46 protein-coding genes and 4 tRNA genes (1 of these 50 running past the window's edge) are annotated in these 57,671 nt (G+C 68.2%); 16 read left to right on the top strand and 34 right to left on the bottom strand.

What is annotated here, in order from left to right:
• The coding region (locus G1C96_RS10090; protein ID WP_205832039.1) for a hypothetical protein at positions 1-224 on the top strand (224 nt) is incomplete at its 5' end.
• Here the strand turns inward: G1C96_RS10090 and G1C96_RS04020 are convergent.
• The 6 genes from G1C96_RS04020 to lysS form a co-directional block, all read right to left on the bottom strand.
• Positions 203-279 (bottom strand) — tRNA-Asp (locus G1C96_RS04020). The two genes, G1C96_RS10090 and G1C96_RS04020, sit on opposite strands and share 22 nt — an antisense overlap.
• 252 nt (positions 280-531) lie before the next feature.
• Positions 532-1,272 (bottom strand): phosphoglyceromutase, encoded by a 741-nt coding sequence (locus G1C96_RS04025; protein ID WP_169275382.1) that lies wholly within the window; start codon positions 1,270-1,272, stop codon positions 532-534.
• A 106-nt stretch (positions 1,273-1,378) separates the two neighbouring features.
• Positions 1,379-2,536: a 1,4-dihydroxy-2-naphthoate octaprenyltransferase gene (gene menA, locus G1C96_RS04030; RefSeq protein ID WP_169275502.1), complete on the bottom strand. Its 1,158-nt coding sequence runs from the start codon at positions 2,534-2,536 to the stop codon at positions 1,379-1,381.
• A 102-nt stretch (positions 2,537-2,638) separates the two neighbouring features.
• Positions 2,639-3,574 carry a hypothetical protein gene (locus tag G1C96_RS04035; protein WP_169275383.1) on the bottom strand — a complete coding sequence of 312 codons (936 nt, stop codon included), beginning with the start codon at positions 3,572-3,574 and terminating at the stop codon, positions 2,639-2,641.
• Positions 3,575-3,783: 209 nt separating this feature from the next.
• Positions 3,784-4,101, bottom strand: a complete 318-nt coding sequence (locus G1C96_RS04040; RefSeq protein ID WP_169275384.1) for a hypothetical protein — start codon at positions 4,099-4,101, stop codon at positions 3,784-3,786.
• Positions 4,102-4,351: 250 nt separating this feature from the next.
• Positions 4,352-6,028 carry a lysine--tRNA ligase gene (lysS, locus tag G1C96_RS04045; protein WP_169275385.1) on the bottom strand — a complete coding sequence of 559 codons (1,677 nt, stop codon included), beginning with the start codon at positions 6,026-6,028 and terminating at the stop codon, positions 4,352-4,354.
• A gap of 93 nt (positions 6,029-6,121) precedes the next feature.
• Here lysS and G1C96_RS04050 point away from each other — a divergent pair.
• The 6 genes from G1C96_RS04050 (at position 6,122) to G1C96_RS04075 (ending at position 13,742) form a co-directional block, all read left to right on the top strand.
• Positions 6,122-6,195, top strand: a tRNA-Pro gene (locus G1C96_RS04050).
• A 105-nt stretch (positions 6,196-6,300) separates the two neighbouring features.
• On the top strand, positions 6,301-7,023 hold the full coding sequence (locus G1C96_RS04055) for a hypothetical protein (RefSeq protein WP_169275386.1): 723 nt from the start codon (positions 6,301-6,303) through the stop codon (positions 7,021-7,023).
• A 259-nt stretch (positions 7,024-7,282) separates the two neighbouring features.
• The gene (locus tag G1C96_RS04060) at positions 7,283-8,470 is read left to right on the top strand and encodes an MFS transporter (RefSeq protein ID WP_169275387.1); all 1,188 of its coding nucleotides are present in this window, start codon (positions 7,283-7,285) and stop codon (positions 8,468-8,470) included.
• A 203-nt stretch (positions 8,471-8,673) separates the two neighbouring features.
• Positions 8,674-10,749, top strand: a complete 2,076-nt coding sequence (locus G1C96_RS04065; RefSeq protein WP_169275388.1) for a DUF4037 domain-containing protein — start codon at positions 8,674-8,676, stop codon at positions 10,747-10,749.
• An 80-nt stretch (positions 10,750-10,829) separates the two neighbouring features.
• A complete protein-coding gene (locus G1C96_RS04070; protein ID WP_169275389.1) occupies positions 10,830-11,459 on the top strand; it encodes a DUF4125 family protein in 630 nt (209 codons plus the stop codon).
• Positions 11,460-12,062: 603 nt separating this feature from the next.
• Positions 12,063-13,742, top strand: a complete 1,680-nt coding sequence (locus tag G1C96_RS04075; protein ID WP_169275390.1) for an alpha/beta hydrolase family protein — start codon at positions 12,063-12,065, stop codon at positions 13,740-13,742.
• 684 nt (positions 13,743-14,426) lie between these two features.
• Here the strand turns inward: G1C96_RS04075 and G1C96_RS04080 are convergent.
• From G1C96_RS04080 to G1C96_RS04120, 9 genes are all read right to left on the bottom strand, one after another.
• A complete protein-coding gene (locus G1C96_RS04080) occupies positions 14,427-15,092 on the bottom strand; it encodes an HAD-IA family hydrolase (RefSeq protein ID WP_240945098.1) in 666 nt (221 codons plus the stop codon).
• A gap of 5 nt (positions 15,093-15,097) precedes the next feature.
• A complete protein-coding gene (locus G1C96_RS04085) occupies positions 15,098-16,033 on the bottom strand; it encodes a GntR family transcriptional regulator (protein ID WP_240945099.1) in 936 nt (311 codons plus the stop codon).
• A 44-nt stretch (positions 16,034-16,077) separates the two neighbouring features.
• Positions 16,078-17,442 (bottom strand): aspartate aminotransferase family protein, encoded by a 1,365-nt coding sequence (locus G1C96_RS04090; protein ID WP_169275391.1) that lies wholly within the window; start codon positions 17,440-17,442, stop codon positions 16,078-16,080.
• 558 nt (positions 17,443-18,000) lie between these two features.
• Positions 18,001-19,503 (bottom strand): amino acid permease, encoded by a 1,503-nt coding sequence (locus tag G1C96_RS04095; RefSeq protein ID WP_169275392.1) that lies wholly within the window; start codon positions 19,501-19,503, stop codon positions 18,001-18,003.
• Positions 19,504-19,646: 143 nt separating this feature from the next.
• Positions 19,647-20,717 (bottom strand): phosphotransferase enzyme family protein, encoded by a 1,071-nt coding sequence (locus G1C96_RS04100; protein WP_169275393.1) that lies wholly within the window; start codon positions 20,715-20,717, stop codon positions 19,647-19,649.
• A gap of 591 nt (positions 20,718-21,308) precedes the next feature.
• Positions 21,309-22,157 carry an aspartate/glutamate racemase family protein gene (locus G1C96_RS04105; protein ID WP_169275394.1) on the bottom strand — a complete coding sequence of 283 codons (849 nt, stop codon included), beginning with the start codon at positions 22,155-22,157 and terminating at the stop codon, positions 21,309-21,311.
• Positions 22,078-22,899 carry a PhzF family phenazine biosynthesis protein gene (locus G1C96_RS04110; protein WP_205832040.1) on the bottom strand — a complete coding sequence of 274 codons (822 nt, stop codon included), beginning with the start codon at positions 22,897-22,899 and terminating at the stop codon, positions 22,078-22,080. Before G1C96_RS04110 ends, G1C96_RS04105 begins: the two co-directional genes overlap by 80 nt.
• Positions 22,900-22,978: 79 nt before the next feature.
• Entirely contained in the window at positions 22,979-23,314 is a 336-nt protein-coding gene (locus tag G1C96_RS04115) for a branched-chain amino acid transporter permease (protein ID WP_169275395.1), read from the bottom strand.
• Positions 23,314-24,105, bottom strand: coding sequence for an AzlC family ABC transporter permease (locus tag G1C96_RS04120; protein WP_169275396.1), 792 nt, complete (start codon positions 24,103-24,105; stop codon positions 23,314-23,316). Before G1C96_RS04120 ends, G1C96_RS04115 begins: the two co-directional genes overlap by 1 nt.
• Before the next feature lie 168 nt (positions 24,106-24,273).
• Between G1C96_RS04120 and G1C96_RS04125 the strand changes: the two genes are divergently transcribed.
• Positions 24,274-25,152 (top strand): LysR family transcriptional regulator, encoded by an 879-nt coding sequence (locus tag G1C96_RS04125; protein ID WP_169275397.1) that lies wholly within the window; start codon positions 24,274-24,276, stop codon positions 25,150-25,152.
• Positions 25,153-25,225: 73 nt separating this feature from the next.
• Here G1C96_RS04125 and G1C96_RS04130 read toward each other — a convergent pair.
• Positions 25,226-25,310 (bottom strand) — tRNA-Ser (locus G1C96_RS04130).
• A gap of 148 nt (positions 25,311-25,458) precedes the next feature.
• Entirely contained in the window at positions 25,459-26,745 is a 1,287-nt protein-coding gene (gene serS / locus G1C96_RS04135; RefSeq protein ID WP_169275398.1) for a serine--tRNA ligase, read from the bottom strand.
• 127 nt (positions 26,746-26,872) lie between these two features.
• Between serS and G1C96_RS04140 the strand changes: the two genes are divergently transcribed.
• Positions 26,873-27,994: a diacylglycerol/lipid kinase family protein gene (locus tag G1C96_RS04140; protein ID WP_205832041.1), complete on the top strand. Its 1,122-nt coding sequence runs from the start codon at positions 26,873-26,875 to the stop codon at positions 27,992-27,994.
• Between the two features lie 125 nt (positions 27,995-28,119).
• Here G1C96_RS04140 and ptsP read toward each other — a convergent pair whose 3' ends face one another.
• The 4 genes from ptsP to G1C96_RS04155 form a co-directional block, all read right to left on the bottom strand.
• Positions 28,120-29,811 carry a phosphoenolpyruvate--protein phosphotransferase gene (gene ptsP, locus G1C96_RS04145; RefSeq protein ID WP_169275400.1) on the bottom strand — a complete coding sequence of 564 codons (1,692 nt, stop codon included), beginning with the start codon at positions 29,809-29,811 and terminating at the stop codon, positions 28,120-28,122.
• Positions 29,812-29,816: 5 nt separating this feature from the next.
• Positions 29,817-30,083: an HPr family phosphocarrier protein gene (locus G1C96_RS10095; protein WP_205832042.1), complete on the bottom strand. Its 267-nt coding sequence runs from the start codon at positions 30,081-30,083 to the stop codon at positions 29,817-29,819.
• Between the two features lie 78 nt (positions 30,084-30,161).
• Positions 30,162-31,010, bottom strand: coding sequence for a PRD domain-containing protein (locus G1C96_RS04150; protein ID WP_205832043.1), 849 nt, complete (start codon positions 31,008-31,010; stop codon positions 30,162-30,164).
• Positions 31,011-31,036: 26 nt separating this feature from the next.
• A complete protein-coding gene (locus G1C96_RS04155) occupies positions 31,037-33,145 on the bottom strand; it encodes a glucose PTS transporter subunit IIA (RefSeq protein ID WP_169275401.1) in 2,109 nt (702 codons plus the stop codon).
• A 467-nt stretch (positions 33,146-33,612) separates the two neighbouring features.
• Between G1C96_RS04155 and G1C96_RS04160 the strand changes: the two genes are divergently transcribed.
• The 4 genes from G1C96_RS04160 (at position 33,613) to rpiA (ending at position 39,057) form a co-directional block, all read left to right on the top strand.
• A complete protein-coding gene (locus G1C96_RS04160) occupies positions 33,613-35,034 on the top strand; it encodes a sugar porter family MFS transporter (protein WP_417852168.1) in 1,422 nt (473 codons plus the stop codon).
• A 105-nt stretch (positions 35,035-35,139) separates the two neighbouring features.
• Positions 35,140-36,816 (top strand): phosphoglucomutase (alpha-D-glucose-1,6-bisphosphate-dependent), encoded by a 1,677-nt coding sequence (gene pgm, locus G1C96_RS04165; RefSeq protein WP_169275402.1) that lies wholly within the window; start codon positions 35,140-35,142, stop codon positions 36,814-36,816.
• Between the two features lie 221 nt (positions 36,817-37,037).
• Positions 37,038-38,255: a ribonuclease H family protein gene (locus G1C96_RS04170; RefSeq protein ID WP_169275403.1), complete on the top strand. Its 1,218-nt coding sequence runs from the start codon at positions 37,038-37,040 to the stop codon at positions 38,253-38,255.
• A gap of 103 nt (positions 38,256-38,358) precedes the next feature.
• Positions 38,359-39,057 (top strand): ribose-5-phosphate isomerase RpiA, encoded by a 699-nt coding sequence (gene rpiA, locus G1C96_RS04175; protein WP_169275404.1) that lies wholly within the window; start codon positions 38,359-38,361, stop codon positions 39,055-39,057.
• A 240-nt stretch (positions 39,058-39,297) separates the two neighbouring features.
• Here the strand turns inward: rpiA and G1C96_RS04180 are convergent, their stop codons facing one another.
• Both G1C96_RS04180 and G1C96_RS04185 read right to left on the bottom strand, forming a co-directional pair.
• A complete protein-coding gene (locus tag G1C96_RS04180; RefSeq protein WP_004268639.1) occupies positions 39,298-39,387 on the bottom strand; it encodes a 30S ribosomal protein bS22 in 90 nt (29 codons plus the stop codon).
• A 139-nt stretch (positions 39,388-39,526) separates the two neighbouring features.
• Complete coding sequence (locus tag G1C96_RS04185; protein WP_169275405.1) at positions 39,527-40,186, bottom strand: hypothetical protein; 660 nt, start codon at positions 40,184-40,186, stop codon at positions 39,527-39,529.
• Positions 40,187-40,278: 92 nt separating this feature from the next.
• On the opposite strand from G1C96_RS04185, the gene radA reads away from it, so the two are divergent.
• On the top strand, positions 40,279-41,835 hold the full coding sequence (gene radA / locus G1C96_RS04190; protein WP_169275406.1) for a DNA repair protein RadA: 1,557 nt from the start codon (positions 40,279-40,281) through the stop codon (positions 41,833-41,835).
• Between the two features lie 176 nt (positions 41,836-42,011).
• Here radA and ribF read toward each other — a convergent pair whose 3' ends face one another.
• From ribF to nusA, 5 genes are all read right to left on the bottom strand, one after another.
• Entirely contained in the window at positions 42,012-43,223 is a 1,212-nt protein-coding gene (ribF, locus tag G1C96_RS04195) for a bifunctional riboflavin kinase/FMN adenylyltransferase (protein ID WP_169275407.1), read from the bottom strand.
• Positions 43,224-43,357: 134 nt separating this feature from the next.
• Positions 43,358-44,422 (bottom strand): tRNA pseudouridine(55) synthase TruB, encoded by a 1,065-nt coding sequence (truB, locus tag G1C96_RS04200; protein ID WP_335341921.1) that lies wholly within the window; start codon positions 44,420-44,422, stop codon positions 43,358-43,360.
• Positions 44,423-44,734: 312 nt separating this feature from the next.
• A complete protein-coding gene (rbfA, locus tag G1C96_RS04205) occupies positions 44,735-45,241 on the bottom strand; it encodes a 30S ribosome-binding factor RbfA (protein ID WP_169275409.1) in 507 nt (168 codons plus the stop codon).
• 626 nt (positions 45,242-45,867) lie between these two features.
• Positions 45,868-48,822 carry a translation initiation factor IF-2 gene (infB, locus tag G1C96_RS04210; RefSeq protein WP_169275410.1) on the bottom strand — a complete coding sequence of 985 codons (2,955 nt, stop codon included), beginning with the start codon at positions 48,820-48,822 and terminating at the stop codon, positions 45,868-45,870.
• 289 nt (positions 48,823-49,111) lie between these two features.
• A complete protein-coding gene (gene nusA / locus G1C96_RS04215; RefSeq protein ID WP_169275411.1) occupies positions 49,112-50,179 on the bottom strand; it encodes a transcription termination factor NusA in 1,068 nt (355 codons plus the stop codon).
• A gap of 150 nt (positions 50,180-50,329) precedes the next feature.
• Between nusA and G1C96_RS04220 the strand changes: the two genes are divergently transcribed.
• Positions 50,330-51,181, top strand: coding sequence for a hypothetical protein (locus tag G1C96_RS04220; protein WP_169275412.1), 852 nt, complete (start codon positions 50,330-50,332; stop codon positions 51,179-51,181).
• A gap of 66 nt (positions 51,182-51,247) precedes the next feature.
• Positions 51,248-51,333, top strand: a tRNA-Ser gene (locus G1C96_RS04225).
• A gap of 71 nt (positions 51,334-51,404) precedes the next feature.
• Here G1C96_RS04225 and G1C96_RS10350 read toward each other — a convergent pair.
• The 6 genes from G1C96_RS10350 to G1C96_RS04250 all read right to left on the bottom strand — a co-directional run.
• Entirely contained in the window at positions 51,405-51,539 is a 135-nt protein-coding gene (locus G1C96_RS10350) for a hypothetical protein (RefSeq protein ID WP_277347681.1), read from the bottom strand.
• A 367-nt stretch (positions 51,540-51,906) separates the two neighbouring features.
• A complete protein-coding gene (locus tag G1C96_RS04230; protein WP_169275413.1) occupies positions 51,907-52,707 on the bottom strand; it encodes a transglutaminase family protein in 801 nt (266 codons plus the stop codon).
• A 185-nt stretch (positions 52,708-52,892) separates the two neighbouring features.
• Positions 52,893-55,079 (bottom strand): circularly permuted type 2 ATP-grasp protein, encoded by a 2,187-nt coding sequence (locus tag G1C96_RS04235; protein WP_169275414.1) that lies wholly within the window; start codon positions 55,077-55,079, stop codon positions 52,893-52,895.
• A gap of 202 nt (positions 55,080-55,281) precedes the next feature.
• The gene (locus G1C96_RS04240) at positions 55,282-56,199 is read right to left on the bottom strand and encodes a tRNA pseudouridine synthase A (protein WP_335341922.1); all 918 of its coding nucleotides are present in this window, start codon (positions 56,197-56,199) and stop codon (positions 55,282-55,284) included.
• Between the two features lie 269 nt (positions 56,200-56,468).
• Entirely contained in the window at positions 56,469-56,963 is a 495-nt protein-coding gene (gene rplQ, locus G1C96_RS04245) for a 50S ribosomal protein L17 (RefSeq protein ID WP_169275416.1), read from the bottom strand.
• 80 nt (positions 56,964-57,043) lie between these two features.
• A protein-coding gene (locus G1C96_RS04250) for a DNA-directed RNA polymerase subunit alpha (protein ID WP_169275417.1) crosses the window boundary here: on the bottom strand, positions 57,044-57,671 show its 3' portion. Its footprint extends 368 nt past the window's final position; 628 of the gene's 996 nt are visible here — the last part of the coding sequence; its start codon lies off the right edge, out of view — the gene reads right to left on this strand; it ends in the stop codon at positions 57,044-57,046.

Here is a 57,671-nt window from a genome sequence, read left to right on the forward strand (position 1 = left end):
AGGCCGAGCAGGACCCGGCCGTCGAACGCGCTAGACTCGTTGACAAGCCGCGCGGTTTCCTTCACTTTTTCAATCACACACCGAATGAAACCGCACGGCCCTTACACACCAAAATCGGAAGAGCCGGAAAAGTTCTTGCAGCCCGGAGCGCGGGATGGCTGAAAACGAGAAAGCCGGCCGCATGGAATGCGACCGGCTTCGGTGGCGACCCCGGCCGGACTTGAACCGGTGACCTCCGCCGTGACAGGGCGGCGCTCTAACCAACTGAGCTACGGGGCCGTTGTGCCGTTTGGTGGGCACGAGTGGCTATATTACACGTTTTCCCGAGACCGCACACCACGGCGTGTCGCGCCCGGCGACGGCGTGCGACCGACCGCGAGCATCCTCGGCACCATGCCGGTGCCGCCGCGCGCAGGGTGCGCATCGGCATGCGAAAGGGGTCGCCTCCGCATGTCCTGAAGACATGTCACGGAGACGGCCCCTATGGCATCAACGCCGAAAGGCATCAGTCAGACTGAAGTCAGCACCGGCTCACTTCTGGCCCTGGGCGGCGACGGCGGCGGCACCGGCGGCGGCAGCCTCCGGGTCCAGGTACTCGCCACGCGGCTTGATCGGCTTGAAGTTCTCATCCAGCTCGTACAGCAGCGGGATGGCGGTGGGGATGTTGACCTTGGCGATCTCGTCCTCGGACAGGTTGTCCAGCATCTTGACGATGGCGCGCAGCGAGTTGCCGTGGGCCGCGATCAGGACGGTCTTGCCGGCGCGGAGCTCCGGCTCGATGGCGGACTCGAAGTACGGCTTCACGCGGTCGACCACGTTGGCCAGGCACTCGGCCTCCGGGACCGGATCGCCGGCGTAGCGCGGATCGTTGTTCTGCGCGTACTTGTCGTTCGGGTCGATCTCGGGCGGCGGGGTGGCGTAGGAGCGGCGCCACAGCATGAACTTCTCGTCGCCGTACTCCTCGCGGATCTCGGTCTTGTTCTTGCCCTGCAGAGCGCCGTAGTGACGCTCGTTGAGACGCCAGCTGCGCTCGACGGGGATCCACAGGCGATCCGCGGCGTCAAGGGCGATGTTGGCGGTGTTGATGGCGCGACGCAGCAGGGAGGTGAACACGATGTCCGGCAGGACGTTCTTCTCCTTGAGCAGCTCGCCGCCGCGCTTGGCTTCGGCTTCGCCCTGCTCGGTCAGCGGGACGTCCACCCAGCCGGTGAACTGATTGGTCTTGTTCCATGCGCTCTGTCCGTGACGGAGCAGTACTAGTTTGTAAGTCATACTTCGCAGTCTAACGCCGCCCACGGCCAAAATCGAGGGTCGATGACGCCGTCGCCTCACGTATCGGACACCGTGCGCGGCGACGACGCGAACGACGCCCGACGCCCTAGAGCCCCGGGACCGTCGCAACCGCGCCGATCACCGCGACCGCCGCGAAGACCAGCGCGCTCAGCCCGCTCAGCGCCAGCGCCCCGCCGAAGTCGCGCCGGCGCACCGCGCGCACGAACGCGACGCCGACCGTCAGCAGCGCCGCGCCCGCAAGCCCGAGCAGCGCCACGGCGACGCTCGGCGGCACGGACGGCGAGCAGACGACCGATGCCACGGGTTCCGTGGAGCACGCCGCCGATCCGCCGGGGCACGGGGGCACGGACTGTGCCGCGCCGCATTCCAGTCCTGCCCAGCGGCGCAGCGATGCGCCCAGCGGCACGACGGCCAGGACCGCGACCGGCAGCACGGCCACCGCATGGACGCCGATCAGCAGACGCCGCGCCCGGCGCTCCCCCAGCCGCACCGCGAGCGTGCGCTTGCCGTGGACGCGGTCGTCGTCCACGTCGCGCAGGTTGTTGACCATGAGCATCGCGCAGGCGAGCAGCCCGGAGACCACGGCGCCCGCAAGGCCGAGGAGCGTGACCTCCCCGGCGAGCGCAGACTCGGTGCCGAGCACCGCGGCGAGTCCGAAGAACAGGAAGACGCCGAGCTCGCCGAATCCCGCATAGCCGTAGGGATGCCGGCCTCCGGTGTAGGTCCAGCCGGCCAGCAGGCCGGCCGCGCCGATGAGCGGCAGCCACCATTGGCCGGAGACGGCCGTCGCGGCAAGACCCGCCGCGCAGGCGACGGCCGCGGCGAGACCCGCCGCCGCGAGCACCGCGCGGGGACGCACCAGTCCGGAGGCGGTGAGGCGCCGCGGTTTGCCGGTGCTCCGCTCGTCGGCCGTGCGCGCGGCGTCGGTACCGCGGATGCCGTCGGAGTAGTCGTTGGCGAAGTTGACCGCGATCTGGAGGAACAGGGCCACGGCCGCGCACAGCAGCGCGACCGGCCAGAAGCGCGAGACGAGCAGCTGATGGCGTGCCAGATCAGCTGCGCAGTACGCCGGCTGCGGATAGACTTCCGGGCATCCCGGCACCGCGCCGATCCGCGTCCATGCCGCGGCGGCGCCCACCGCCACGGGGGCGATGGAGGCCGGCAGCGTGCGCGGGCGGAGCCCGGTGATCCACAGGCGCAGCGGAGGGCGCGACGGCCCATCAGACGGCGCAGGCGCCGACATCACGGAGGATGCCGGCGCCTGCGGGGAGGACGCCTTGCGTTCGGCGGAAACGCGTTCCATCGCCGGACTCACTGGGCCACCGATCTCACTGGGTCACCGGATTCACTGGGCGACGGGACCGTTCGGGTCGGTCGGGGTCTGCGGGGTTGCCGGAGCCTGCGGGGCGTACGGCTGCTGCGGCTGCTGAGCCACGGGAGCGGCAGGCGCGGGCTGCGAGGCCGGCGCGGCGGTGGCCGGCGCGACCGGCTGCTGCGGCGCGGTAGGCTGGGCGGCGGCGAACGGCTGGGCGAAGGCGGGGGCGGGAGCCGCGGCAGGCGCGCCGGCGGCGGCCTTCTTGGCGGCGAGATCATTGATGAACGCGATCGTCTCGCACAGCACCAACACGATGGCGGCGATCAGCACCAGCCACACGCCGATGCCGATGGAAGCCGAGGCGCCATAGTAGGACAGGTTGTGCTTCGCCGCCACCTCCTCGAGGTTGTTGGAGAAGTTCACCATATCGACGATCACCATCACGGCCATGACGGCGGACACGATCAGACCTGCCAGATACTTCCTGAACACGTCGAGCACCACGGTCGCGACGGCAAGCACCAGGAAGATCCAGCCGTCGCTCTGCTGGAAGAGGCTGCTGATGCTCTGCGAGCCCACGATCGGGATGGAGAGCGTGGCGAGCGGCAGGAAACCGGCAATGAGCGTGAGCACGGCTGCCGCGGCGGCGGCCACGGTGACGTAGCTGAAGGTGCGGCCGCCCACGGCGACGGTCTTGCTCTCCAGCTTGCGCGACAGGTCCACGGCCTGGTTCTTGAGCTGGTCCACATCCACGGAGGTGGTGGGCTGTGCAGCCTGCTGCGGCGCGCCCTGCGGCTGCGCGGCGGCCGGCTGAGTCGGCTGCTGCTGGCCGTACTGCGGCTGCGCGGGCTGAGCAGCGGACTGCGGCGCCTGCTGGCCATAGGGCTGCTGCGCATACTGCGGGGTCTGCTGCGGCTGCTGCGGCTGCTGCGGGTTGACCGGGTTCGCGTTCGGATTCGGATCCATGTTCTCTCTTTTCCCTTGCGGAAGGGGAATGCCGGATCATCACGGCGTGGCCATGTCCCGCATCCCTTGGACACCACACATCATAGGAGTATGTCGCACCAAGACGCCAGAGGGACCCCGACGCAACAGCATCGGGGTCCCTCGTTCGCATGCGGGACGCGGACGGCCTGCGCCGCCGGCGTCCGTCGGTCATCGGTCACCGACCGCGGTCAGCGGTCGTCGTCGGCCGACTCCGATTCGTTCGAGCCGAACGCCACCTGCGCGGCGGAAGGCGACCAGCCAGAGAACATCGCCGCGGCGGCGGTCTCCAGCGTGGCCGTGGCCTTGCCGGAACGGCGCGGATCGTCGATCGCCGGCAGTTCCTCGTCCTTGTGTTCCGCCTGCGCGGCCAGCTCCTCGTCCGTCGGCTGAGGCTTGCCCTCCGCGGCGACCGGCGCGGTGAACGCCCACTGCGCGGCGGAAGGGGACCAGCCGGAGAACATCGCCGCGGCGGCCGTTTCCATGTTGGAGGGTTTCTTGGAGTCCATGATTCCTCCCCACCTCATGCGGGGCGCCGGACCGTCGCACGATCGCGTCGGCCTCCGCCTCGCTGCCTATGAATTCAGCATAGGTCCGTGTTCCGTCGACTCCGCCGCTCCCCTGCCCGAACGTGGTAGGACGGCGGCAGGGACGCATCGCGGCGCCGCGCCGCGACAGAACACGCATGAAACGCACGAAAAAGGGAGGGACCGCAGTCCCTCCCCGAAGCCGAATGCGAACCGGCGCGAACCGCGCGAATCAGGCCACGAGCGGCTTGACCAGCGGGAACGTGATGGTCTCGCGGATCGTGGCGCCGGTGAGCGCGATGAGCAGTCGGTCGATGCCCATGCCCATGCCGCCCGCCGGAGGCATGCCCACGCCGAGCGCCTCCAGGAAGTCCTCGTCGATGTCGCACGCCTCCTCGTCGCCGGCCAGGGCGTCCTTGGCCTGCGCCACGAAGCGCTCGCGCTGCACCACGGGGTCGTTGAGCTCGGAGTAGCCGGTGGCCAGCTCGAAGCCGCGCACGTAGAGGTCCCACTTCTCCACCACGCCGGGCTTGGTGCGGTGGCCCTTGACCAGCGGGGAAGTCTCCACCGGGAAGTCGCGCACGAAGGTCGGCTCATAGAGCTTGTCCTCGTAGAAGTGCTCCCACAGGTGCTCCACGAGCTTGCCATGGTTCTCCACGTCGTCGCGCTCCACGCCCAGCTTGTCGGCGATCTCGCCGAGGTGCTCCACGGAGGTGCCGGGGTTGTCCGGGCCGCCGTTGGGCACGATCTCCTCGCCGAGCGCCTCGGACAGGGAGCCGTACATGCTCATGGTCTTCCACTCGCCGCCGAAGTCGTACTCGGTGCCGTCGAGCAGCGTGACCTTGTGCGAGCCGTACACGTCCATGGCGGTCTTCTGCACGAGCTCCTTGACGAGCTGGCCGATGGTGTCGTACGTGCCGTACGCCTGGTACGCCTCGACCATCGTGAACTCGGGGGCGTGCGTGGCGTCGACGCCCTCGTTGCGGAAGTCGCGGTTGATCTCGAACACGCGGTCGATGCCGCCCACGAGGCAGCGCTTGAGGAACAGCTCCGGCGCGATGCGCAGGTAGAGGTCCAGGTCGAACGCGTTCATGTGCGTGGTGAACGGACGGGCCGCGGCGCCGCCGTGCACGGTCTGCAGCATCGGGGTCTCGACCTCGAGGAAGTCGTGGCTGGCGAAGGTGTGGCGCAGCGAGGCGACGGCCTTGGAGCGGTTGCGCACCATGTTGCGGATCTTCTCGTCCGCGATCATGCCGATGTACGGCTTGCGGGTGCGGGTGTCCTCGTTGAGGTCCTTGTGCAGCGCGGGCAGCGGCTGCAGCGCCTTGGAGGCGATGGCCCATTCGGTGGCGAAGACGGACAGCTCGCCCGTCTTGGAGGAGATGACGCGGCCCTTGACGTACAGGTGGTCGCCCAGATCGACGAGCTGCTTGAACTGCTTGAGCGAGTCCGCGCCGATCTCCTTCTTGGAGATCATGCCCTGGATCTTGGTGCCGTCGCCGGCGGACAGCTGCACGAAGCACAGGCCGCCCGCGTTGCGCAGGAACAGCACGCGACCGGCGATGCCCACCATGTCCTCGGTCTCCTGGCCGGGCTCGAGCTTGCCGTCGTACCTGGCACGCACGGCCTCGATGGTGTCGGTCACGTCCAGATGCACCGGGTACGGGGCGATGCCCTCCTTGAGCATGATCGCGCGCTTGGCGACGCGCATCTGCACCTGCTCGGGGTGCGCGAGCGGGCCGAACTCCTTGTTGGACGGGTCCACGGCCTCCTCCAGCGTGGCGCCGTTCTCGATCCTCTCGCGGATCGCGGCGTCCTGACGCAGGAGCATCTCGGCGCGCTCGACCGTGGTCATGCGGGGAGCGGCGTTCTCTTCCTCATTGGCTTGGGATTCTTGGGTTTCGCACATAAGGCCACAGTGTAGCGAGGTGCCGATACACGACCGCGACACGCCGAGTTTGCACCAGGCCGATCATGTTGTAAGCTAGCGGACGTTGCCAAACGGGCTGTAGCGCAGCTTGGTAGCGCGCTTCGTTCGGGACGAAGAGGCCGCGGGTTCAAATCCCGCCAGCCCGACAACTCAACCGGATCGCTGATCTCAGCGGTCCGGTTTTTTCATATTCCGTCCGCCATGCCGCCGCATCCTTGCGCACCGCGAGCCTCCGGTGGGACGATGTCCGCGTGATGACAAGCAGCTGGCACAGGGGCACGCCCGGCATCGATCCCGATTATCTGCAACGGCTCTCCCGCAAGACGAGGCGCAGCTGGCGCGCCGGAGCCGCGGTGCTCGCCGCCGCCGCGGTGCTGTGGGCGCCGCTGGTGGCCACGTCGCGTTCCATGACGGACGGCTGGGTCTCGACGCTCTTCACGGGCATCATGACGGCCGCGCTGGCAGCATGCGCGCTGTGGGCATGGCATCGCGGCCGCCTCGACATCGACCACGCCGCCATCGCGAAGCGCAGCGCGCCCCGTGTCGTCTCGATCCGCGGCGACGAGCTGGCGCGCATGCTGCGCGAGGCGGGCGTCTTCGATCTGCTCCGGCAGCCCGACTACATGGTCAGGGACTGGACCAGCGGCATCGTGAACGCCACGGCCACCGTGTTCGTCACCTGCGTCGTCTGGACGCCCCACCCCGAGCCCCGGCAGTTCACCGTCTACGCGCATCTGACGCCGCGGCGCGAGCAGCGCGACGACTGGCCGTCGATGCGCGTGGTCATGGAGCTGTACGGCGATATGGTCCGTCTGACCGCCTGCCCCGAGACGGTCTGCGCAGGCATCTACGGATACCGCAGGGCCAAGCCGTACAAGGATCCGTCGCTGAGCTACGGCTCGGGCATCGTCGCGCCGCGCACCGACGTCGACTTCGGTCCCGAGAGCATGGGAGGCAGCCCGGTCGTGGCGTAGCGCGGCACCATGCCGTCGTCCCGCGCCGTCGCCCGACCGTCGCCCACACCGTCCCCCGCACCGTCGGCATGTAGGCGCGCCACGCTATGCTGATTGCGCGCACCTAATAGTAAAATGGTTAAACATAATGCCGGCGGTGCGCGGGGCAGCCATCGCGCATGGCACGGGACCCGGAAAACCGGGAACCCGGGAGATCGAACCACAACGCAACCACAGACGCAACCACAGAGGAACAACCACAGAGGAATCGGGAGCAAGCATGAAGAAGAGCCTGCTGGCGCTGGCCGCCGGAGCGTTCATCCTCGGCGCCGCGGAATTCGTGATGATGGGCATCCTGCCGCAGGCCGCCGAGGCCACCGGCGTGGACATCCCCACCGCCGGACACTACATCTCCGCGTACGCGATCGGCGTGTGCATCGGCACGCTGATCCTGGTCTTCGGGCGCAAGGTGCCGCCGAAGAACCTCATCATCCTGTTCATGGCCATCGCGCTGGCGGGCAACCTGCTGAGCGCCGTGTCCCTCAACGCGCCCATGCTCATCGCCGCGCGCTTCATCTCCGGCCTGCCGCACGGCGCGTTCTTCGGCACCGCCACGCTCGTCGCCAAGACGCTGGCGGAGAAGGGCAAGGAGGCGCAGTCCGTGGCCGCCATGGTCACCGGCCAGACCGTGGCCAACATGCTCGGCGTCCCCGCGGGCACGCTCATGGCGGAGTCGCTCTCGTGGCGTCTCGCGTTCGCGATCCTAGCCGCGTGGGCCGCGATGACGATCGTCCTGACCATCGCGTGGATCCCGTACGTGGCACCGATCAAGGATGCGGGCATCGCCGGCCAGTTCCGTTTCCTCACCCGCAGCGGCCCGTGGGTGATCCTGGCCGCCGTGTTCACCGGCAACGCCGGCGTGTTCTGCTGGTGGAGCTACGTCTCCCCGTGGCTGCAGAAGACCGGCGGATGGAGCAGCGATCTGGTGCCGTTCCTCATGATGCTCGCCGGATTCGGCATGGTGGTGGGCGGCCAGCTGGGAGGCAAGCTCACCGACGCGTGGCGCCCGGCAGGCACGGCGGCGCTCGGCCAGGCGTTCTCGATGCTCGGCCTGATCATGGTGCTGCTGGTGCCGGGCAACCGCGTCACCACGGCGGTGCTGACGTTCCTGATCGCGTTCGGCCTGTTCTTCATCTCCGCACCCCAGCAGCTGCTCATGACGCAGGCAGGCGTGGGCGGCGGCGAGCTCATCGCCGGCGCGGCCGTGCAGGTGGCGTTCAACTTCGGCAACGCGGTCGGCTCGATCGTGGGCGGCGCGATGCTCAACGCGTTCGCGATGGACTACCGTTTCACCGGACTCGGCGGCCTGCCGCTGGCGCTGCTGTCCGTGGGGCTGCTGACGTTCTACTCGTGGCGCTGCGAGACCGACACCGAGGCGGCGAAGCGTCTGCGCGAGGTGCGCGTCTGACGATCGGCCCGACGACCGCGCGGCGCCATCGTGCGTGACGCCGTCGTGCGCAACAACGCCGCGCGCGGCGTCACTGTGCGCAACATCACAGGCGCCGCGCCGGCGCGCCACTCCCCCGACGCCCCGAGTCTGCCTAGACTGGCAAGCGGATCATTGCACATCCGTTTGCCGCGCGACGCTGCGGCCGGGCACGAGGAGGAGTCATGGCGGACCGTTTCGATGCACAGGCGTTCCTGAAGGGACTGGACGCGATCTTCGACGCGCACGAACAGGCGAAGAAGGCGGAGCCATACCTGCTGCAGGCGCTCACGGACGCGGAGAACGCGCACGACGAGGCCGGACAGCTCACGGTGCTCAACGAGATCATGGGCTTCTACCGCTCGCAGTCGCGTCACGAGGACAACCAGTGGATGGTGCAGCGCGCGCTGGAGCTCGCCGCGCACATGGGACTCGAGGACACCGAGGCGTGGACCACCACGCTCATCAACGCGGCCACGAGCATGCGCGCCGCCAAGCGCTACGACCAGGCCGAGGACCTGTACCGCCAGGCGCTGGACTCCGCGCTGAAGACCTACGGCCCCGCGGACCGCCGCCTCGCCGCGCTGCACAACAACCTGTCGATCCTCTACAGCGAGACGCACCGCCTGAACAAGGCCGAGGCGGAGCTGCGCGAGGCGCTGCGCATCATCGAGGCCTCGTCCGTCAACGCCGATCAGGACCTCGACGTGGCGTCCACCCACACCAACCTCGCGCTCACGCTGCTGGAGGAAGGCAAGAAGGAAGGCGCCACCGCGCACGCCAGGAAAGCGCTGGAGATCTACCGCAACGGGCATCTGGAGCACAGCGCGCACTACGCCTCCGCGCTGGCCGGCTACGCGCAGGTGTGCTACCACAACTCCCTGTTCGTGGACGCCGTGGACGCCTACCGCCACGCGCTGGCCGTGATCGAGGAATGCTACGGCACGGACAACGACTACTACCGCGTGACCGTGGCCAACCTCGAGGACGCCGTCAAGGCCGCCGAGGAGCTGGGCATGAAGGTGCCCGACGAGAACCCGTACGAGGGCAACGCCGAGGCCCCGGCAGCCGTCCCGCCCGCCGCGCAGCCCGTCGCCGGCGCCGACGCGCAGGACGCGGACGCCGTCTCCGAGGATGCCGCCTCCGCGGACGCCGCGCAGGGCACGCAGGGCGTGGACGCCGCGAAGACGCTGCTCGAGGACGCGCAGTCCAGGGACGCGGACATCAACGCCGCGCTGAGCCGCCCGCCGATGACCGGCCTGCAGCTCGCCAAGGCGTACTGGGAGGCGTACGGCAAGCCGCTCATCGCGGAGAAATACCCGGAGTATCAGGGCCGCATCGCCGCCGGTCTCGTGGGCCACGGCTCCGAGTGCTACGGCTTCGACGACGAGATCTCGCAGGACCACGACTTCGGTCCCGGCTTCTGCCTGTGGCTGACGGCCGAGGACTACGCGAAGATCGGCGAGCAGCTGCAGGCCGACTACGAGGCGCTCCCCCAGACGTTCCAGGGCTACGGTCCGCGCGAGCAGACCGCACGCGCGCAGGGCGCCGGTCGCCGCGTGGGCGTGTTCGAGATCGGCCAGTTCTTCGAATCCATCACCGGCTATCCGCAGGCGCCCGCGGAGGACGCGCCGCACGAGTGGCTCATGCTCGACGAGGCGACGCTGGCCGCCGCCACGAACGGACAGGTGTTCGCCGATCCGCTCGGCCGCTTCTCCAAGGTACGTCAGGGCTTCAAGCTCATGCCGCAGGACGTGGTGCTCTCGCTCATCTCGCGTCGCCTCGGCATGATCGCGCAGGCCGGACAGTACAACGTGCCGCGCATGCTCAGGCGCGGCGACGGCGCCGCGGCGATGCTCTCGATCGACGAGTTCGTCAAGGCCACCGCGTCGCTGGTGTTCCTCATCAACACGCCGACGGCGGTCGGATATCTGCCGTACTACAAGTGGCAGTTCGCCGCGCTGCGCAAGCTGTCGCGCCGCATCGCCACGATGCTGGCGGACGTGACCGAGCAGCTGGAGAAGGTGCTGCGCCTGAGCTCCGCGGCGTGCTTCGGCGGCGCGGGATTCGGCGAAGGCGGCAAGGGCGCGGGCCCGGCCATCGATCAGGTGACCGCGACCATCGACCACATCTGCGCCGAGATCGTCAAGCAGCTCAAGCGCGAGCGCCTCACCGAGTCGGACGAGACGTTCCTCGAATGGCAGCGTCCGTACGTGGAGGAGCACATCGTCAGCAGCAACCCGGTGCTGCGCAGTCTGTGACGGGCCGCGTCGGTCGACGCATGAGAACCGACGCGCGACATGAATCGGCGTATACGCATGAATCGAAAGGACGGCAGGGCATGAGCACTGCGATCGAGGCGAGCGAACTGCAGGAATCCATCGTCCGCCACGAGTGGGACCAGTTCCAGCGCACCAACAACGAGGGCGGCCGCGCCGCATGTCAGGGCAACTGGCCGACGTTCCACCAGATGCGGCTGAGCCAGTTCCTCACGTGGCCGACGGAGCTGCAGCGCAGCTACGCCGACGATCTGGACGAGGCCGACCGCGTGGGGCGCAACCTCGTCACCGAGAAGTACGGGCGCATGATGGCGTCCACCGCGCCCGAACAGTACCGCGAGACGATCGAACCGTACATCCCGCGCCTGAGCGACGAGCGCGTCGCACGGCAGGAGGCCGTGATCGCGCGGCAGGTGGCGTGGACGCGCGACTTCCGCGAACGCTACCCGCACCTCGGCGAGGCGATGCGCGTGCTCACCACGAGCGAGGACACGCCGTCCAAGACATCGTTCGAGACATACCTGCGCGGCGAGCTGGGCACGTACTCCGATCGCACGCTGGGCCTGTACGAGACGATGGTGGCGGCCAAGGCGGCGGCCGGCGAGAACCTGACCGAGCAGACGATCCTCAACACCGTGCGGCTGGGCGGGTTCGACGGGCTGGACGACGCCGAGGCGCAGCTCGCGGCCTGACGCCGTTCCTCCCGCCATCCTGCGCCCCTCCCCGTCATCCTGCGCGGCGCGCGCCTCTCTCCTCCAGTCATCCTGAGCAACGCATGTCCCCTCCCGTCATCCTGAGCGCAACGCACGCCCTTCCTTCCGTCATCCCGCGCGGCACGCTCCTTCCCCGTCATCCTGAGCGAAGGCGAAGCCGAAGTCGAAGGATCCCTGACCCCACGGGAACGATCAAAGATCCTTCGACTCCGCCCTACGGGCTCCGCTCAGGATGACAGGAAAAAGCCACGTACCCCAAGACTGACAAGAAACAGAACAGCGCACGCCCCCTCCCGTCATCCTGAGCAACGCACGCCTTCCTCCCGTCATCCTGAGCAACGCATGCCTTCCTCCAGTCATCCTGAGCGAAGGCGAAGCCGGAGTCGAAGGATCCCTGACCCCACGGGAACGATCAAAGATCCTTCGACTCCGCCCTGCGGGCTCCGCTCAGGATGACAGGGAAAAAGCCACGTACCCCACTCAGGATGACGGGAAAAGGCCACGCACCCCGCTCAGGATGACGGAAAGGGCATGTCAGGACGACGAGAAAGAGGACTCCGCACGGCGCGCTAGGGTGAAGGCATGAGGAGAATGGCAGGGGCGGCACGGCTGGCGGCCGCAACCATGGTGATCTGGATGGTGCTGGCGGCCCTGGGCGCGCTGATGACCCCGCCGTGGCATCCCGAACGCTACTCGGACCACATCGCCGTGGAGACGCCGGACACCACGATCGCCGCCGCGGATCCGTCCGTCGGCACCGGCACGCCGATGGGCACGTACGAGGTGCGCGAATCCACGGTCACCATTCCCCTGACGGACGCCGTGAGCGTGAACGCCATCGTGCGCGAGCCGGTGGGCGCGCCCGGCGAACGTCCCGCATTGCTCATGCTGCAGGGCGCGGGCACCGGCAGGGCCACCGAGGTGTACGGCGACATCGCGCCGCAGCTGGCGAGCGCGGGCATCGTGACGATGGTGCCGGACAAGCGCCTCGACGACTACACGCTGTTCCACCGCGACTACGTCTCCATGGCGCACGACTACGAGAAGGAGCTCGACCTGCTGCGCGCGATGCCGGGCGTGGACCCCAAGCGCACCGGCGTCTACGCCGAGTCGGAGGGCACGTGGATCAGCGCGGTGATGACGGACGAGCGCCCGGACATCGCGTTCTCGGTCATCGTGTCGTCGCCGGTGTATTCGGGGCGCGAGCAGATGACGATGGCGGCGAGCACGTACTTCGCGCAGACCGGCGTGCCGCGCGCGGTGGCGGGCGACATCCCCAAGTTCACGATGCTCGACTTCTCGCTGGTGCGGCTGGACTACGCCGACTTCGACGCACTCTCCCGGTTCGGTCGGCTCACGCAGCCCGCGCTGGTGGTCTACGGCACGCTCGACCCGTCGATGCCGATCGAGCAGGGCGCGCGCGAGATCCGCGACCGCGCGGCGTCCGGCTCCGGCAACCGCAACGTGACGCTGCGCTACTACCCCACCAACCATCAGATGCGGCTGGGCGCGCGCGTCTCCAGACCGAACCTGACGCTCGACCCGTCGTACGTGCGCGACGTAGCCTCGTGGATCAACGCGGCGGCGGCCGGCACCGGCGCCGACGGCTGGCGCACGCCGATGACGGCCGGCGCGCAGCCGGACCAGATGTTCGCGGTGCGCACGGGAGCCATGACCGGCGGGGCGATGTCGCCGCGGTCGCTCACGCAGCTGGCAGCGCTCATGGTCGGCGGCGCGGCGGCGCTGGCGTTGGCCGGGGTTCCGGGCGCGGCGTGGGGTCTGATGCGCGGCGCACGACGTGCGATGACCGGGGCTCGCGGGACGGCCGGGACTCGCGGGACGCGGGGATTCGGCCGTGGCGCGGCGGCGCGACTGTGGGCGCTGGGGACCGGCACGCTGGTCGCGCTGCTGGCCGCGGGCGTCTATCTGGGGCTGCTGGTGGCCACGTCGCTGCAGCTGGAGTCCAACGAACCGCTGTTCCACGGCGGCTGGGTGGCGATGCGCGTCCTGAGCGTGCTGGTGGCGCTGCTGTGGGCGTCCGCGCTGCTGCGCCTGTGGGGCGATGCCCGGCGACCGTATGACGACGCGGCGACCGAGGCCGTGCATGCCGCGCCCGTCGCGCATCGCGCCGCCGTCACGCGCGACGGCTCCCGCTCTCGGTTCGCAAGGGGCGTTATCCCGTGGACGCTGACCGTCCTCACGCTCGCCGGCACGGGACTCGTCACCGTCGCCTTGGCGTTCTTCGGCCTGTACAGTCTCTGACATGCCCGCGCCGCGCCCGCTCATCGCCCTCGTCGTCCCGAACGAAGCGCCCCCTCTCGTCATCCCGAGCGGGGCGCGCGATCTCTCCCCGTCATCCTGAGCGGAGCCCGCAGGGCGAAGTCGAAGGATCCCTGACCACCGCACACCAAAGATCCTTCGACTCCGGCTCCGCCTCCGCTCAGGATGACACAAAAAACCAGCATGGCCTCGCGCAGGATGACGCAAGACCGGCATGGCCTCAGTCGGGGCAGCGCAAAACCGGCACGACCTCCGCCCCGTCATCCTAAGCGAGACACGCGGTCCCCTCTCGTCATCCTGAGCGGAGCACGCAGGGCGAAGTCGAAGGATCCCTGACCACCGCACACCAAAGATCCTTCGACTGCGGCTCCGCCTCCGCTCAGGATGACACAAAAAACCAGCACGACCTCCGCCCCGTCATCCTGAGCGACGCACGCGATCTCTCTCCCTGTCATCCTGAGCGGAGCGTGCGTCCCCTCTCGTCATCCTGAGCGGAGCCCGCAGGGCGAAGTCGAAGGATCCTTGACCAGCACACCAAGGATCCTTCGACTGCGGCTTCGCCTCCGCTCAGGATGACGCAAAAACCGGCATGGCCTCGCGCAGGATGACACAGGATCGGCACGACCGTCACTCGGAACGACGCAAGACCGGCATGGCTGCGCAGGACTATGCGAACAGCCGGGCGCGCAGGGCGTCGGCGGCGGTGAAGCGGATGCCGGCGAGTCCCACGGCGGTGGCCGCGTCGGCGTTGCGCTGCTTGTCGTCCACGAACGCGGTGGTCGCCGGGTCGACGCCGAACCGCGCGATGGCGCGACGGTAGATCTCCGCGTCCGGCTTGTGCACCCGCTCGGTGCTGGAGACCACCACGTCGCACAGCAGTCCGAGCGCCGGGAACAGCTCGCGCGCGGCGTCCACGTACTTCACGGTGAAGTTGGTCAGGCCCCAGCAGCGCACGCCGGCCGCGTCCAGATCGCGCAGCAGCGTCTCCATGCCCGGGATCATGCCGGCGAGCGCCATGCGCTGACGCTCGAAGTACACGCGGAACACCCACGCCACCGCGGGGCCGTGATGCTCCTCGTAGTCGGCGAGGATCCGCTCCTCGCTCCAGCCCAGATCGGACAGCTCGTCGTAGTGCCAGAAGCCGTACTCGTCGGCGCGGTCGAAGAACATGTCGATCACGCCGGGCGGGTACTGTCCCTCGAGCGGGATGCGCGGCCGCCAGTCCACCAGCACGTCGCAGAAGTCGAAGATCACGTCGCTGTAGGCGGGAACGCCGTGCGCGCGTTCGCCGTGCGCGGGGGCCGCGGAGGATGTCTCGATGCTCATGCTCATACCGGTCACCTTACCTGCGATGCCTGTCCGACCTGTCCGACCTGTCCGACCTGTCCGGCCCGTCCCATCAGACCGATCCGTCCCGCCATCCCGATCTGCCCGTCACGTCCGCCGTCCCCGTCGGGCTCGTCGCGCCCGTCGCGCCGCGTGGCGGACAGCCGCACGTACCCCGAGTGGCGCATCGTGAAGCGGATGCGGTCGGCGCGGTAGCAGTCCATGGCCCGCTCGCACGGTCGGCCGCGGGTGTCGCGCGTGATGCGGCGCACGCGCACCACGGGCGCGCCGATCTCCACGCCGAGGAGCTCCGCGAGCCGCGCGTCGGCCTCCACGGTCTCCATCGTCTCGTCCACCACGGCGGGATGCACGTCGTAGTAGCGTTCGAACATCGTGTAGAACGGCTGGGTGAGGTCGTGCGTGGGGAACTGCGGGAACAGGTCGGCCGGCAGGTGGCTTGTCTCCACGGACAGCGGCCCGTCGTCGATGAACCGCAGGCGCGTGATGTCGTAGATCGTCGGCGCGGGGCCGCCCAGCTCCAGCAGTCGTGCGTCGGAGGGCGACGCCGGCGTGATCACCGCGCGCAGCACCGACGAGCGCAGGTCGAACCCCTGCCGCCGCGCGATCACCGGCAGCGACTCGGAGGTGTTGAAGTTGCGTTCGAGCCGGTCGTCGGCCACCACGATCCCGCCGCCGCGGCCGATCTTGCGGATCACCTCGTGCCGCGACTCCAGCTGGGTCAGCGCCAGACGCAGTTCGAAGCGGCTGACGCCGAACTCGGCCGCCAGCCCGCGCTCCGATCCCATCTTCTCCCCCGGCTCCAGCTCGCGGTCGCGGATCATCGCGCGGATGCGGTGGACGATCTCGTCCACCGAGGGGCGGCGCACGGCGGCGGGGTCGGTCGCATCGGGACCGGTCTCGCCCGCCGTCATGTCGTCGTCGCTCATGTCCTCGTCCTCACGTGCAGTCGGTACGATCGGCGTGCCTGCCATCACAGTCCCAGCGTCGCGAGGGTCTTGGTGAAGCCGTCCATGAACCAGTCGACGTCGGACTCGCTGAACACCAGCGGCGGGCGGAGCTTGAGGATGTTGCCGAAGCGTCCGCACACGGAGGTGAGGATGTGGTTGTCGCGCAGCGTCTCGAGGATGTCGAGCGCGGCCTTCTGGTCGGGCTCCTTGGTGCCGGGCTTCACGATCTCGCAGCCGATGTACAGTCCGGCGCCGCGCACGTCGCCGATGCACGGGTGCGCGTCCATGAGGCCCGCGACGGCCTGCTTGAACACGGCGCCCACGCGCTTGGCGTTGCCCATGGTGTCCTCGTCGCGCATCACGTCGAGCACGGCCTGCGCGGCGGCCATGCACACCGGGTTGCCGCCGAACGTGTTGAAGTACGGGATGGATCCGGCGAACGGCTCGAGCACCTCGTGGCGCGCGGCCATGAGCGAGGTGGGCAGGCCGTTGGCCATCGGCTTGCCGGAGGTGACGAGGTCCGGCACGATGCCCTGACGGCCGAAGCCCCAGAACGCGTCGCCGGTGCGCGTGAAGCCGGGCTGCACCTCGTCGGCGATCCACACGCCGCCCAGCTCGTGCACGGTGTCGATCACCGGCTTGAGGTAGCCCACCGGGTCCGGGTAGACGCCGTCGGAGGAGAAGATCGAATCGGCCAGCAGCGCCGCGAACTTGATGCCGTGCCGGTTCATGTCCGCCACGGCCTTGCGCACCTCGCCGGCCATCCAGTTGCCGAATTCGGCGGCGGTGCACTCGGCGGCGGGCTTGCCGTCGATGGTCAGGCGGTACGTGTCCGGCGTGGGGATCATGCGCATCGTCAGGCCCAGCGTCTGCGCGGTGCCGAGCGCCGGCGACAGCTTGGACGTGAGCGCGGAGTTGCCGTGGTACGCCTCGTGCGTGACGATCACGCCCTCGCCGCCGGTGTACGTCTGCGCCACGCGCACGGCGAGGTCGTTGGCCTCGGAGCCGGTGCACTGGAACATGATGCGGTCGATCTCGTCCGGCATGGTGGAGAGGATATCCTCCGCGTAGTGGAGGATGTTCTCGTGCAGGTAGCGCGTGTGCGTGTTGAGCAGCGACGCCTGCCTGGTGAGCGCCTCCACGACGCGCGGATGGCAGTGGCCCACGGACGCCACGTTGTTGTACACGTCCAGGTATTCGACGCCGTCCGCGTCCCACAGGTGCGATCCGCGGCCCTTCACCAGATGCACGGGGTTGCGGTAGAACAGGCGGTAGGCCGGCCCCAGCACCTCGCGTTCCTCGGTGAGCTTGCGGGTCTCGGGGTCGAGCGCCGCCGCCATTTCCGGACGGAAGCTGTTGGTGTCCATGATCGTCGATCGCGTTGCCATGATTCCTTCTTTGCTCTGTTCCCCGGGGCCGCGGCGGGTCCCGGGCGCCTGGGGATTCCGCGGGGATGCTTGGGATTCCTTGGGTCTCCTTGGCCTTTGCCGGTTGACACCCGCGAGCGTAATCCCCCAATGTTGCCCGTGCGGGCGCATGCGGATACGTCACGGTAACAAACCATTTGCGCGTCGGACCATGCTTTTGGTCGCCGTGCGTCGCAGCGACCGCCGCGCATCGCGACGCCTCGCATCTCCGCGCATCCGATGTGCTCATTCCATGGCGGCGACGCCGCGGATTGAGCGGATCCAGTTCCCGCGCATCGCAGAATGAGCGGATCCAGTGCCGGAGAGGCCTGAAGCGGCGCCTCACGCATCGGATATGCTCAATCCGTATCTTCGACGCCGCGGAATGAGCGGATCCAGTTCCCACGCATCACGAAACGAGCGAATCCGATGCGCGGGCGGCCTCGCAGGACCGTCACGCATCGGATTCGCTCATCGTCCCGACCGTCCGGTCGCCCCGGGATGCCTATGGCAGATGCCTGATCGTCCCGGGAACGGCCGTCAGTCGTCGGTGCGGTACTCCGACTTGCCGCCGGACGCCGCGAACTCCTCCTCCGGGGAGAGCACCAGATGCTTGCGTCCGTAGACCGCGAAGAACACGGTGGCGAGGACGTAGATCACGACCATCGCGTACACGGCCAGACGGTAGTCGGGGTTGAGCAGCACGGCCACGAAGATCGCGAGGGCGAGCAGGCCGGCCACCACCGCGCCCGGCACGCCGAAGCGCGAGACGAACGGGCGCTTGATGTGCGGCATGTTGCGCTTGAGCAGCACGTAGGAGACCATCTGCAGCAGGTAGGCCAGCACGGCGCCCCACACGGCGATGTTGAGCACCACGGAACCGGCTCCGTCACCGCCGTACGCGATGATGAACAGGGCCGCGAAGCCGATCACGGCGCCCACGATCAGACCCCAGTACGGCGTCTTCTGCTTGCCCGTCAGGGACAGGAACGCCGGATAGTAGCCGGCGCGGGACAGCGAGTACAGGTTGCGGCCGTAGGCGAACATGATGCCCTGGATGGAGGCCAACAGGCCGATGAGCGCGAACGCGGACAGCACCGCGGCGAGGTTGCCGGGCAGGATGGCGCGGTAGCCGTCGAGCAGCGGCTCGTCGGAGCCGGACAGCGCCTCGGAGCCCATCACGGCCGGGTTGAGGAACACGATGATGAGCGCGGAGAGGCCCAGCGTGAAGATGCACAGGCGGGACGACTTGGGGATGTTGCGCTCCGGGTCGCGCACCTCCTCGGCGGCCAGCGGCAGCTGCTCGATGCCGAGGAACAGCCACATGGCGAACGGCATGGCGAAGAAGATCGCGCCGGCGCCGAACGGCAGGAACGCGGAGTTGCCGCCCTCGGGGGCGATGTTGAGCAGGGAGCCGAAGTCGGCCTTGCCGGTCACCAGCGCGCCCACGCCGAACAGCGCCACGATGGCGAGTGCGGCGATCGAGACCACCTCGGCGAAGCGGAACGACGTCTCGGCGCCCAGCCAGTTCACCACCACGAAGACGGCGTACAGGGCGAGCCACCAGACCCACTGCAGTCCGGCGTCGTCGAGCGAGAGCCCGGTCAGGTCCGTGAGGATCGCGTCGGCGTACGCGGAGGAGAAGTAGACGATCGTCGCGGCGGTCATCACGTACTCGATGGTCTCCGCGAGACCGGTGAAGAAGCCGCCCCACGGGCCCATCGCCGCGCGGGCGAACGAGTAGGCGCCGCCGGTGTGGGGCATGGCGGAGGCCATCTCGGAGATCGAGTTGAGCATGAGGACGTACATCACGTAGACCACGAGGGCCGCGATGAGCATGCCGCCCCATCCGGCCTGGGCGATGCCTCCGTTCCATCCGGAGAAGTCGCCGGAGACGACGGCCGCGATGCCGATGGCCCACAGGCCGAACGCGCCCGCGGTTCGCTTGAGCTGTCGCCTCTCGAAGTAGCTTTTGTCGGTGTGCACATAGGTGACGCTGCTCAGGCCGGTGCCCGAGGTCGTCGACGTTGCCGTGGCAGACATGATGACCGCCTTCCTCTCTAACGGTTTGTCGTATCGGTTCCTTTGCGGATTGGTTGGTTGATGGGTGGATATGTTCAGTTATGAAATCTCGTTCGGTGCGGCCGCCGATTCAACGCGGCGGACCGTCCGGTGCGGCCGACCGCTCAGTGCAGCAGCCACAGCGGATCGTCGAGGTACCGCGCGGCGCACTTCACGCTGCCGGGCGCCTCCTCGGCGGCCATGCCGTCGGGCAGGGCGTCGGCGCGGTGGTTGGTGGTCCAGCCGAGCATCTGCAGGCGGCGGATCATCGACAGCGCGCTCATCACGTGCAGCTCGTCGTCGCTGAACGCGCCGGCCACGCGCTCGTAGCCCTTCACCCACGCCTTGGCGAGGTCCGGGGCGTACGGCTCGTGCTCGATGAAGCTCAGCGAGGACGCGTAGTCGTAGAGGTACCAGCTGTAGCCGGCGTCGTCGAAGTCGATGATGGTGAGCTTGCCGTCCGGTCCCTTGATCACGTTGGACGGGCGCAGGTCGGCGTGGATCAGACCCCACGTCTGCGGCGTGCGCGGCACCTTCATCACCACGTCCATCGCCTTCCACAGCGCCTCGTTGCACAGCGCCTTCTCGTCGTCCGTGAGGTCCGCGGTCTCCCAGCGGCCCCAGCGCGGCGAGGGTCCGACCATGTTGGAGATGTCCCAGTTGAAGCGCGTGAAGCCGTAGGGCTTGACCCACGTGCGCGACTGCGCGTGGAACTTGGCGGCCCAGCTGCCGATCGTCACGTAGTAGGGCGCGGGGTTGTCGAGGTCCTCGAGCACCGTGCCCTCCACGAACTTGGTGGAGATCACGGTCCAGCCCACCTGGTTGTTGTCGTGGATCTTGGTGACGAACGTGCCGCGCACCGTGGGCACGGGGTTGATGAGGCTGATGCCGTCGATGTCGTGCAGGGCGTTGAGCCAGCTGATCTCGGAGGCCACCGCCTCGGGGCCGCCCACGTAGCCGGGCTGGGAGACGCGCACCACGCCCTCCGGACGGCCGTCGATGAGCAGCACGAACGTGGCGTTCTCGGAGACGGTGATGAGGTTGAGCTCGGCGCGTTCGTGGTTGATGCCCCACGCGCCGCACACGCCCTGGAACAGCCAGAACGGCGCCGGGTCGCCCTTCGTGAGCCCGCTGAAGGTGTCCAGGCTGATCACCTGCGTGGGGTTGTCCATGAGGCTTGCCAGTTGCTGTGCCATATCGTCCTCCGATCCCTGCGTTCGATCCGCGCGGATCCGCGTGGAGTCCCGCCGATGTCTGCCGATCCTTGGCGGACCGTGGATGCTCCGATCCGCCGATCCGATGGCCGGCCGGTCCGATGATCCGCTGATCCGCTGATCCGTCGATCCGCATCCGTCGTCTGCGTTGATTTGGATTGTGGCAGAATCGCGCCATGAAATCGCAAGCGGGCTGTTACTGGGCGGTAAAGAATGATCGTGCGAATATTAATGGTCTGTTACCCGCGGCGACGGCGTCGACGGAGGTTTCTCCCCTCTCCTCCGATGTTCCGCCCCGCGTCCCGTTCGTCGCATGCCCCACTCATCGCGCGCCCTACCCGTCACACGCCCTACCCGTTCCATGCCCCCGTCGCAACGTTGCGATCATCGACCACCTTACGCATCCCCATCGCTACTCCCGATGGCCACCCATCGCAACGTTGCGACAATCAACCACCTTATGCATCCCCATCATCACTCCCGATGGCCGTTCATCGCAACGTTGCGATCATCGACCACCTTACGCATCCCCATCGCTACTCCCGATGGCCGCCCACCGCAACGTTGCGACGATCATTCGCCGACGATGCGGTCGATGAGGGCGTCGACGTGGATGCGCATGACGTCCATGACGTCCACCGGCAGATCGATGCCGTCGAACGCCAGCGGCAGTTCCGTGCAGCCCAGCACGATCGCCTCCGCATGCCTCCGCTCGGCCAGCCGGACGGCGATGTCCCTCAGCGTCTTCTGCGTCGTCGGCCTGACGATGCCGTATTCCAGTTCCGTTTCGATTGCCTTGGCTATGTACCGTCTGTCCTCGTCGTCCGGCGTGACGACGTCGATGCCATGCGACCGAAACGGCCGTTGGAAGAAATCGCCGTCCATGGTCGGACCGGTGCCCAGCAGTGCGACGCGACCGTAGTGCCGGTCGGCCGCGTACCGGAGGGACATGTCCAGCATGCTGACGATCGGGATGGGCGAGCGCCGCGCGACCTCGTCGAACACCACATGCGGCGTGATGCCCGTGAACGCGGCGAACTCGGCCCCCGCGGACGCGAGATCGGCGATCCCGCGGGCCAGGTAGTCGACAAGCCCGGCATGGTCGTCCCGTTTGCAGAAGTCCAGCACCTCGAACACGTCCAGACTTTCGATGCTCAGATGCGGGAACCGGTCGCGTCCCAGACGTCTGCGCACTCCGTCGGTGATCTCCCTGTAATAGATGATCGTGGATTCCGGCCCGGTGCCGCCGATCAATCCCAGTTTCCGCATGTCCGTCCCCTTTTCCATGTTCCGACGATTCGTCAACGCCCTACGGCCATTCCAGGATTCCGAAGCATCGCCGTCAGTCGGGCAGGATGGTGCCGATGGAGAACAGCGCCGCGCTGCCGCCGAGGCTGACGCGGGAGCCTGCGACCGTGGCATGGATGACGCCGCCGCGCGCCGACGCCTGATATGCGGTGAGCGCGGGCTTGCCGAGACGCTCGCTCCAGTACGGCAGGATGTGGCAGTGGCCCGAGCCGCAGACCGGGTCCTCGGGAACGCGGAGCTTCGGCGCGAACGAGCGGGACACGCAGTCGAAGCCCGAGCCCGCGTCGCCGGCCGCCGTGACGTTCGCGAGCAGTCCGGGCAAGGTCTTGAGCAGATCCTGATCGGGATCGAGATCGCGCACGGTCCGCTCGTCGGGCATCACGCACAGCAGGTCACGACCGAGCCACGCCTCAATGGGACGCGCGCCCAGCGCCCGCTCCATCGCGTCGGTGACCGGCGTGGGCCTGAGATCGAAGGCCGGGAAGTCCATCGTGAACACGTCGGCGCTGTGATTAGTGCCGGCATCTTCGCCGCGCGCCCGTGTCACGGTCAGCACGCCGCTCATCGCGCGGAACCGCACCTCGCCGGCATCCGGTTCCACGAACCGCAGCACCACGTAGGCCGAGGCGAGCGTCGCGTGCCCGCACAGGTCGATCTCGCCGCCCGGCGTGAACCAGCGCAGATGCCATCCCGCCGGCTCGCGCACGATGAACGCGGTCTCGGAGAACCGGTTCTCCATCGCGATGCTCGCCATCAGCTCGTCCGACGGCCACGATTCCGGCAGGCACACCGCCGCCGGGTTGCCTCCGAACACCTGATCCGTGAACGCGTCCACCACATACTGCTGTATGGCCATAATCCGCAAACCACCTTTCATCGCCGATCGTCAGATGCCCCGCCACGAACTCACGACGTGGCCGGAAACCCCAAGCCCGTCAGACGAACACCAGCTGGACGAGCACCATGTACACGATGGTTCCGCCGGCGACGGACACCAGCATGCTGTGGCGCCATCGGTGCAGCAGCACGATCGCAAGGATCGCGATCGCCTCGGGCATCCCATGGAATCCGGAGAACGGCGACACGTCCTTGAGCGCGTATACCACCAGCAGACCGGTCATCGCATGCGGCAGCACCCCGCCGAGATAGGTCACGGTCCTGGGCGGTCGACGCGAATCGGGGAACAGCGCGAACGGCAGGAACCGGGTGAGCATCGTGCCCAGCGAGACCGCCGCGATGGTCGCCACGGCCTGCCACGTGGTCATGGTCATCATTGTTCCTCCCCGTTCCGGACGTCATCCGTTCCGTCCGCATCCTCCAGTCTTGCGCGCAACATCAGGAACGCCACCAGCATCAGCACCATGGCCGGAATCATGAACCGGTCCGGGCCGAACAGCATCAGGCAGGCCGCAGGCACCAGCAGCCCGACCAACGCGGACACATGGGGCCACGCCGAATCCACGACATTCGCAATCATCGAGTGCGAGCGGCCGCTGCCGGCTCTCTCCCGATGCCGATCGTCGTCCCACTGCTCAAGAAGGATCGACAGGAACAGGGCGGCGAGCACGAACTCGATGCCCTTGGTATCGAACGGCAGCACGCCGCCGGCCAGCCAGCCCAGCACTATTCCGCCGAACCAGTAGGAGCGGCACAGTGCCGAGACGAACACCATGAACCAGCCCCGGTCGACCGACGCCGGAACATGAACGCTGGAATCGATGGCGAACGTCTCGTCGATCATCGTGAAGATCAGGTACGGTTTCTTCCAGCCCAGTCCGCGGAACTTGCTCAGCATCGACAGGCCATAGAACAGATGCCGCGCATTGACCATGATCGCCAGCAGGAACGCGGCCCACGGATCGAACGCGGACAACAGCAGATTCACGGTGACGAATTCCATCGACCCGGCGAAGATGACGTAGCCCATGGCCAGCGGGTACACGATCGAGAATCCCTTGGCATGCATGAGCAACCCGTAGGATCCGCCGAAGAACAGGAAGCCGGCGGCGATCGGCAGGGTGGGCGGCAACGCCGCTCGGAACGCCGTACGCAGCAACGCCATGTCGGAAGGACCTTCTTTCGTTGATGCTTCTGATGAATGTGCCGGACGGTCCAGAATGCACTGGATATGTCCGACGGCGGTCATCGTATGCAGGCCACACACGATAAGTACAATCAAATTTGCTAATGACCGCATAAGCGATGCTTATGCATCTTCTATGATGGAATCATGGACAACCGGTATCTCGCCCTGCGGCACATCGTCGAATACGGCAGCTTCTCCGCGGCCGCCGACGAACTGCGATGCAGCCAATCGGCCATCAGCCAGATGATCGCCTCGCTGGAAAAGGAGCTCGACGTCACCCTGCTCAACCGGCAGCGCGGCGGATGCACGCTCACCGAGGAGGGACGCCAGCTCTACCCGCTCATCGAACGGTACGTGGAGGACGGTCTGCGCATCCGCGAACGGACCGACGAGATCCTCGGCCTCGACACCGGCGTGATACGCATGGGCACCATCGCCAGCATCTCCGCCCACTGGCTGCCCGGACTCATCAGCGGATTCCAACGGCGTCATCCGAACGTGCGGTTCGTCCTGCATCAGGGCGACTACACCACCATCCAGGAATGGATCCACAACGGCACCGTCGATTTCGGGTTCATCAACCCCGCCGCCGCGCGCGACGTGGAGACCATCACCATCAAGCAAGGCGCCATGCTCGCCGTCCTGCCGCACGACCACCCACTCGCCGCACTCGACCGTGTGCCGCTGGCCGCGCTCGCCAAGGAACCCATGATCCTGCTGGAGGAAGGCCACTACTCTGAGCCGCTGGAAGCGTTCGCGTCGGTCAGTCTCAGGCCGAACGTGCGGCTGCGCATCCACGACGACTACTCGATCATGACCATGGTCGAGGCCGGATTGGGCTTTAGCATCCTCGCCGAACTCATCCTTCATCGCATCAGCACCAACTACCGTCTCGCCCTGCGCCCCACCGATCCGCCCGTGGACCGCACCATCGCCGTCGCCTACGCCGACCGCGGCAGGCTTCCTCTCGCGGCCCGACGATTCATCGAACACCTGCGAGACAACATCGACATGCTGCCTTGAACCAGCAGGCATGAATCGCAGGCGTTTCAGGAAAAGAGAAGGGGCCTAGACAACTTGCCTAGGCCCTGGTTCGCGGACAGAGCGAGATTCGAACTCGCGGGGGCTTGCGCCCCAACGGTTTTCAAGACCGTCTCTTTAGACCGCTCAGACATCTGTCCGGGTTCGCGCGCCGGAAGACGCACGAATGGTCAGTCTAGCACCGACCGAAGATCAGGCCGCCCACGTGATGACGAACGGCCCAGTGGGCCGTTCGTAGCCGGCGCGACACCACGGAGCGCCGCGCAGAACACAGCAGGCCTGATGGAATCAGGCCTCCCACTTGGTGGGCTCGATCACCTCGCGGCCGCCCATGTACGGACGCATGGCCTGCGGGATCTCGATGGAGCCGTCCTTCTGCTGGTGGTTCTCCAGAATGGCCACGAGCCAGCGGGTGGTGGCCAGCGTGCCGTTGAGCGTGGAGACGGCGCGGGTGGAGCCGTCCTCGGTGCGCTCGCGAATGTTGAGGCGACGGGCCTGGTACTCGGTGCAGTTGGAGGTGGAGGTGAGCTCGCGGTAGCGGCCCTGCGTCGGCACCCAGGCCTCGCAGTCAAACTTGCGGGCGGCGGAGGAGCCGAGGTCGCCGGCTGCGGTGTCGATGATGCGGTACGGCACCTCGACCTTGGCGAGCATCTCCTGCTCCATGCCGAGCAGCGCCTGGTGCTGCGCGCGGGATTCCTCCTGCTTGCAGTAGACGAACATCTCCACCTTGTCGAACTGGTGGACGCGGATGATGCCGGAGGTATCCTTGCCGGCGGCGCCCGCCTCGCGGCGGTAGCAGGAGCTCCAGCCGCAGTAGCGCAGCGGGCCGTTGGACAGGTCGAGGATCTCGTTCTCGTGCATGCCGGCGAGCGCCACTTCGGAGGTGCCCACGAGGTACTGGTCGTCGGGCTCGCGCAGACGGTAGATCTCGTCCGCGTGGGAGTTGAGGAAGCCGGTGCCGGCCATGACCTCGGGGCGCACGAGCGTGGGGGTGATGGCGAGGATGAAGCCGTGCTTCTCGGCCTGGTCCACGGCCATGGTGAGCATGGCGATCTGCATGCGGGCCACGGCGCCGCGCAGGAAGTAGAAGCGGGAGCCGCCCACCTTGACGCCGCGGCGCATGTCGATGCCGGCCACGCCGGTGCCGAGGGTCAGGTGGTCCTTGGGCTCGAAGCCTTCGGCCGCGAAGTCGCGGATCTGGCCGACCTTCTTGACGACGACGTAGTCGTCCTCGCCGCCTTCGGGCGCCTCGGGCTCGACGATGTTGGACAGCTTCCACATGGCCGTGGTGTATTCGGCGGATGCGGCATCGGCGGTGGCCTTGTACTCGTTGACCTTGTTGGCCAGCTCCTTGGTCTGCGCGATGAGCGCGGCCTTCTCCTCGGCGGGGGCGGCGGCGACCTTCTTGCCGATCTCCTTCTGCTGGGCGCGGGCGGCCTCATAGGCCTTGAGGGACTCGCGACGGGTCTCGTCGGACCTGAGCACCTCGTCCACCAGTTCCACGGATTCGCCGCGCTTGCGCTGCGATTCCTTCACGACATCGGCGTGTTCACGAATGAATTGAATATCAAGCATGACCCTTAGCCTAGTGCCGCGAGCCGACACCGCCGCCCGTCATTCCACGCGCGTCCCAAGTGCAGGAATCGTTCACAATCGCCCGCGCGCCGCCGGACCGGGACGCTTCGGCCGCACAATGGGAGGCATGCCCCAACCGCTGATCCTCGCGCTGTGCGTCATCGCCCTCGTCCTCTGCCTCGCGGCGGCCGTCCTCCTGTTCTGGCGGGTGCGCAGGCGGCAGCGGCTCAACGCGGTGGTGGAGAGCCGCGACGACGACGCGGAGAAGGTGGACTACGCCTTCATCATCAACCCGTCCAAGCCGCACGCGGAGGAGCTGCGCGCCAGGATCGACGCGTTCTGCGAGGCGAAGGGCATCTCGCACTTCTTCATCGACACGCAGCTCGACAAGGACGGCAACGCGTGCGCGCGCGAGGCGGTGGCGCGCGGCGCGACGGGCGTGGTGGCGGTGGGCGGCGACGGCACGGTGCGCACCGTGGCCTCCGCGATGGCGAAGTTCGACGGCATCCCGATGGGCATCGTGCCGATCGGCACCGCGAACCTGTTCGCCCGCAACATGGGCATCCCGCTCGACGACGTGGACGCGGCGCTCACGGTGGCCACGTCGCACGGCAGCCGTCACATCGACATGGGCCGCCTGTGCGTGCTCGACTCCGACGATCCGGACCACGACCACGGCTTCCTCATCGTGGCGGGCGTGGGCTTCGACGCGCTGATGATCGACGACACGAACCCCACGCTGAAGAAGAACATCAGCTGGCTCGCCTACTTCGCCTCCGCCACCAAGCACCTCTTCTCCCCCAAGAACCACGGCGACCTGACGATCACCGACCCGCAGGGCAACGCGCACGTGCGCACCGGCGTGGCGTTCCGCACGTTCATGGCGGGCAACTGCGGACAGATCCCGGCGCTGAGCCTCATGCCGGAGGCGGTGAGCGACGACGGCTACCTCGACTTCGAGCTCATCGACACCACGGGCGGGCTGATCGGCTGGGCGAACCTGTTCGGCGACGTGGTGCACCAGACCATCACCGGACGCGCCAAGCAGAGCCCGCTGTCCACGAACTCCACGATCGACCAGTTCCAGGGCGTGCGCGCGGAGATCCGTCTGGAGCGCCCGGCGCTGGCGCAGGTGGACGGCGACGTGCTGGGCGAGACGCGGCACATCGCGTTCTCGATCCAGAAGCGGGCGCTGTGCGTGCGCGTCCCGGAGGTGCCCGCCGAGCCGACCGGCCTCATGGCGCTGTAGCCGCGGCGCGCATACGCACACGGCAGACGCGGCGCACATAGCGGAACGCCCCGCCGGCAGGCAGTCGGCGGGGCGTTCCATTGGCAATTGAGCGTCGATCGGGCAGACCGATCAGACAGGGCCGATCAGAGCAGGTCGAGCAGCATCGGATCGGCGAGCGCGATGACCGCGGCGCGGGCGTCGGCGGCGGTGCGCGCGTCGACGGCGTAGGCGGCCATCTGCTGGCAGGTGGACATGTCGTGCATGCGCAGGGCCGCGCGCACGGCGTTGACCTTCTTAGGTGCCATGGACAGCGAGCCCACGCCGAGGCCGGTGAGCACGAGCGCGAGCAGCGGATCGCCGCCGGCCTCGCCGCACACGCCCACGTACTTGCCGGTGGCACGGCCGCCGTCGCAGGCCATCTTGATCATGTTGAGCACGGCCGGCTGCCACGGGGTGAGCAGGTTGGCCAGATCGCCCTTGAGACGGTCGGCGGCCATGGTGTACTGCGCCAGGTCGTTGGTGCCGAGCGAGGCGAAGTCCACGACGGACAGCACCTGCGCGGAGCGGATGGCCGCGGCGGGCACCTCGATCATGATGCCCACCTTGGGCAGGCCGAGCGCGCGCACCTTGTTGGCGAACCATTCGGCCTCGTCCACGGTGGCGACCATCGGAGCCATGACCCACAGGTCGCCGTGCGTGGCCTCGTACGCGTTGGCGAGCGCCTGGAGCTGCGTGTCGAGCAGATCCTCGCGGCGCTGGCTCAGGCGCAGGCCTCGCACGCCGAGGGCCGGGTTCTCCTCTTCGCCGAGGTCGGCGAAGGCGAGCGGCTTGTCGGCGCCGGCGTCGAGCGTGCGCACCACGACGCGGCGGTCGCCGAACGCCTGGAGCACCTTGGTGTACGTCTCGGTCTGCTCTTCGAGCGTGGGGGCGGATTCGCGGCCGAGGAACAGGAACTCGGTGCGGAACAGGCCGGAGCCCTCGAGGTCGAACTTGGCGGCCTTCTCGGCGTCCGCGATGGTGCCGATGTTGGCGAGCAGCTTGACCTTGTGGCCGTCGCGCGTGCTGCCTTCGCCGCTGGAGCCGGCGAGCGCGGCGGCGCGGCGGCGGGAACGCTCGGCCAGCTGGGCGGCCTCCTCGTCGGTGGGAGAGACGATGATCTCGCCCACGCCGCCGTCGAGCGCGATGACGTCGCCTTCGGCCACGGCCGCGAGCACGCCGTCGGCACGCACGACCGCCGGGATGCCGAGCTGGGCGGCAAGGATGGCCGTGTGGCTGGTGGGACCGCCTTCCTCAGTGATCACGCCGAGCACGGTCTCGGGGCTCAGGGTGGCGGTCTCCGCGGGCGCGAGGTCGCGGGCCACGAGCACCACGGGCTCGCCGAGGTCCGGCACGCCGGGGGCGGGCAGACCGCGCAGCTGGCAGATCGTGCGGTCGCGCACGTCGTTGAGGTCGGTGACGCGCTCGGCCATGTAGCCGCCGAGCTTCTTGAGCAGCTCGGCGTAGCCCTCCACGGCGTTGGCCACGGCGTGGGTGATGCCGTCGCCGGCCTTGAGGCGCTTGGTGATCGCCTTGACGAGGCCGCGGTCGCCGGCAAGCTGGGCCGTGGCGTCGAGCACGGCGCGGGACTTGTCGGAGGTGGCCTTCTCGGCGCGCGCCTTGAGGGAGGCGACGACGGCGGCCATGGCCTCCTTGACGCGTTCGGCGTCGGCGGCGGGGTCGGTGCAGGCGGGCTCGTGCTCGTCCACGCCGGGGGCCTCGCGCACCAGGGCGAGCGGGCCGCTGGCGGTGCCGGCGCACACGCCGATGCCGTGAAGGATCTGGTGTTCGCTCGTCATGCCGCTCACTCCGCGTCCAGGTCGCGGGTCAGCATGGCCGCGAGCTCGTCCATGGCGGCCTCGGCGGAGTCGTCGTCGCAGGAGATGGTGACGGTGTCGCCGCCCTTGACGCCGAGGGTCATGATCTCGAGGGCGCTGGCGGCATCCGCCTCCTCGCCGTTGAAGGTCATGGTGACGTCGAGGTCCTTGTCGTCCACGGCCTGCGCGAACAGGGCGGCGGGGCGGGCGTGAAGACCGACGGAGGCTCCGATGACTGCGGTACGGGTGATCATGATGGTTCCTTTCTGATGGATGGATGTTGGATGTGTGGACATGCGGACCGTCCCGGTCCGCAAAACTTGTTCCGCGGCTCAGCGGCGTGCGACTCCCTTGGTGACGCGGGCCACGTGGAGCGCCAGATAGGCGATCTCGTCGTCGGTCACGTCGCTGCTCAGACGCAGCTCCAGCACGGCGGCGATGGTCCGCGCGCATTTGAGCGCGTCCGGATACGCCTCGCAGATCGCGGCGACGACGGGCTCGGGCTCGTCGTCGAGCTGACGGCGCTGGTGGATGCGGACGAACAGGTAGCGCAGGTGGGTGATGAATCGCCCCACGTTCACCGATTCCTGGTCGAGCGTGATCCCGTAGCTGCTCTCGATGATGTCGAGCATCTGCTGGATGACGCCGGTCATGGTGTACGTGTAGCTGAGGTCGCCGGTGGAGAACCCCGCGTTGACGAGGTGCATCGCGAGCGCGGTCTCCTCGCCCTGCGGCAGCCGCATGCCGCCGAGCCGCTTGTTGATCGCGGCGAGCAGCGCCTGTCCGCGCGCATATTCCTGCGGGTAGAGGTTGCGCACCTCGCCCACGAGCGGATACGTGACCTCGATGCCCTTGGCGAGCCGCTGGATCGCGCCGTTGACGTGGTCGGCGAGGGCGAGCACGAGCGTGGTGCTCGCCAGCTCCCGCTCCCCCAGTCCGGCCTCCTTCATGGCATCGACGACCGAGCGGATCATCTCGGGCGGCACGTCGGCGATCATCTGCGCCAGGTGGTCCGGGTCGCGCCCGTCGGAGGGCACGAACTTGCGCACCACCTTGCCGGGGTCCACGGGACGCCCCGGCCGGGTCTGGAATCCCAGACCCCTGCCGGTGAGGATCACCTGCCCGCCATCGTCGTCCTTGGCCAGCACGACGTTGTTGTTGAATACGCGCAGTATCTCCATGGCATCCCGCTTCCCTCTGGGTCAGGTCAGCGCTCGACCTCGATGATCGCGTCGCCGGTCGCGACGTCCTTGCCCGTCAGCGGCGTCACCTTGGTGAGCTTCTTGGTGTTGGTCACGGCGATGATGGTGGCGGTGCTGTAGCCGGCGGAGGTGACCTTGTCGAAGTCGACGGTGGCGAGCGGATCGCCCGCGGTCACGCGCTGTCCCTTGGCCACGGCCACGGTGAAGCCGTCGCCGCCCATCTTCACGGTATCGATGCCAATGTGGATCAGGACCTCGACGCCGTCGTCGGTCTTGATGCCGAAGGCGTGACCCGTCTTGGCGACCGTCTTCAGTGTACCGGAGACGGGGGCCCTGACGACGGATTCGGTCGGGACGACCGCCACGCCCTCGCCGAGCGCGCGGGAGGCGAACACGGCGTCGCCGGTCTCGTCGAGGCTGATCACGTGGCCGGCCACCGGGGCGACGATCTCGCGGGTCGGCGCGGCGGGCGCGGCGGGCTCAGCCGGAGCGGCCGGAGCGGCAGCCGGAGCAGCGGCGGGCGCGGCGGCGGCCGGAGCCGGGGCGGCGACGGTGACCGTGGCGCCGGTTCTGGACTCCTGCTCGAGGCGCAGATCGGCCTCGGCCTGCGCGGCGCGCTCGAGGACCTCGGCCTTCTGCTCCGGGGTGCGGTAGTCGAACGTGATGATGAGCATCATCGAGACGATGAACGCCACGGCGACGGACACGCCGTACACCCACATCTGGTTGAACACCGGGATGGTGAGCAGCGAGGTGAACGCGAACGCGGTGGTGGTGACGCCGTGCACGCCCACGGAGGACGGGAACAGCCAGCCGAGCACGGCGATCACGACGCCGCCGGTGCCGCAGCCGATGAGCATGCGCTTGTAGACGAGCTTGTAGCGCAGGTGGATGCCGTAGAGGCTCGGCTCGGACACGCCGCCGAGCAGGCCGGCCGCGAGCGCGCCGATGGAGGTCTGGCGCATCTCCTTGTCCTTGTCGCGGATGGAGAGGAACAGCACGCCGGCGGTGGCGCCGAAGCAGGCGAAGTTCCACACGCCCATCGGGCCCTGGATGAAGTCGTAGCCCATCGACTGGATGTTCATGAGCATGAGGGCGTTCAGCGGCCAGTGCAGGCCCAGCGGCACGAGGAACGGGTAGAGCAGCGGGATCGCGATGGCGAAGACGAACGGCGCGTACGAGTTCATCCACGCGAGCACCACGCCCAGGCCGTTGCCGACCCACACGCCCAGCGGGCCGATGACGAACGCGGTGAGCGCGCCCACGATGATCATCGAGAAGAACGGCACGAACACCAGCTGCACGCTGTCGGGGATGATCTTCTTCAGACCGTGGTAGACGAGCGCCAGCACGGCGGCCATCATGAGCGGCACGAACACGTTGCCGGAGTAGTCGGCGAGCTGCATCGGCAGGCCGAACACGGTGGCGGTGCAGTCGGTGGTGCCCAGCGTGGCGTTCTCCACGCACTGCACCGCGTCGCCCCACTTGGAGGCCTCGGAGAGGGCCGTGAACTGCGGGGTCATGAGCATGGCCATGATCGAGCCGCCCAGCCACGGATCCACCTTGAGCTTCTTTGCGGCGTTGTAGGCCACCATGATGGGCAGGAAGTAGAACACGCCCTTCCAGATGGCCTTGATGAACATGAGCGAGGGGGTGCCCTCGTCGCCGTCGATCACGCCGAGCGAGATGAACAGGTTGACGAGCGCGATGATGATGGACGCGCCGAGCAGCACGCCCAGGATCGGACGGAACGAATCGGCCAGGTACTCGAAGAACGAGTCGAGCCAGGCGACCTTGCCGCGCGCCTTGGAGCGGGCGGCGGCCTTGACGTCCGCGTTGGACATCTGCTTGGCGGTGCCAACGTTTGCCATCTCGGGCAGATGCATGATCTGCGTGTACACGGTCTCGACGCCGCCGCCGATGACGACCTGATAGCGGTTGCCTGCCTGCGGGACCGCGCCGAGCACGCCGTCCATGCCGTCGAGGGCGTTCTGGTCGACCTTGCCCGCGTCCACGAGCTCGAAGCGCAGTCGCGTGGCGCAGTGGGTCAGGCTGGTGACGTTGCCGGCGCCGCCCACCGCGGCAATGATCTGCGATGCCGTTGAATCTGCCATCGCTGCTTCCTTTCCTTACAGAATCCTTCGTCGAATTCCCTGTTCTCCCTCGCACCGGACGCCCGCCGAACACAACAAAAAAAGACCCGAGGCATGGCGATGCCTCAGGTCTTGCGTCTGCTGTGTGGACCGTACGCTTCCATGGGACGGCCCCTGCGACTTGCAACCCTGCAAAGGTGAAGTTGGCAGTCAGTGTATCACGGTGCAAACGGTTGCAACCATCGGCGTGTCCCCCGGGCCGCCGGACGACACGCCGCCCGCGCCCCGGTGCGGCGCCACCTATACTGAACGCAACACGAAGCACAGGATTGTGACTCGAGACGAGGCAAGACCTGAGACGGAGGCGCACCCCCTGTCTCGGGTCTTCGTCGTTCTCGGAGCGTTTCGCGCGGCACGGACGCCGCGCCGCATCCGCCCCGCCGCACTCCCGCCGCCTCCGCAACCGACCTCCGACCCGATCGACGACGATGAAAGGACGGACCATGAACCAGGCCATGAAGAACCCCCACGACACGCACGGCATATCCACCCGATTCCCCCTCAACAGCACGTTCATCTTCACGTTCGGCGCGCTCGGCGGCATGCTGTTCGGCTTCGACACCGGCATCATCTCCGGCGCGTCCCCGCTCATCGAGGCCGACTTCCACCTGAGCGTCTCGCAGACCGGGTTCATCACGTCGTCGGTGCTCATCGGCTCGTGCGTGGGCGCGCTCTCGATCGGCGCGCTCTCGGACCGCTTCGGGCGCAAGAAGCTGCTCATCGTCTCCGCCATCCTGTTCCTCATCGGCTCCGGCATGTGCGCCACGGCCACCGGATTCCTCATGATGGTGGCCGCGCGCATCATCCTCGGCCTCGCCGTGGGCGCCGCGTCCGCGCTGACGCCCGCCTACCTCGCCGAGCTGGCGCCGAAGGAGCGCCGCGGATCGCTGTCCACGCTGTTCCAGCTCATGATCACGTTCGGCATCCTGCTCGCCTACGCCTCCAACCTCGGGTTCCTCCACCACAACCTGCTGGGGTTCGCCGACTGGCGCTGGATGCTCGGCTCGGCGCTCATCCCCGCCGCGCTGCTGCTCATCGGCGGCATCCTGCTGCCCGAGTCGCCCCGCTATCTCGTGAACAAGGGCGACGAGCGCAACGCGTTCAAGGTGCTCACGCTCATCCGCAAGGACGTCGACCAGACGCAGGTGCAGCTGGAGCTCGACGAGATCAAGGCCGTGGCCGCACAGGACACCAAGGGCGGCGTGCGCGAGCTGTTCCGCATCGCCAGGCCGGCGCTCGTGGCGGCCGTGGGCATCATGCTGTTCCAGCAGCTCGTGGGCATCAATTCGGTGATCTACTTCCTGCCGCAGGTGTTCATCAAGGGCTTCGGATTCCCCGAGGCGGACGCGATCTGGGTGTCGGTGGGCATCGGCGTGGTCAACTTCGTCTCCACGATCGTCGCCACGCTGATCATGGACCGGTTCCCGCGCAAGAGGCTGCTGATCTTCGGATCCGTCGTCATGACCGTCTCGCTGGCCATCCTCGCGGTGCTCAACTTCGTGGGCGACGTGGCCGCGCTGGCCGTGCCCACGATGCTGCTCATCGCCGTGTACATCCTCGGCTTCGCCGTCTCGTGGGGCCCGATCGCCTGGGTGCTCATCGGCGAGATCTTCCCGCTCTCGGTGCGCGGCATCGGCTCGTCGTTCGGATCGGCGGCCAACTGGCTGGGCAACTTCATCGTCTCCCAGTTCTTCCTCATGCTGCTCGACGCGTTCGGCAACAACGTGGGCGGTCCGTTCGCCATCTTCGGCGTGTTCGCGCTGCTGTCCATCCCGTTCGTCATGCGCTTCGTGCCCGAGACGAAGGGCAAGTCGCTCGAGGAGATCGAGGAGGAGCTCACGCGCCGCTGACGCGATGCGGCCGACCGGCCCGGCGCACGGGAGGCGTCGAACCGGTTGGCCGCATGTTCACCGCGCGTCCGCGTTGCGGTCGTTTCGGCGTGGCAATATGGGTTCATGGTTGCAAACAATGCGGGCAAGCCCGCCACCCCAGCTGATCTGATCAACGTCGACGAAGTCATCGGCAAGTACTACGACCTCGTCCCCGATCCGTCCGTGCCCGAGCAGCGCGTCATCTTCGGCACCTCCGGCCACCGCGGATCGTCCCTGAAGACCTCGTTCAACGAGGCCCACATCGTGGCCATCTCGCAGGCCATCGCCGAATACCGCAAGAAGGCCGGCGTCACCGGCCCGCTGTACCTCGGCTCCGACACCCACGCCCTGTCCGAGCCGGCGCGCAAGACCGCCATCGAGGTGCTCGTGGCCAACGGCGTGCACGTGCGCGTCGACTCTCGCGGCGACTTCGTGCCCACCCCGGTGGTCTCGCAGGCCATCCTGACGCACAACCGCGCCGCCGACGGCACCCAGCGCTTCGAAGGCGAAGGCCTGGCCGACGGCATCGTGGTCACCCCGTCCCACAACCCGCCCACCGACGGCGGCTTCAAGTACGATCCCGTCACCGGCGGCCCGGCCCCGGCCGAGACCACCAACGCGATCGCCGCCCGCGCCAACGAGCTGCTTGGCGACTACAAGTCCGTCAAGCGCGTGCCGTACGAGGAGGCCGTCAAGTCCGAGTACGTGGAGGGCTTCGACTTCCGCGACCACTACGTGTCCGATCTGGGCAACGTCATCGACTTCGACGTGATCCGCAACTCCGGCGTGCGCCTGGGCATCGACCCGCTCGGCGGCGCGTCCGTGAACTACTGGCCGCTCATCAACGAGAAGTACGGCCTGAACATCGGCGTCGTGCGCCCGGAGGTCGATCCGACCTGGCGCTTCATGACCATCGACCACGACGGCAAGATCCGCATGGACCCGTCGTCGCCGTACGCCATGAAGGGCCTCGTGGACGAGCTCAACAACGGCGCGTGGGACAAGTACGATCTCGTGGGCGGCACCGACCCGGATGCCGACCGCCACGGCATCGTCTGCCCGAACTGGGGCGTCATGAACCCGAACCACTACATCGCCGTCGTCGTCGAATACCTGTTCGGCGGCAACCGTCCGGGCTGGCCGGAAGGCGCCGGCATCGGCAAGACGCTGGTGTCCTCCTCGCTGATCGACCGCGTGGCCGCCTCCATCGGCGCCAAGCTCGTCGAGGTGCCGGTGGGCTTCAAGTGGTTCGTGGACCCGCTGTTCAAGGGCGAGGTCGCGTTCGGCGGCGAGGAGAGCTCCGGCATGAGCTTCCTGCGCCGCGACGGCCGCGTGTGGACCACCGACAAGGACGGTCTGATCCCCGACCTGCTGGCCGCCGAGATCACCGCCAAGACCGGCAAGAACCCGGCCGAGCTGCACCAGGATCAGGTCGCCCGCTTCGGCGAATCCTGGTACAAGCGCGTCGACACGCCCACCACCCTTGAGCAGAAGCAGAAGTTCGCCAAGCTCACCGGCGCGGACGTGACCGCCACGCAGCTCGCCGGAGAGGACATCACCGCCAAGCTCACCGAGGCGCCGGGCAACGGCGCGAAGATCGGCGGCCTCAAGGTCACCACGAAGGACAACTGGTTCGCGGCCCGCCCGTCCGGCACCGAGAACATCTACAAGGTGTACGCCGAGTCCTTCGAGTCCCCGGAGGCGCTGGACAAGGTGCTCGCCGAGGCCACCGAGGTCGTGGACAAGGCGCTGAGCGAGTAGTCCGATCCGTCGGCCGCGCGCCGGCGGCCGGACTTCTCATGGGCCCCGTCGGTCCGATGCACGTCACGTCGCATCGGGCCGGCGGGGCCCTTCGCGTGTTCCGCGCCGCTGCGCAGCCCGTGCACTAGGGTGGGACGCATGACAGACGCGATTGTGGTATCCAACGGCGGCGACGGCCCGTCGGGATTGCCTCCAGTCAGCGAACAGAAAGAGACACTGCAATGACCATTGTCGTATCCACCGACGGCTCCGCGCTGGGCAATCCCAACGGGCCCATGGGCTGGGCCTGGGCCGACCATGACAGGAACGCCGGCGACGGCGGCCTCCCCGGACACGAGCACGACGCGCACGGCTACGACGCCGGCGGCGCGACGAACGGCACCAACCAGATCGGCGAGCTGTGCGCGGTGCTGCAGGCGCTGCGCGCGCACCCGGGCCCGCAGCCGCTGACCATCGAGACCGACTCGCAGTACGCCATCAACTGCTCCACCACATGGGTGAAGGGCTGGAAGCGCAACGGCTGGAAGAACTCGCAGAAGAAGCCGGTGAAGAACGCGGAGCTCATCAAGGCCATCGACGCGGAGATCGCGAAGCGTCCCGGACCGGTGCGGTTCGTGTGGGTGAAGGGGCACGCCGGCAATGCGGGCAACGAGCTGGTGGACGAGCTGGCGCGCACGTACGCCGGCGACTGCCGGTCCGGTGCCCGCGACGGCTACCTGCCGGTCGAAGGCTGGCGGTCGCTGATCCGCTCCGAGTACGCGCGCGGACTCGACGTGCCGCCCGACGTGCGGCTGGTGCTCGACGGGGACGCCCCCACGTCCTCGCTGGAGCGTCCGGCGTCGGCGGAGGCGACACGTGCGACGACGGGTCCCGATGCCGTCCGCCCCCGCACGCGCGCGCGTTCCATCGCCGACATGCTCGCCGAGCCCGAAGGCGTGCCGGACATCGCCGTCGGCTCCGGCCGCGGCGCGAAGACGTCGGACGCTTCGACCGAGTCCGACGATTCCGACGCGCTCGGACTCTTCGCCGCGTTCGGCGAGGACGATCCCGCCGGCGGCGATGACGTCGCCGCCGCCGACGCCGGTTCCGGCGACGAGGCGTCTCCCGTCACGCAGCAGGTGCCGGTGCAGTCGGTCCGATCCGACGACGTCGAAGCGTCGGCATCGCGCGCGTCCGCGGCGCCGAAACACGCGACACCGTCCGCGCCTGTGCCGTCTGCCTCCGCGGCAGGCGTCCCCGCATCGTCCGCCACCGCCGCGGGCGGACTCGTCGCCTCCGGCACCGTCCGCATCACGCCGCCCCCTTCCGGCAGCCCCCGCTGGGCCGGCAAGGACCTGCACATCACCGGCATGATCGCCGTCGACGCGCCCATCGCACCGGATGGCACGATCGACCTCGCCAACGCGGTCTTCCATCTCACCTCGGTGCGCGAACGATAGGCACGCGGACGCCGTTCCGCGTGGAACGCCGCCCTCCCCACATCCGCGCGGGCATTACACTGAAAAGGCGTACGCTTTCGTGACCGAAGCAAGGAGAATGAAGATGGACAAGGCACAGCAGGATGCACTGAAGAAGGCGGCCGGCATCGAAGCCGCCAAGCTCGTTACCAGCGGCATGGTGGCGGGTCTCGGCACCGGTTCCACGGTGCGCTTCCTGGTGGACGAGCTCGGCCGCCGCGTCAAGGAGGAGGGACTGGACTTCACCGGCGTCACCACGTCCCGCCGCACGCAGGAGCAGGCCGAGAGCTACGGCATCCGAATCGTGAACATCGACGACGTGGACCACATCGACCTCACCATCGACGGCGCCGACGAGGTGGACAAGAACTTCAACGGCATCAAGGGCGGCGGCGCTGCCCTGCTGTGGGAGAAGATCGTGGCGATCAACTCCTCGAAGATCGTGTGGATCGTCGACGAGTCCAAGGTCGTGGACACCATCGGCGCGTTCCCGCTGCCCGTCGAGGTCATTCCGTTCGGCGCCGGCCACGTCATCAAGAAGTTCGAGGCCAAGGGCTACAAGCCGGTGCTGCGTCTGGATGCCGAGGGTCAGCCGGTGCGCACCGACGAGAACAACTACGTGGTGGACCTGCACCTCGGCCGCATCGAGCATCCGGAGGATCTGGCCCAGGATCTCATCACCACCGTGGGCGTGGTGGAGCACGGCCTGTTCCTCAACATGGTGGACAAGGTCATCGTGGGCGATCCGAACGGTCCGCGCGTCATGACCAACTCCAACAAGTGATCGTCTGACCGTCGCCGAGCGTCTCGTCGCGCTCGGTCGTCATGAAGGGGAGATGCGGCTCGTCCGCTTCTCCCCTTCGTCGTCTCCGGGCCGCGTCCGCCGCTGCGGTCGCTGCGATCCCAGCGGCGGACGCACATGTTGCGCAAGGTCGCGCGGGCATAGCAAAAGCCCCGCGATCCTGGGAATCGACCCAAGGACCCGCGGGGCTTCGTTTATCTCGCTGTGCAATCAGCGGCAAGACTACTTGCGCTGGTGACGAGTCTTACGCAGCAGTTTGCGGTGCTTCTTCTTGCTCATCCGCTTGCGGCGCTTCTTGATGACGGAACCCATCGTTCAGCCTCCGATCTCTACTAGTAGAAAAGTTGCAACTTTCCCTATCATACACGCATTGCGCGACGACGCCAGTCGGCGGCCGAACAACGCCCGGACGGGGCCATGCACGCGGTCCACGTGCGGCCCACGTGCGGCGCTACAGCGGGAACTTGCGCGTCAGATCCTGCACGGCCTGCTTGGCGCCGGTGGCCTGGAACACCACGGTGTCGTTCTGCCACACGGAGACGGCCTTGTTCGCGTCGGACGCGTCCTCCCTGGTCACGTAAGCGCCGGTGTTGGAGCCGGAGACCTTGACGTTGCCGGAGGCGAGCTCCTTGCCGGTCAGCGTGCCCACGAGCGCGTCGTACTGCTTCTTGGCGCTGTCCTTGTCCGACCACTGCGCGGCGATCACCGTCACGTCGTTCGCGGTGTTCCCCGTGGAGTAGGTGAGCGTGTACTCCTCCACCGGCGACGCGGTCTGCCAGGTGGTGGACGCGGCCGCCGCGGTGCGCGCGAAGTCGAGCACGGTGTCCGGCATGGCCTTGAGCAGTTCGGTGGCGTCGCCCGGCAGCGCGGACGCGGAGATGGTGGGCGTGGGGTCGGCGGTCTGCGTGGTCTGGCTCTGCTGGCCCTCCACGGACGCGGTGGTGGAGTCGGCGTTCTTCCTCAGCGCCCATCCGGGAACCAGAAACGCGGTGACCAGCGCGATGACGACGACGATGGCGGCGGCCACCACCACGGCCACGGTGCGGCCGTGTCCGTGGGACGACTGCGGTGCGGACTGCTGATTCGCTGTTTGCTTCTGATTCTGCGGCATAACCCCGATTGTTGCACAGCAAGGCGACGATGCCCGGCGTCTCCGTCCGGACGGCCCCGACCGATGTCACCGTCGGCGGATAGCGTCGAGGCATGGCAAAGAATCCCGTCCAATACCTGTGTTCGGAATGCGGCTGGAGCGGCGCGAAATGGTTCGGCCGCTGCCCGGAATGCGGCCAGTGGGGCACGATCGAGGAGTTCCACGAGGCGCGTCCGGCGGCACGCGCGCGCACCGGCGGCACGGGGTCGGGCGCGGGCGCGCGGGGAGTCGGCGGCGAGGCGGGACGCGTCTCGCATACGCAGGCCACGCGGGTGCCCGACGGCGTGGCGCTGCCGATCACCCGCGTGGACACCTCCACGGTGGAGCGCATCGGCACCGGGTTCTCGGAGTTCGACCGCGTGCTGGGCGGCGGCATCGTGCCCGGATCGGTGACGCTCGTGGCCGGCGAGCCCGGCATCGGCAAGTCCACGCTGCTGCTGGAGACCGCGGGCAACGTGGCGCGCGCGGTCGCGTCGGCGCGGCACGCCAACACGGTGCTGTACGTCTCGGGCGAGGAGTCGCAGGCGCAGGTGCGCATGAGGGCGCAGCGCATCGACGCCGTGGAGGACAACCTGCTGCTGGCGGCGACCACGGATCTGGCCACGGTGCTGGGGCTCATCGAGCAGACACGCCCGGCGCTGGCGATCGTCGACTCGGCGCAGACCATCACGTCGCAGGACGTGGACGGCATCTCCGGCGGCTCCACGCAGGTGCGCGAGGTGGCGAGCGCGCTCATCGACGTGGCCAAGACGATCGACGTGCCGGTGCTGCTGGTGGGGCATGTGACCAAGGACGGCTCGATCGCGGGCCCCCGCACGCTGGAGCATCTGGTGGACGTGGTCTGCCAGTTCGAAGGCGACGCCGAGACCGCACTGCGCATGCTGCGCGCGGTGAAGAACCGGTTCGGTCCCACCGACGAGGTGGGCTGCTTCGACATGAGCGGCGAGGGCATCGAGGAGGTGACCGACCCCTCGGGACTGTTCCTGTCCTCCGGGACGGACGGCTCGGACGACGGATCGGACAACGGATCTGCGCCAAGCTCCCCCGACGGCACCTGCGTCACGTTCACGCTGGACGGCCACCGCAGCCTGCCCATCGAGGTGCAGGCGCTCGTCACCGATTCGGTGCTGCCCACGCCGCGCCGCGCGGCGAACGGCATCGACGCGAATCGTCTCGCCATGCTGGTGGCGGTGCTGCACCGTCACGGGCGCATCGGCATCCTCGCCAACGATCTGTACGTCTCCACCATCGCCGGCGGTCTGGCCAAGGAGCCGGCGTGCGACCTGGCCGTGGCCGCCGCTCTGGCGAGCGCGGCGAACGGCGTGGCGGTGCCGCGCGGCACGTGCGCGATCGGCGAGATCTCGCTGACCGGGCAGATCCGACCGGTGCCGAGGCTGGAGCATCGGCTCGCCGAGGCCGCGCGTCTGGGATTCGTCCGCGCCGTGGTGCCGGTCAATCGCCGCCGCGGGCGCACGCTGTCCGCGCCCGGCATGGACGTCGTGGAGGTCGCCACGCTGCGCGACGCCCTCGAGGCGCTGGGCGTGGCGCACAAGACTCCCAAGGCGCCACGGACGGGCAAGCCATCGTCGCATTCTCCCCGGTCATCCTGAGCGGAGCCCGTAAGGGCGGAGTCGAAGGATCCTTGACCATTCCCGTGGAGTCAAGGATCCTTCGACTCCGGCTTCGCCTCCGCTCAGGATGACCAAGAAGGGACCATCGGGCTTCCGCTCAGGATGACTAGGAGGGAACCATCAAGCCTCCGCTCAGGATGACCGGGAGGGATGGCTCACTCGGCGGTCAGCCGCTTGGTCTCCTCCACGTTGCGACGCAGCTCGTTCACCAGCTCGTCTGCGCCGTCGAAGCGGATCTGCGGACGCAGGTACCCCACGAACTCCACGCGCACCGCATGACCGTACAGGTCCAGCCAGTCGTCGGCGATGGCATACGCCTCCACCACGCGCTCGTGGCGTCCGGTCTTCTCGCTGAACGTGGGCTTGGTGCCGATCGAGATGGCCGCCGGCCAGCGCCACGGCGATCCCGCGGCAAGACGGGAATCCAGCCGTCCGAACGCCTCATCGCCGCCCTCGTCGCCCTGATGCGCCTCGCCCGCCGGCCCCAGATCGACCAGCCATCCGGCGTACACGCCGTCCACCGGCAGATATCCCTCGATCGCGTCCCCCAGATTCGCGGTGGGGAACCCGATGGTCCGCCCGCGCTCCTCGCCGTGCACCACCACGCCGTCCACGGCGTGCGCGCGCCCCAGGATGGCGTTGGCATCCACGATCCGCCCCTGCGAGAGCAGATAGCGCACGTTGGTGGAGCTCCACACGCGGTTGAGGCGCGTGTTGTGGCGCTTCGTCCACGCGCGCAGCTCGGCCTTGCTCAGCCCCGCGAGCGGGTCGGCGGGTTCGCCGTGCCCGGACGGCATGTGCGGCTCGATCACCGCGGGGATGCGCACGTAGCCGGGGCCGCGATCGTCCACCACGTCGAGCTCGAACACGCCGAGTCCCTCGGCGAGCGTGCGGATGGCCTTCACGTCTCCGGCGCGGCCGGCGCCCATCGCCGCGTCCTGTCCCAGCACCAGCGTGCGCATGCCGAGGCGTCCCACCATCTGTCCCAGGAAGAAGCGGTACGACTTGGCCGCGAACGCCAGCGTGTAGCGCACCACCAGCACGTAGTCCACGCCCATCGCGCGCATGATGCGGATGCGCTCGTCGGCGCCCGTGAGCGCGTCGGCGTCGATGACGTCCTCGCCGGGTTCGGCGCCGTCGTGCATCTTGGCCCAGCCGTGCACCAGCGACGGCCTCGGGTCGAACAGGATCACCGCGGACAGCGCGCGATGCCGTTCGGCGAGCTCGGTCACGCGTCGGATCACCGCCTGATGTCCCAGGTGCATGCCGTCGAACGATCCGATCGTCACCACGCTCTTCTTCGCCACGCTCAGCGTGGGCCATGCGACGATGCCGGTGGCGTCGGGGGTCAGTCTGATGATCTTCATCCGTATGGTTCCTTTGCCCTTGCGCCCGGCCCCGATGGGTCGGCGCGCGGTCCGTGTCCTTCTATCGTGTCCTCTGTATAGTACGTCCGATCGGCGTGCCCGATGCGGTTCGCGCACGCGTCTCCCCGCGTCCGTCAGCCGGCGGGGAACACCGTGACCGGCTTGGCCTGGTGGCCGTTGGCGCGGTCGACGATGGCCACGAGATCGTCCTGCGCGACGGCCGCCGTGGGGCCCTGCACGCGGCGTTCGATGCGCCTGCCGTAGCGCAGCTCCGCGGCCTCGTCGGCGGTCACGTCGATGCTGGGCATGCTCAGGCGCGCGGCGGCGGCCGCGGGCAGCGCCCGGTCGATCAGCGCGAGCGCGCGCTGGGCTCCGGCGAGTCCTTCGGGCAGGTCGAGCACGGCGCGGTTGCGCGTGATCGTTTCGCCTTCGCGGTTCGTGAAGGTCCTGGCCTCGGCGTGGGCGGTGACGACGTGCCCGGCGAGCGCGGGATCGGCCAGATCGAAGCGTCCCACGCGGGTGCGGCGCAGACGGATCAGATGCCCGCCCACGCCGAGCAGCTCGCCCAGATCGCGCCCGAGCGAGCGGATGTACGTGCCGGACGAGCAGCTGACGCGCGCGTCCACGTCGATCACGGGCACGCGGACGCCGGTTTCGCGGTCGCCGCCCGCGGACGGGATCTCGGTCTCGCCGCGGCGCACGTCCAGCACCGTGAACTCCCCGATGGTCACCGGGCGCGCGGCGAGTTCGACGTCCCGCCCCTCGCGAGCCAGATCGTAGGCGCGCTGCCCGTCGATCTTGATGGCGGAGTACGTGCTCGGCACCTGCATGATCTCGCCGGTCAGATGTTCGGCGACGGTGCGTTCGATCGTCTCGCGCGTGAGCGTGCCGAGGCGCCCGGCGATGGTCTCGGCCGCGTCGGCCGTCTCCGGCAGCAGATCGCCGTCGGCGTCGTCGGTGGTGGTGCGCCGCCCGAGGCGGATCGTGGTCTCGTAGGTCTTGTCGTGTCCCACGATCGGGCTGAGCAGGCGCGTGGCCCGGCCGAATCCGACGATGAGCACGCCGGTGGCCATCGGGTCGAGCGTGCCCGCGTGGCCCACCTTCTTCAGGTGCAGCGCGCCGCGTACGGCGGCCACCACGTCGAAGCTGGTGACGCCCTGCGGCTTGTCGATGATGATGAGACCGGATGTGTCTGGCACGATGCTCCTTGCTCGTCGATTCCGTTGTATATGGCGCCTGCCCGCACGATCATGCCGCCCGCGCCCGCCTTCCCCGTCATCCCGGACGGAGCGGCCCACGTTCGTGCCCCGTTCCAGACGGAGCGGTTCCACACCATCCCCGTCATCCTGAGCGGGGCGGCCTGCGCCCGTGTTCCCCGTCATCCTGAGCGGAGCGGCCTGCGCCTTCCCCGTCATCCTGAGCGGAGCGCGAAGCGCGGAGTCGAAGGATCCTTCGCCCGCCGACATCCCGTCTCCGCCCAGGATGCCCGGAGACCCGTTCACCCCTTGGTTCTACTCCTCGGACTCGCCGTCCTCGTCGTCGTCCCAGTCATCCTCGTCCTCGTCCGCGGAATCCTCCGATTCCTCCTCGGGATGCCTGTACGGATCGGCGTCGCCGGCGTACTGCGCGGTGGCGCGGGCGCGGGCCAGCTCCTCGTCGCGCTTGCGTGCCACGGCGAGGATGTCCTCGATCTCGGTGGCTTCGCCGGGCACCTCGTCGAACACGAACTGCAGCTGCGGCGTCAGGCGCAGGCCGGCCTTGGTGCCCACGAGCGTGCGCAGACGTCCCTTGGCCTGGTCGAGCGCCTGCTGGGCGCGCTTGCGCTCGCCCTGCTCCTTGCCCTCATGGCCGAGCTGGGTCCAGTACACCTTGGCGATCTGCAGATCGTTGGTGACTCGCACCTCGGTGATGGTCACGTTCGTCAGTCGCTTGTCGTGCAGCTGCGCCTCCATGGAGGACGCGATGACGCGCTGGATGAGCGCGGCGATGCGCGCCGCGCGGGGGTTGGTTCCTGCCATAACAACGTTCCTTTGCTTCCGGTGCGCCCGCATGGCCAAACCATGCGTCGCACGTATTATGTGCGCCGCGTCCGTCACGCGCAGCGCCGCCCAGGCGCCCGGGCATGAGCCGGACGCGGCACTCGTACCATAGTCGCACATCCCCTACTCGAGCGAATTCGCTCGGAGCATGGGATATCTGCATAGTCAGGGGCAGATTTCGACGTCCGCGGGAAGGTATCTGCATAGTCAGGGGCAGATTTCGACGTCCGCGGGAAGGTATCTGCATAGTCAGGGGCAGATTTCGACGTCCGCGGGAAGGTATCTGCATAGTCAGGGGCACCTTGGGACCGATACCGCCCGTATGGCGTCATCGGCATCGTTGCAATTCCGCGGATCCGTCATGCCGCCGTGCGCATGCGGCCCGCGCAAGGCACCCTGACTATGCAGATATCTGCCTGCAACGGCCCGAATCTGCCCCTGACTCCGCAGATATCCCGACCGGCCGAAGGCGTGCGACGCGTGCCCGGCGCATATCCGGCATGCGAAGGGGCGCCCTGCCGCCGGTCGTGCCGGCGGTGGGCGCCCCCGCGTGGGCCGGTCCGGTCCGGACCGGATCAGACCGGGTCGGACCGGACCTCGAGCGCCTACTTGCGCTCGACCTCCTGCATCTCGAAGGTCTCGATGATGTCGCCGAGCTGGATGTCGTTGAAGGAGCCAAGGTTGATGCCGGCCTCGTAGCCTTCCTTGACGGACTGCACGTCGTCCTTGAAGCGACGCAGCGAGGAGATCTCCAGGTCGTTGACCGTGGCGATGCCGTTGCGCAGGATGCGGCACTTGGTACCGCGCTTGACCTCGCCGTCCTGCACCATGACGCCGGCGATGTTGCCGAACTTGGAGGAACGGAAGATCTCGCGGATCTCGCTGTGCGACGTGACGACCTCTTCGAACTCCGGCTTGAGCATGCCCTTGAGGGATGCCTCGACGTCCTCGATGGCCTTGTAGATGATCGAGTAGTACTTGATCTCCACGCCCTCGCGGTCGGCGAGGTCCTGCACCTGACGGTTCGGACGCACGTTGAAGCCGATGATGACGGCCTTGTCCACGGAGGCGAGGTTGACGTCGTTCTGCGTGATGGCGCCGACGCCGCGGTGGATCACCTGGATGCCCACCTCGTCCGACACCTCGATCTTCATCAGGGAGTCCTCGAGCGCCTCGACGGAGCCGGAGGAATCGCCCTTGATGACGATGTTGAGCATGTCGATCTCGGCCTTGGCGAACTGCTCCTTGAGGCTCTCGAGCGAGACGACCTTGCGGCGCTTGGCCAGCTGAGCGGCGCGCTCGGTGGCCTGGCGCTTCTCGGCGATCTGACGGGCCGTGCGGTCGTCCGGGGCGACGAGGAACAGGTCGCCTGCGGTCGGCACGGAGGTCAGGCCGAGCACCTGCACCGGCGTGGACGGGGTGGCCTCGTCCATCGTCTTGCCGTTCTCGTCGAGCATGGCGCGGACGCGGCCGTACGACGTGCCGGCGACGATGGCGTCGCCCACGTGCAGGGTGCCCTGCTGCACCAGCACGGTGGCCACGGCACCGCGGCCCTTGTCGAGTCGGGCCTCGATGGTGGCGCCGCGGGCGTCCATGTCGGGGTTGGCGCGCAGATCGAGATCGGCGTCGGCCGTGAGCAGCACGGCCTCGAGGAGCTTGTCCACGTTGGTGCCCTGCTTGGCGGAGATGTCGACGAACATGGTGTCGCCGCCGTACTCCTCCGGCACGAGGCCGTACTCGGTGAGCTGGCCGCGCACCTTCTCCGGGTTCGCGCCGGGCTTGTCGATCTTGTTGACCGCCACGACGATCGGCACGTGGGCCGCCTGCGCGTGGTTGATGGCCTCGACGGTCTGCGGCATCACGCCGTCGTCCGCAGCGACCACGATGATCGCCACGTCGGTGATCTCGGCACCGCGGGCACGCATGGCGGTGAACGCCTCGTGGCCCGGGGTGTCGAGGAACGTGATCTTGCGCTTCTCGCCGTCCAGCGTGACGGTGACCTGGTAGGCGCCGATGCGCTGGGTGATGCCGCCGGCCTCGCCCTCGATGACGTTGGTCTTGCGGATCGTGTCGAGCAGTCGGGTCTTGCCGTGGTCGACGTGGCCCATGACGGTGACGACCGGCGGACGCGGCTTGAGGTCCTCGTCCTCCTGCAGCTCCTCCTCGTCCAGGTCGATGTCGAACTGCTGGAGCAGCTCCTTGTCCTCCTCCTCGGCGGAGACGAGCTGGATGTTCCAGCCGATCTCCTCTCCCAGGATCTGGAAGGTGGACTCGTCGAGGGACTGCGTGGCCGTGGCCATCTCGCCCAGGTGGAAGAGCACGGTCACCAGCGCGGCCGGATTGACGTTGATCTTCTCGGCCAGATCGGCGAGGGACGCGCCCTGACGCAGACGGATGGTCTGTCCGTTGCCGCTCGGGATGCGCACGCCGCCGATGGTCGGTGCCTTCAGCTCCTCGTACTCATGACGCTTCGCCAGCCTGTTCTTGCGGGCCTTCGAGGACTTGCCGCCCTGACGGCCGAACGCGCCCGCGGCACCGCCGCGACCGCCGCGACCGCCGCGCGCGGGTCCGTTGGACGGACCGCCGGAGCTCGGGAAGTTGCTGCCGCCCTGGCCGCCGAAACGGCCGCCGCCCTGACCCGGACGACCGGTGCCGGCTCCCTGTCCGGGACGGCTGTGGCCCCACTGGCCCGGCTTGGCGCCGGTGCCCTGACCCGGACGGCCGCGGAAGCCTCCGCGTCCCGCGCCGCCCTGACCGGGACGGCCGCCACGGCCGCGACCGTCGTTGACGGTGGGGCGTGCCATGGGATGCGGACGGGGGATGTCGTTGGGCGTGGGCGTGCTCATGCCCTGACGACGGCTGAACGGGTTGTTGCCCGGACGCGGCGCGCCTGCGCCGGCGCCGCCGTGCGGACGGGGAGCGGGCGCCGCGCCGCCGCGGGGACGCGGGATGTTCGGGACGGCGTTGGAGCCGCCCTGCTGGCCGCCCTGATGCTGCGGGCGCGGACCGGGACGGTGCTCGCCGCGGTTGCCCTCGCCGGGGCGGCCGCCGCGCGGCTCGCCATTGCGCGAATGCTGGTGCTGCTGGTGACGCGGGTCCATGGGGCGCGGGCCGGGACGGCCGGCGGAGGCGCCGGAGCCGTTGCCGGCGGCGGAAGCGCCGGGAACCGCGGGACGCGGCTGCTGCGGGGCCGGCGCATGGGGCGCGTGCGGCGCGGGCACCTGCGCGGACGGGGCCGCGGGGCGTGCGGCCGGGGTGCGGCGGGACTCGCCGCGCTCCGCGGTGCGCTCGGCGCGCTGCTGCGGACCGGGAACCGGCTGACGGGACTGCTGCGGCTTGTGCGGCTGCGCGGGCTTGGGCGCGGCGGCCTTGGAGGCGCCGCCCTTCGCGGCGTTGGGGTCCTGCTGCGGGAACGCCGCCTTGAGCTTGCGGACCACCGGGGCCTCCACGGTGGAGGATGCGGACTTGACGAACTCACCCATGTCCTTGAGCTTCTCAAGGACGGTCTTGCTGTCGACGCCAAGGGCCTTGGCTAATTCATACACGCGTGCTTTGGGCACTCATTTCTCCTATCCATGAGCCGCGCGCATGGGTCGGCGCGGCTATCGTCCGATGACGGTGAACTGTTCCTCGCTCATCGTGCGACCATGATCGTGATTACCTCGTCTCTGTGCCGAATTCGGGCATAGTTGACCCATTTCGGATATCGAGACAAGCATACCCATCCCCATGGATGAGTGACGGACGGGTGTCAGGACCGGGAACGACGAACGCGGCGGAACGGTCACCGTGACCGTTCCGCCGCGTGGGAATGCCGGATGAACGCCCGGAACGTCCGGGCGGCGCCGATCAGTCCTGAGCCTGCTCCGCGCCCTGCTCCGCCGCACCCTGCTGGGCCTGCGCGCGCAGCTTGGCGGCGTGCGCCTCCGCGGACTCGATGCCGATCTTCCAGCCGGTGAGCTTGGCCGCCAGACGGGCGTTCTGGCCCTCCTTGCCGATGGCGAGCGAGAGCTGGTTGTCGTGGATGAACGCGATGGCGGTCTTGTTCTTCTCGCTGATCACCTGCACGCCGGTGGCCACGGCCGGCGAGAGCGCGGCGGCCACGAACTTGGCCGGATCGCTGGACCAGTCGACGATGTCGATCTTCTCCGGGCCGAGGTTCTCCATCACGGCGCGCACGCGGGCGCCGCCGGGGCCGATCAGCGCGCCCTTGGGGTTGACGCCCTCGGTGTTGGCGCGCACCGCGATCTTGGTGCGGGCGCCGGCCTCGCGCGCGATCGCCATGATCGACACGGCGCCGGAGACCAGCTCCGGGACCTCGCGCTCGAACAGGCGGCGCACCAGCTCCGGATGGGAGCGGGACACGATGATCTCCGGACCCTTGAGACCGCGGGACACGTTGACCACGTACACGCGCACGCGCTCGCCGTGGCGGTAGCGCTCGCCGGGCACCTGCTCGCGGCGCGGCAGCAGCGCCTCCACGTCGCCCACGGCCACGTGCACGTTGGCGGGATCCTTGGCGTCCTGCTGCACGATGCCGGTGATGAGCTTGCCCTTCTGCCCGGAGAACGCACCGAAGACCTTCTCGTCCTCCACCTTGCGGAAGAGCAGGGTGAACACCTGGCGCGCGGTGGAGGCCGCCAGACGACCGAAGTCCTTGGGGGTGTCGTCGTACTCCTCGCTCAGCTTCGGGGCCGGATGCGGATTCTCCTCGGTGGGCTCCTGCGGGATCTCGTCCTGGGCCCAGACGGTGAACGTGCCGGCGCGGTCGTCCAGCTCCACGCGGGCATGCTTGGCGGCGTGCGGGGTCTTCAGGTACGCCATGCGCAGCGCCTCTTCGAGCGCCGAATCCAGAGTCGCCCGGTCGATCCCCTGCTCGACGGCCAACTGATGCATGCTTGCCAGGTCCAGTTCCATTCCTAAAGACCTCCTTATGAAGTTATCGTCTCGATAGACGTGCCCTACGGTCGGTAATGGCTATTAGTCTACCGATTCATGAAGACACGCAGGTTTCGGGGATTCCACGGTTTTGCCAGGGGCGCGGCGGCATGCGCCGTCACGGTCGCGATGACCGCGCTGGCGTCGTGCTCCCCCGCCGCGTGGATGCCGCGCGTCGAGGGACGGCTCGAGGCCGAGCTCGCCCCGGACTCCTGCGAGCGTCTGCTGGCCCAGGCCGAGGACGCGCGCGACGCGGCGAACGCGCCCGTCTCCGCCGCGCGCACCGACGCCGGCCGCATCGGCGCCGGAAACCTCACCCGCTGGCAGCGCCTCGCCGGCGCCGAATCCGCGCGCGCCCTGTGGCGTCAGGTCGCCGTCTCGTGTCCCGGACGCTTCGCCGAGGGCGTGCTGTCCTCCGCGCAGATGGACCGCCGCGCCGTCGCCCTGGCGGACGCCGCGCACACGCACTACGTCTCCGCGGCCGATGGCGGCACGGTGATCGACGAGAGCACGAAGCTGGTCATCGCCAGCGACGTGGCCGGCACCATGGCCACCGCGCAGGACCGGGCCGCGTTCGCCTACGAGATCCTCGCCTCGCGCCATCGCGCCGACTCCTCAGCCCTGCTGACGCTGAGCGAACGCCACAGGACACTGGCCGCCGGGTTCGCCGCGCGCACCAAGGACGACGACGCGCGCAGGAAGGTCTACTCCGTGCAGCAGCTGATCGCCTCACCGGACGCCGTGGCCGACGCCGCCACCGGACTGCGCGTGCCCACCGTCTCCGCGGTCGCGATGGATCTGGTGCGCGAGCAGCTCGCCGACCTCACCGATGACGACGGCTCCGACGCCACCATCATCGCCGACGAATCCACCGCGCGCACGCTGGCCGACCTGCTCGCCGAGGAGGCGTCCAAGGCGCTGGAGCTCGGCTTCCCCTCGTTCGACGCCGCGCTGTTCGCCACGCGTGTTGACGAATCCTGATTCTGTGGCATAATGAACAAGTTGCTTTGCACAGGTCGGTCGGTCCGACCGGCTGGCGACGTGACTGGATAAGTGTCCGAGCGGTCTAAGGAGCACGCCTCGAAAGCGTGTGAGGGCAACCCCCTCCGCGAGTTCGAATCTCGCCTTATCCGCGTTTCAGGGTTCCGGGTTCGCCCGGAACCCTTTTTCGTTGCCTCCGTTGCCTCCCCAGCGGTCCCTACGTCTACAGTTCGATGCCGTACTGCGCGTAGGCGTAGCTGTCGAACCCGCGCTCCGCGTCGGCGTCCGCGCCGGCTCCGGTCCCGATGATCGCTCCCATGACGATTCCGGCGTGATGATGGATGTCGTTCTCCTGCATGATGGCTCCTTGCCGTGGTTCCGATGTCACCTCCGGCTTATCCGACTCCCGTTTCCGCCGCGTATGCATTCGGGGAACGGCAGGTGAACCCGCGCGGAACATCGCGTCACGCCTACGGAGCGCCGTCCGTCGCAACGTTGCGATGATCGACCATCGAGAAGACGCCACAGCACCGCCACGACGGCTCCTCACCGCAACGTTGCGACGAACGACCACCCCGGGACCCGATCACACCGCACAACATGGTCGTCTACCGCAACGTTGCGACGATCGACCATCGAGGAGACGCCGCGGCACCGCCACGACGGTCATCCGCCGCAACGTTGCGGCGACGGGCCATGCGGCCGACTCAGCAGCCCCGCCGCGCTCAGATCTTCGGCTCGTGCACCGAGGCGTTCACCCACTGCTCCTGCTTGACGTCCACGCCGGAGAAGATGCCGATGTCCAGCATGCAGTCGCGGTAGTCGCGCCCATGGGCGATGGTGATGTAGTTGTCGTCCACCAGACGGTTGTGCGTGGGGTCGAGGCCGATCCAACGGTCCTTGTGGTACACCTCCACCCAGGCGTGCGTGGCGCCCTCGCCGTTGAGCAGACCGGCGATGTAGCGCGCGGTGAGCCCCACGTGGCGGCAGACGGCGAGCATCACGTGCGCGTAGTCCTGGCACACGCCCTTGCCCTGCGCGAGCGCCTGCTCGGCGGTGGTGCGGATGGTGGTGGACAGCGGCGTGTAGGTGAACGCCTTGTAGACCTCGTCCATGATGATGGTGGCTACGGCGACGGGCGAGCCGGTGTTGGATTCGCGGCGCAGGCGGTCCTTGCATCGTTCGGTGAGCGCGGTCAAGGCGGGACCGGGCACGGTGAGCGCCGAGTCGAAGCGGTAGAGCGGCTTGTAGATCTCCGGCTTGATGTGCTCGTTGTCCACGAACGCGATGCCGGTGACGGTGTAGTTGAAGTGCGAGTGGGCCTCCGGCAGGTAGCCGGTCATCACCACGGAGTCGAACGAGTCGATGGTGGTCTCCAGCTCCACGTGCGGGTCGATCTTCACCTCCACGTCCACCACCTGCTGGCGCGGCCCCGTGGCGGGGATGCAGCGCAGCTGGAAGCGGTGATCGGTCACGGGCGAACTGAAGGACAGCTTCATCTGATAGTCGAATACCAGCTTCTTCACGTGTTCAGCCTCTCGATTCCGATGGGTGTGGACGCCTGTCGCGGCGCCGCGTTCCGGGCGACCGCGACCGACTAGGGTATCAGACTTCCGATTCCCCGTACAACGCGGACGGCGCCTCCGGTCTCATTGTATGAGATCGCGTCCGAGGCCTCGCCCGGAGCTCCGGCATCCGATTCCCCCGGACCTCAGATCTTGCTGGCATCCATGTTCATGGCGCTGATCATGCCGATGTCGCGCAGGCGGCTCGCGCTGATGCGCCCTTCGAACCCGTCGAGGAACCTGGAGAGCGTCTCGGACATGTCGCCGTAGCCGCGCACCGGCATCTGCCCCAGCAGCCACGAGATGCCGTCGGCGAAGCACTGCGGCAGCGGCATGCCGTCCAGCGCCATCGCGTACGACGCGAGCTTCCTGAGCGGTGGGACGAGCTGCTCCTTGGGCAGTCCGAAGCGCGTGTACAGGTCGATGCGCTCCACGTACTTGCCGATGAAGATGAACGCCTTGAGCGTGGGGTCCACGGTGGAGTTCTCGATGCCGCCCCAGAAGGCGAGCATGTTGTCCGTGATGTCGCGCTGCTTGTAGATGTCCTCGGCGTTGGCGGCGCGGCGCGAGGCGTCCACGATGTCCGCGAGCGACATCTCCACGTACTGCAGCATGTCGGAGCCGAGTTCGGGGCGCAGGATCACCGCGTTGTTGAACGCTGCCCTGATGGCGGAGCGCACCGAATCGGGGTTCGTCTCGTCGTACAGGAAGCTGTGGATGAACGCGTCGAAGTCGGCGAAGTCCTCCGGCAGGTCGAGGGCGCGCGCGAACGGGCGGAACGCATCCACGTCGGTGTCCATCACCTGGTCGTAGAACGGGAAGAAGCGCTTGATCGTGGTGAACACGCGCTCGGTGTAGCGGCCCAGCCAGTACAGCGTGTCCGTCTTGGACGAGGTGACGAGCGCCAGCGAGTGGCGCGCGTATTCGGCGTTGACGGCGATCTTCTCGCGTTCGCGCGACTGGTCCAGATCGCCTTCGGCCTCCGTCTCCGGCGCCATGACCCACGTGTCCTTGAAGCCGCCGCCCTGCGAGGAGTTGACGATCATCTGCCCGGGGACGGACGAGTAGCGTGTCAGTCCCGAGTACCACACGTGCGTGTCCTTGCCGGTCACCACGAACGCGCGCAGGTCGGCCTTGCGCGGCACCACCTCGCCGCTGGCCGGATCCACCACCGCCAGGTCGCGGAACTGCACCACCTCCTGCGCGATGAACCGGCGCGGCTCGGCCTTGATGCGCTCGGCCAGCTCCTCGCGCCGCTGCGCGTCCAGGGAGGAGCCGAACACCACGCCGTAGCCGCCGGCCTCCGCCACGTCCTTGATGACGAGCTCGCCCAGACGGTCCAGCACCTCCTTGCGGTCCGACTCGAACATCGGCATGTACGTGGGCGCGTTGTGCAGGATCGGGTCCTCGTGCAGGTAGTACTGGATCATCGCGGGCACGAAGTAGTAGATCGCCTTGTCGTCGGCGGCGCCGTTGCCCGGCGCGTTCATGATCGCCACGTTGCCGGCGCGGTACGCGGACAGCAGGCCCGGCACGCCGATCACCGAGTCCGGGTTGAACGCGAACGGGTCGAGGTATTCGTCGGACAGGCGACGGTACACCACGCCCACGCGGTGCTTGGCGCCGGAGTAATCCACGAACCACAGCTTGTTGCCCTCCACCTCGAGGTCCTCGGGGAAGGCGAGCACGGCGCCGGTCTTCTCGGCCAGGTACGCGTGCTCGAAGAACGCGGAGTTGTAGCGGCCCGGCGTGAGCACCACGGCGATGCCCTCGGTGGAGACGAAGTCCATCGACTTGCGCAGCAGCGTGGGGTAGGCGCGGTTGTCGCGGATGTGCACGTCGCGGAACAGCGTGGGCGCGATGCGGCGTTCGATGTCGCGCACGAACAGCGGGTAACTGGCGCCGGACGGGATGCGCAGGTTGTCCTCGAGCACCCACCAGCGCCCGTCCTCGCCCTGCACCAGGTCCTCGCCGGCGATGTGCGCGAAGATGCCGGCCGGGGGCGTCACGCCGTTGACCTGCGGGAAGTAGCCGGCGGACGTGTACACGTACTCCTCCGGGATCACGCCGTCGTGGATGATGCGCTTGTCCGAGTAGATGTCCTTGAGGTACGCGTTCAGGGCGTTGACGCGCTGCTTGAGGCCCTTCTCCAGCTCGTCGAACTCGTCCGATTCGATGATGCGCGGAATCGGGTCGTACGGGAACAGCTGGTCGTGGTACGTGCCGTTCTTGTAGATGCCGAAGCGCACGCCGTTGCGTCCCAGCTCGCGGTTGATGGCCTCCCGGCGGTTCACCAGCTCCGCTGCCAACTTCTGTGCGACCGACTCGACCATCTCGCGCTCCTTACCTCGTGCCTCTCGGCTTCCCCGTCTCCGGACATGGACCGACCACGCCCCTCGGCGTAGGTGATGAGGGCAACGCTAGGCGCGCGCGGTTACCGGAAGCACGCGATTGTGTTACGGGCATGCTAATGCCGGGCGGCTGGCGGGTGCGGCGTACCGCGGCGTCGCGACGGACGGCGGCGACGAACGGCGTCTACAGCGTGCGCACCGCGCGGATGGCCTCGGCGCGCGCGGCGAGCCGGTCGTCCGGCGGATAGGCCACGTGCTCGAGCGTGAGGCCCTGCGGCGGGCACGGTCCGGACTCCCCCTCGCGCTTCGGCTCGGCCATCTTGCCGCGGAACCATGCCACGTCGCGCCGGCCGGTGCCCACGCGCAGGCAGGCGCCCACGAGCGAGCGGACCATGTTGCGCGCGAAGGCGTCGGCCACGATGGTGAAGCACAGCAGGCCCGATTCGGCGGTCGGCGTCACGTAGTGCGCGACGGCATCGGATACGGCATCGGGTCCGGCGGCGACCAGCGGCCGGACGGGCACGCGGTCCCAGTGCGCGTATTTGACCTCGCGGATCGTGGTGCCGCCGGGGTTCGGCGTGGCGAACGAGCCGAAGTCGTGCAGACCGATCGTCATCGCGGCGGCCTCGTTCATGGCGTCCACGTCGAGCGCATCGTCCACGCGCAGCACGAAGCCGCGCATCCTGGGATCCCTGAGCGTCCCGGCGTCGCAGACGCGATACACGTAGGTGCGTTCCAGCGCGGAGAAGCGCGCGTCGAAGCCTTCCGGCGCCACGCTCACGCGGTGCAGCGCGATGTCCGACGGCAGCACGCGCGTCAGACGTCGCCGCAGCGCCTCCACCGGCTCGACGTCCATGTGTCCCACGCACGCCGCGATCGCCGCGTCGTCCACGTCCAGATGGCACACCTGATGCAGCGCGTGCACGCCGGTGTCGGTGCGCCCGGCCACGGTAAGCCTCAGGCGCGGGTCGTCCGCGGGCAGCCGCAGGATCTTCGCCAGCGCCGCCTCGAACTCCCCCTGCACGGTGCGCAGCGCGGGCTGCTTCGCCCACCCGTAGAACGCGCCGCCGTCGTAGCCGAAGTCGATTCTCAGTCGTATCACGCCCCCCATTGTCGCATACCGGCGATGCGGCTCGGGCTCGCGCGGAACAACGGCACGCGTCACGTCCGGGGATACGACAACGGACGCTGTCCCTCTCCTGCGCGTCCGAAACCGTACCGATCCGCAGCACTAGGCAAGTGCCGCTCGCTGATCCGCAGCGCGAATGCTCGCGTACGCGAATATGCGAAAGGGCCGCCGAATCCGATCATGGATTCGACGGCCCTCGATGCCGTTTCAGCTCAGCGAGCTGCTGGCTCGAGCCGCTGGGCTCACTCGGCCTTCTCGGCCTCGGTGGTCTCCGCGGTCTCGGCCGGAGCCTCGGTGGCCTCGGTCACGGGAGCGGTCTCAGCCGGCTCGGCGACCTTGGCGGCGGCCTCGGCTTCCTTCACGACGGCCTTCTTGGCGACCGGCTCGGTGACGAGCTCGATGATCGCGGCCGGAGCGTTGTCGCCCTTGCGCGGGGCGATCTTCACGATGCGGGTGTAGCCGCCTTCGCGCTGCTCCATCTGCTCGGCGATCTCGGTGAAGAGGGCGTGCACCACGGACTTGTTGCGGATGACGCGCATCACGCGACGGCGGGAGTGCAGATCACCGCGCTTGGCGAAGGTGATCAGGCGCTCGGCCAGCGGACGAAGGCGCTTGGCCTTCGGCAGCGTGGTGGTGATGCGGCCGTGCTGGAACAGGCTGGTGGCCATGTTCGCGAGCATCAGGCGCTCGTGGGCGGGGCTGGAAGCCAGACGCGGGCCCTTCTTGGGTGTAGGCATGTTATCTCCTTATATCCATGCGGGCAGGTGGGCAGACGCCCGAACGTCCGCCCGCATGGTGTTGATCGAAGGTGGGGCGATCACTCGTCTTCCGGCGAGAAGAACGTGCCGCCTTCGAGGTTGGTGGTGTCGAAGCCCAGCGGGGAGGTCTTCAGCGACAGACCGAGGGACTGCAGCTTCTCCTTGACCTCGTCGATGGACTTCATACCGAAATTGCGGATGTCGAGCAGATCCTGCTCAGTGTGGGAGACCAGCTCGCCGATGGTGTGGATGCCCTCGCGCTTGAGGCAGTTGTAGCTGCGCTGCGTGAGGTTGAGGTCCTCGATCGACACGGCCATCTCCGGGTTGGTCTCCTCGACCACCGGAGCCGGTCCGACCTCCACGCCTTCCGCCTGGGTGTTGAGCTCGCGGCACAGGCCGAAGAGCTCCACCAGGGTGGAACCGGCGGACGCCACGGCGTCGCGCGGGGTGATGGCGGGCTTGGTTTCGACGTCCAGAATGAGCTTGTCGAAGTCGGTGCGCTGTTCCACGCGGGTGGCCTCGACCTTGTAGCTCACCTTGAGCACCGGGGAGTAAATCGAATCCACCGGGATTCGACCGATCTCGCCGTTATCCTGCTTGTTCAGCTGAGCCGGGACATAACCACGGCCACGCTCAACGGTGAATTCGATCTCCAGCTCGCCGTCCTCAGCGAGGGTGGCGATGTGG

Source organism: Bifidobacterium moraviense, assembly GCF_012932365.1.
Lineage (GTDB): Bacteria > Actinomycetota > Actinomycetes > Actinomycetales > Bifidobacteriaceae > Bifidobacterium > Bifidobacterium moraviense.

Bases quoted from the DNA above. Each gene is read 5' to 3' on its own strand.
- G1C96_RS04025 (WP_169275382.1), bottom strand. From the start codon at position 1,272: ATGACTTACAAACTAGTACTGCTCCGTCACGGACAGAGCGCATGGAAC.
- menA (WP_169275502.1), bottom strand. From the start codon at position 2,536: ATGTCGGCGCCTGCGCCGTCTGATGGGCCGTCGCGCCCTCCGCTGCGC.
- G1C96_RS04035 (WP_169275383.1), bottom strand. From the start codon at position 3,574: ATGGATCCGAATCCGAACGCGAACCCGGTCAACCCGCAGCAGCCGCAG.
- G1C96_RS04040 (WP_169275384.1), bottom strand. From the start codon at position 4,101: ATGGACTCCAAGAAACCCTCCAACATGGAAACGGCCGCCGCGGCGATG.
- lysS (WP_169275385.1), bottom strand. From the start codon at position 6,028: ATGTGCGAAACCCAAGAATCCCAAGCCAATGAGGAAGAGAACGCCGCT.
- G1C96_RS04060 (WP_169275387.1), top strand. From the start codon at position 7,283: ATGAAGAAGAGCCTGCTGGCGCTGGCCGCCGGAGCGTTCATCCTCGGC.
- G1C96_RS04065 (WP_169275388.1), top strand. From the start codon at position 8,674: ATGGCGGACCGTTTCGATGCACAGGCGTTCCTGAAGGGACTGGACGCG.
- G1C96_RS04070 (WP_169275389.1), top strand. From the start codon at position 10,830: ATGAGCACTGCGATCGAGGCGAGCGAACTGCAGGAATCCATCGTCCGC.
- G1C96_RS04075 (WP_169275390.1), top strand. From the start codon at position 12,063: ATGAGGAGAATGGCAGGGGCGGCACGGCTGGCGGCCGCAACCATGGTG.
- G1C96_RS04080 (WP_240945098.1), bottom strand. From the start codon at position 15,092: ATGAGCATGAGCATCGAGACATCCTCCGCGGCCCCCGCGCACGGCGAA.
- G1C96_RS04085 (WP_240945099.1), bottom strand. From the start codon at position 16,033: ATGAGCGACGACGACATGACGGCGGGCGAGACCGGTCCCGATGCGACC.
- G1C96_RS04090 (WP_169275391.1), bottom strand. From the start codon at position 17,442: ATGGCAACGCGATCGACGATCATGGACACCAACAGCTTCCGTCCGGAA.
- G1C96_RS04095 (WP_169275392.1), bottom strand. From the start codon at position 19,503: ATGTCTGCCACGGCAACGTCGACGACCTCGGGCACCGGCCTGAGCAGC.
- G1C96_RS04100 (WP_169275393.1), bottom strand. From the start codon at position 20,717: ATGGCACAGCAACTGGCAAGCCTCATGGACAACCCCACGCAGGTGATC.
- G1C96_RS04105 (WP_169275394.1), bottom strand. From the start codon at position 22,157: ATGCCACGGTCGCAGGCTCCCGCGTCAGCCTCGGCGGCAGCGCGGCGC.
- G1C96_RS04110 (WP_205832040.1), bottom strand. From the start codon at position 22,899: ATGGCCATACAGCAGTATGTGGTGGACGCGTTCACGGATCAGGTGTTC.
- G1C96_RS04115 (WP_169275395.1), bottom strand. From the start codon at position 23,314: ATGACCATGACCACGTGGCAGGCCGTGGCGACCATCGCGGCGGTCTCG.
- G1C96_RS04120 (WP_169275396.1), bottom strand. From the start codon at position 24,105: ATGGCGTTGCTGCGTACGGCGTTCCGAGCGGCGTTGCCGCCCACCCTG.
- G1C96_RS04125 (WP_169275397.1), top strand. From the start codon at position 24,274: ATGGACAACCGGTATCTCGCCCTGCGGCACATCGTCGAATACGGCAGC.
- serS (WP_169275398.1), bottom strand. From the start codon at position 26,745: ATGCTTGATATTCAATTCATTCGTGAACACGCCGATGTCGTGAAGGAA.
- G1C96_RS04140 (WP_205832041.1), top strand. From the start codon at position 26,873: ATGCCCCAACCGCTGATCCTCGCGCTGTGCGTCATCGCCCTCGTCCTC.
- ptsP (WP_169275400.1), bottom strand. From the start codon at position 29,811: ATGACGAGCGAACACCAGATCCTTCACGGCATCGGCGTGTGCGCCGGC.
- G1C96_RS10095 (WP_205832042.1), bottom strand. From the start codon at position 30,083: ATGATCACCCGTACCGCAGTCATCGGAGCCTCCGTCGGTCTTCACGCC.
- G1C96_RS04150 (WP_205832043.1), bottom strand. From the start codon at position 31,010: ATGGAGATACTGCGCGTATTCAACAACAACGTCGTGCTGGCCAAGGAC.
- G1C96_RS04155 (WP_169275401.1), bottom strand. From the start codon at position 33,145: ATGGCAGATTCAACGGCATCGCAGATCATTGCCGCGGTGGGCGGCGCC.
- G1C96_RS04160 (WP_417852168.1), top strand. From the start codon at position 33,613: ATGAAAGGACGGACCATGAACCAGGCCATGAAGAACCCCCACGACACG.
- pgm (WP_169275402.1), top strand. From the start codon at position 35,140: ATGGTTGCAAACAATGCGGGCAAGCCCGCCACCCCAGCTGATCTGATC.
- G1C96_RS04170 (WP_169275403.1), top strand. From the start codon at position 37,038: ATGACCATTGTCGTATCCACCGACGGCTCCGCGCTGGGCAATCCCAAC.
- rpiA (WP_169275404.1), top strand. From the start codon at position 38,359: ATGGACAAGGCACAGCAGGATGCACTGAAGAAGGCGGCCGGCATCGAA.
- G1C96_RS04180 (WP_004268639.1), bottom strand. From the start codon at position 39,387: ATGGGTTCCGTCATCAAGAAGCGCCGCAAGCGGATGAGCAAGAAGAAG.
- G1C96_RS04185 (WP_169275405.1), bottom strand. From the start codon at position 40,186: ATGCCGCAGAATCAGAAGCAAACAGCGAATCAGCAGTCCGCACCGCAG.
- radA (WP_169275406.1), top strand. From the start codon at position 40,279: ATGGCAAAGAATCCCGTCCAATACCTGTGTTCGGAATGCGGCTGGAGC.
- ribF (WP_169275407.1), bottom strand. From the start codon at position 43,223: ATGAAGATCATCAGACTGACCCCCGACGCCACCGGCATCGTCGCATGG.
- rbfA (WP_169275409.1), bottom strand. From the start codon at position 45,241: ATGGCAGGAACCAACCCCCGCGCGGCGCGCATCGCCGCGCTCATCCAG.
- nusA (WP_169275411.1), bottom strand. From the start codon at position 50,179: ATGGAACTGGACCTGGCAAGCATGCATCAGTTGGCCGTCGAGCAGGGG.
- G1C96_RS04220 (WP_169275412.1), top strand. From the start codon at position 50,330: ATGACCGCGCTGGCGTCGTGCTCCCCCGCCGCGTGGATGCCGCGCGTC.
- G1C96_RS10350 (WP_277347681.1), bottom strand. From the start codon at position 51,539: ATGCAGGAGAACGACATCCATCATCACGCCGGAATCGTCATGGGAGCG.
- G1C96_RS04235 (WP_169275414.1), bottom strand. From the start codon at position 55,079: ATGGTCGAGTCGGTCGCACAGAAGTTGGCAGCGGAGCTGGTGAACCGC.
- rplQ (WP_169275416.1), bottom strand. From the start codon at position 56,963: ATGCCTACACCCAAGAAGGGCCCGCGTCTGGCTTCCAGCCCCGCCCAC.